Source organism: Pseudoalteromonas phenolica, assembly GCF_044788725.1.
GTDB classification, from domain to species: Bacteria; Pseudomonadota; Gammaproteobacteria; order Enterobacterales; family Alteromonadaceae; genus Pseudoalteromonas; species Pseudoalteromonas phenolica_C.
This window is the reverse complement of record NZ_CP173161.1, coordinates 3,805,601-3,863,271: the sequence shown is the minus strand read 5'-3', so window position 1 is coordinate 3,863,271 and position 57,671 is coordinate 3,805,601. Positions and strand designations below refer to the sequence as shown.

At 41.5% G+C, this 57,671-nt stretch carries 54 protein-coding genes (2 of these 54 running past the window's edge); 28 read left to right on the top strand and 26 right to left on the bottom strand.

Translation table 11 applies throughout. The annotated features are described in order from the left end of the window. Positions 1-45, bottom strand: partial view of a PhoD-like phosphatase N-terminal domain-containing protein gene (locus ACH784_RS17485; RefSeq protein ID WP_404392376.1) — the beginning only. The gene continues 456 nt to the left of window position 1, outside the view; only the first 45 of its 501 coding nucleotides appear in the window; its start codon is at positions 43-45; the stop codon falls past the left edge of the window. Between the two features lie 210 nt (positions 46-255). Here ACH784_RS17485 and ACH784_RS17480 point away from each other — a divergent pair, with 210 nt between their 5' ends. Further along, entirely contained in the window at positions 256-807 is a 552-nt protein-coding gene (locus tag ACH784_RS17480; protein ID WP_404392374.1) for an aspartyl/asparaginyl beta-hydroxylase domain-containing protein, read from the top strand. Between the two features lie 36 nt (positions 808-843). Further along, positions 844-1,131 carry a DUF6916 family protein gene (locus ACH784_RS17475; RefSeq protein WP_404392372.1) on the top strand — a complete coding sequence of 96 codons (288 nt, stop codon included), beginning with the start codon at positions 844-846 and terminating at the stop codon, positions 1,129-1,131. On the opposite strand, the gene ACH784_RS17470 is transcribed toward ACH784_RS17475, so the two are convergent. Next, positions 1,112-1,618 carry a GNAT family N-acetyltransferase gene (locus ACH784_RS17470; protein WP_404392370.1) on the bottom strand — a complete coding sequence of 169 codons (507 nt, stop codon included), beginning with the start codon at positions 1,616-1,618 and terminating at the stop codon, positions 1,112-1,114. The two genes, ACH784_RS17475 and ACH784_RS17470, sit on opposite strands and share 20 nt — an antisense overlap. Positions 1,619-1,823: 205 nt before the next feature. On the opposite strand from ACH784_RS17470, the gene ACH784_RS17465 reads away from it, so the two are divergent. The 4 genes from ACH784_RS17465 to ACH784_RS17450 all read left to right on the top strand — a co-directional run bounded on the left by ACH784_RS17465 (position 1,824) and on the right by ACH784_RS17450 (position 4,746). Next, on the top strand, positions 1,824-2,336 hold the full coding sequence (locus ACH784_RS17465; protein ID WP_404392368.1) for a phage tail protein: 513 nt from the start codon (positions 1,824-1,826) through the stop codon (positions 2,334-2,336). 10 nt (positions 2,337-2,346) lie between these two features. Then, positions 2,347-2,868, top strand: a complete 522-nt coding sequence (locus ACH784_RS17460; RefSeq protein WP_404392366.1) for a phage tail protein — start codon at positions 2,347-2,349, stop codon at positions 2,866-2,868. A 10-nt stretch (positions 2,869-2,878) separates the two neighbouring features. After that, a complete protein-coding gene (locus ACH784_RS17455) occupies positions 2,879-3,418 on the top strand; it encodes a phage tail protein (protein WP_404392364.1) in 540 nt (179 codons plus the stop codon). A gap of 323 nt (positions 3,419-3,741) precedes the next feature. Continuing rightward, on the top strand, positions 3,742-4,746 hold the full coding sequence (locus ACH784_RS17450; RefSeq protein ID WP_404392362.1) for a sugar-transfer associated ATP-grasp domain-containing protein: 1,005 nt from the start codon (positions 3,742-3,744) through the stop codon (positions 4,744-4,746). A 17-nt stretch (positions 4,747-4,763) separates the two neighbouring features. Here ACH784_RS17450 and ACH784_RS17445 read toward each other — a convergent pair whose 3' ends face one another. The 14 genes from ACH784_RS17445 to ACH784_RS17380 form a co-directional block, all read right to left on the bottom strand. Further along, positions 4,764-4,916 carry a hypothetical protein gene (locus tag ACH784_RS17445; protein ID WP_404392360.1) on the bottom strand — a complete coding sequence of 51 codons (153 nt, stop codon included), beginning with the start codon at positions 4,914-4,916 and terminating at the stop codon, positions 4,764-4,766. 65 nt (positions 4,917-4,981) lie between these two features. Next, positions 4,982-6,895, bottom strand: coding sequence for an asparagine synthetase B family protein (locus ACH784_RS17440; protein ID WP_404392358.1), 1,914 nt, complete (start codon positions 6,893-6,895; stop codon positions 4,982-4,984). Between the two features lie 5 nt (positions 6,896-6,900). Continuing rightward, positions 6,901-7,878 carry a hypothetical protein gene (locus ACH784_RS17435; protein ID WP_404392356.1) on the bottom strand — a complete coding sequence of 326 codons (978 nt, stop codon included), beginning with the start codon at positions 7,876-7,878 and terminating at the stop codon, positions 6,901-6,903. Then, a complete protein-coding gene (locus ACH784_RS17430) occupies positions 7,878-8,774 on the bottom strand; it encodes a 2OG-Fe(II) oxygenase (RefSeq protein WP_404392354.1) in 897 nt (298 codons plus the stop codon). The genes ACH784_RS17435 and ACH784_RS17430 overlap by 1 nt, the downstream gene beginning before the upstream one ends. Positions 8,775-8,808: 34 nt before the next feature. Further along, on the bottom strand, positions 8,809-9,099 hold the full coding sequence (locus ACH784_RS17425) for a PqqD family protein (protein WP_404392352.1): 291 nt from the start codon (positions 9,097-9,099) through the stop codon (positions 8,809-8,811). A gap of 6 nt (positions 9,100-9,105) precedes the next feature. Continuing rightward, a complete protein-coding gene (locus ACH784_RS17420) occupies positions 9,106-10,002 on the bottom strand; it encodes a hypothetical protein (RefSeq protein ID WP_404392350.1) in 897 nt (298 codons plus the stop codon). 65 nt (positions 10,003-10,067) lie between these two features. Beyond that, complete coding sequence (locus tag ACH784_RS17415; RefSeq protein WP_404392348.1) at positions 10,068-10,232, bottom strand: hypothetical protein; 165 nt, start codon at positions 10,230-10,232, stop codon at positions 10,068-10,070. A gap of 59 nt (positions 10,233-10,291) precedes the next feature. After that, positions 10,292-10,660 carry an asparagine synthase-related protein gene (locus ACH784_RS17410; protein ID WP_404392346.1) on the bottom strand — a complete coding sequence of 123 codons (369 nt, stop codon included), beginning with the start codon at positions 10,658-10,660 and terminating at the stop codon, positions 10,292-10,294. A 363-nt stretch (positions 10,661-11,023) separates the two neighbouring features. Continuing rightward, positions 11,024-11,428: an asparagine synthase-related protein gene (locus ACH784_RS17405; RefSeq protein WP_404395307.1), complete on the bottom strand. Its 405-nt coding sequence runs from the start codon at positions 11,426-11,428 to the stop codon at positions 11,024-11,026. 8 nt (positions 11,429-11,436) lie between these two features. Further along, positions 11,437-11,811 (bottom strand): hypothetical protein, encoded by a 375-nt coding sequence (locus tag ACH784_RS17400; RefSeq protein ID WP_404395306.1) that lies wholly within the window; start codon positions 11,809-11,811, stop codon positions 11,437-11,439. Between the two features lie 30 nt (positions 11,812-11,841). Further along, on the bottom strand, positions 11,842-12,171 hold the full coding sequence (locus ACH784_RS17395) for a hypothetical protein (RefSeq protein WP_404392344.1): 330 nt from the start codon (positions 12,169-12,171) through the stop codon (positions 11,842-11,844). Next, a complete protein-coding gene (locus ACH784_RS17390) occupies positions 12,171-13,151 on the bottom strand; it encodes a hypothetical protein (protein WP_404392342.1) in 981 nt (326 codons plus the stop codon). The genes ACH784_RS17395 and ACH784_RS17390 overlap by 1 nt, the downstream gene beginning before the upstream one ends. Positions 13,152-13,162: 11 nt before the next feature. After that, a complete protein-coding gene (locus ACH784_RS17385) occupies positions 13,163-13,450 on the bottom strand; it encodes a PqqD family protein (RefSeq protein ID WP_404392340.1) in 288 nt (95 codons plus the stop codon). Positions 13,451-13,456: 6 nt separating this feature from the next. Next, positions 13,457-14,371 (bottom strand): hypothetical protein, encoded by a 915-nt coding sequence (locus ACH784_RS17380; protein WP_404392338.1) that lies wholly within the window; start codon positions 14,369-14,371, stop codon positions 13,457-13,459. Positions 14,372-14,518: 147 nt separating this feature from the next. Here ACH784_RS17380 and ACH784_RS17375 point away from each other — a divergent pair, with 147 nt between their 5' ends. After that, a complete protein-coding gene (locus tag ACH784_RS17375; RefSeq protein WP_404392335.1) occupies positions 14,519-15,019 on the top strand; it encodes a lasso peptide biosynthesis B2 protein in 501 nt (166 codons plus the stop codon). Here ACH784_RS17375 and ACH784_RS17370 read toward each other — a convergent pair. The 4 genes from ACH784_RS17370 to ACH784_RS17355 form a co-directional block, all read right to left on the bottom strand. Beyond that, positions 15,012-16,163, bottom strand: a complete 1,152-nt coding sequence (locus ACH784_RS17370; RefSeq protein WP_404392333.1) for a nucleotidyltransferase family protein — start codon at positions 16,161-16,163, stop codon at positions 15,012-15,014. The genes ACH784_RS17375 and ACH784_RS17370 overlap by 8 nt on opposite strands. A gap of 145 nt (positions 16,164-16,308) precedes the next feature. Beyond that, complete coding sequence (locus tag ACH784_RS17365) at positions 16,309-17,589, bottom strand: LysM peptidoglycan-binding domain-containing protein (protein WP_404392331.1); 1,281 nt, start codon at positions 17,587-17,589, stop codon at positions 16,309-16,311. Positions 17,590-17,735: 146 nt separating this feature from the next. Beyond that, complete coding sequence (gene fghA / locus ACH784_RS17360) at positions 17,736-18,578, bottom strand: S-formylglutathione hydrolase (RefSeq protein ID WP_404392329.1); 843 nt, start codon at positions 18,576-18,578, stop codon at positions 17,736-17,738. A gap of 62 nt (positions 18,579-18,640) precedes the next feature. After that, positions 18,641-19,771: an S-(hydroxymethyl)glutathione dehydrogenase/class III alcohol dehydrogenase gene (locus ACH784_RS17355; protein WP_404392327.1), complete on the bottom strand. Its 1,131-nt coding sequence runs from the start codon at positions 19,769-19,771 to the stop codon at positions 18,641-18,643. A gap of 199 nt (positions 19,772-19,970) precedes the next feature. On the opposite strand from ACH784_RS17355, the gene ACH784_RS17350 reads away from it, so the two are divergent. The 4 genes from ACH784_RS17350 to ACH784_RS17335 all read left to right on the top strand — a co-directional run bounded on the left by ACH784_RS17350 (position 19,971) and on the right by ACH784_RS17335 (position 24,184). Continuing rightward, positions 19,971-20,858 carry a LysR substrate-binding domain-containing protein gene (locus tag ACH784_RS17350; protein WP_404392325.1) on the top strand — a complete coding sequence of 296 codons (888 nt, stop codon included), beginning with the start codon at positions 19,971-19,973 and terminating at the stop codon, positions 20,856-20,858. Positions 20,859-20,961: 103 nt separating this feature from the next. After that, on the top strand, positions 20,962-22,812 hold the full coding sequence (locus ACH784_RS17345; RefSeq protein ID WP_404392323.1) for a choice-of-anchor I family protein: 1,851 nt from the start codon (positions 20,962-20,964) through the stop codon (positions 22,810-22,812). A gap of 448 nt (positions 22,813-23,260) precedes the next feature. After that, a complete protein-coding gene (locus ACH784_RS17340) occupies positions 23,261-23,725 on the top strand; it encodes a hypothetical protein (protein WP_404392321.1) in 465 nt (154 codons plus the stop codon). Between the two features lie 12 nt (positions 23,726-23,737). After that, entirely contained in the window at positions 23,738-24,184 is a 447-nt protein-coding gene (locus ACH784_RS17335; protein ID WP_404392319.1) for an REP-associated tyrosine transposase, read from the top strand. Between the two features lie 94 nt (positions 24,185-24,278). On the opposite strand, the gene ACH784_RS17330 is transcribed toward ACH784_RS17335, so the two are convergent. Continuing rightward, entirely contained in the window at positions 24,279-24,821 is a 543-nt protein-coding gene (locus ACH784_RS17330) for a hypothetical protein (protein WP_404392317.1), read from the bottom strand. 97 nt (positions 24,822-24,918) lie between these two features. Then, on the bottom strand, positions 24,919-25,770 hold the full coding sequence (locus tag ACH784_RS17325) for a LytR/AlgR family response regulator transcription factor (RefSeq protein ID WP_404392315.1): 852 nt from the start codon (positions 25,768-25,770) through the stop codon (positions 24,919-24,921). Between the two features lie 183 nt (positions 25,771-25,953). Here ACH784_RS17325 and ACH784_RS17320 point away from each other — a divergent pair, with 183 nt between their 5' ends. Then, positions 25,954-27,225: an acyltransferase family protein gene (locus ACH784_RS17320; protein WP_404392313.1), complete on the top strand. Its 1,272-nt coding sequence runs from the start codon at positions 25,954-25,956 to the stop codon at positions 27,223-27,225. 5 nt (positions 27,226-27,230) lie between these two features. Here ACH784_RS17320 and ACH784_RS17315 read toward each other — a convergent pair whose 3' ends face one another. Next, positions 27,231-28,358 carry a sensor histidine kinase gene (locus ACH784_RS17315; protein ID WP_404392311.1) on the bottom strand — a complete coding sequence of 376 codons (1,128 nt, stop codon included), beginning with the start codon at positions 28,356-28,358 and terminating at the stop codon, positions 27,231-27,233. A gap of 204 nt (positions 28,359-28,562) precedes the next feature. Beyond that, complete coding sequence (locus ACH784_RS17310; RefSeq protein WP_404392309.1) at positions 28,563-29,993, bottom strand: sigma-54-dependent transcriptional regulator; 1,431 nt, start codon at positions 29,991-29,993, stop codon at positions 28,563-28,565. A gap of 460 nt (positions 29,994-30,453) precedes the next feature. Between ACH784_RS17310 and ACH784_RS17305 the strand changes: the two genes are divergently transcribed. From ACH784_RS17305 to glmS, 8 genes are all read left to right on the top strand, one after another. Next, complete coding sequence (locus tag ACH784_RS17305; protein ID WP_404392307.1) at positions 30,454-31,704, top strand: efflux RND transporter periplasmic adaptor subunit; 1,251 nt, start codon at positions 30,454-30,456, stop codon at positions 31,702-31,704. 11 nt (positions 31,705-31,715) lie between these two features. Further along, the gene (locus tag ACH784_RS17300) at positions 31,716-32,423 is read left to right on the top strand and encodes an ABC transporter ATP-binding protein (protein ID WP_404392305.1); all 708 of its coding nucleotides are present in this window, start codon (positions 31,716-31,718) and stop codon (positions 32,421-32,423) included. Positions 32,424-32,425: 2 nt separating this feature from the next. Further along, the gene (locus ACH784_RS17295) at positions 32,426-34,822 is read left to right on the top strand and encodes an FtsX-like permease family protein (protein WP_404392303.1); all 2,397 of its coding nucleotides are present in this window, start codon (positions 32,426-32,428) and stop codon (positions 34,820-34,822) included. Positions 34,823-34,904: 82 nt separating this feature from the next. Further along, on the top strand, positions 34,905-37,328 hold the full coding sequence (locus ACH784_RS17290; RefSeq protein WP_404392301.1) for an FtsX-like permease family protein: 2,424 nt from the start codon (positions 34,905-34,907) through the stop codon (positions 37,326-37,328). 36 nt (positions 37,329-37,364) lie between these two features. After that, positions 37,365-39,767, top strand: coding sequence for an FtsX-like permease family protein (locus ACH784_RS17285; protein ID WP_404392299.1), 2,403 nt, complete (start codon positions 37,365-37,367; stop codon positions 39,765-39,767). 87 nt (positions 39,768-39,854) lie between these two features. After that, complete coding sequence (locus ACH784_RS17280; protein WP_404392297.1) at positions 39,855-40,151, top strand: DUF6482 family protein; 297 nt, start codon at positions 39,855-39,857, stop codon at positions 40,149-40,151. Positions 40,152-40,413: 262 nt separating this feature from the next. Next, on the top strand, positions 40,414-41,181 hold the full coding sequence (locus ACH784_RS17275) for a DeoR/GlpR family DNA-binding transcription regulator (RefSeq protein WP_404392295.1): 768 nt from the start codon (positions 40,414-40,416) through the stop codon (positions 41,179-41,181). A 185-nt stretch (positions 41,182-41,366) separates the two neighbouring features. Further along, complete coding sequence (gene glmS, locus ACH784_RS17270; RefSeq protein WP_404392293.1) at positions 41,367-43,187, top strand: glutamine--fructose-6-phosphate transaminase (isomerizing); 1,821 nt, start codon at positions 41,367-41,369, stop codon at positions 43,185-43,187. A gap of 136 nt (positions 43,188-43,323) precedes the next feature. On the opposite strand, the gene ACH784_RS17265 is transcribed toward glmS, so the two are convergent. Further along, positions 43,324-44,220, bottom strand: coding sequence for a transcriptional regulator (locus tag ACH784_RS17265; RefSeq protein ID WP_138567652.1), 897 nt, complete (start codon positions 44,218-44,220; stop codon positions 43,324-43,326). 194 nt (positions 44,221-44,414) lie between these two features. Between ACH784_RS17265 and ACH784_RS17260 the strand changes: the two genes are divergently transcribed. The 8 genes from ACH784_RS17260 (at position 44,415) to ACH784_RS17225 (ending at position 55,335) form a co-directional block, all read left to right on the top strand. Continuing rightward, positions 44,415-44,588 carry a hypothetical protein gene (locus ACH784_RS17260; protein ID WP_235368545.1) on the top strand — a complete coding sequence of 58 codons (174 nt, stop codon included), beginning with the start codon at positions 44,415-44,417 and terminating at the stop codon, positions 44,586-44,588. Positions 44,589-44,731: 143 nt separating this feature from the next. Then, the gene (locus ACH784_RS17255; RefSeq protein ID WP_171043973.1) at positions 44,732-44,869 is read left to right on the top strand and encodes a hypothetical protein; all 138 of its coding nucleotides are present in this window, start codon (positions 44,732-44,734) and stop codon (positions 44,867-44,869) included. 78 nt (positions 44,870-44,947) lie between these two features. Continuing rightward, the gene (locus tag ACH784_RS17250; protein ID WP_404392290.1) at positions 44,948-45,775 is read left to right on the top strand and encodes a TnsA endonuclease C-terminal domain-containing protein; all 828 of its coding nucleotides are present in this window, start codon (positions 44,948-44,950) and stop codon (positions 45,773-45,775) included. Beyond that, the gene (locus ACH784_RS17245; protein WP_404392288.1) at positions 45,759-47,846 is read left to right on the top strand and encodes a Mu transposase C-terminal domain-containing protein; all 2,088 of its coding nucleotides are present in this window, start codon (positions 45,759-45,761) and stop codon (positions 47,844-47,846) included. Before ACH784_RS17250 ends, ACH784_RS17245 begins: the two co-directional genes overlap by 17 nt. Continuing rightward, the gene (locus ACH784_RS17240) at positions 47,843-49,513 is read left to right on the top strand and encodes an AAA family ATPase (protein ID WP_404392286.1); all 1,671 of its coding nucleotides are present in this window, start codon (positions 47,843-47,845) and stop codon (positions 49,511-49,513) included. Before ACH784_RS17245 ends, ACH784_RS17240 begins: the two co-directional genes overlap by 4 nt. Before the next feature lies 1 nt (position 49,514). After that, the gene (locus tag ACH784_RS17235; RefSeq protein WP_404392284.1) at positions 49,515-51,032 is read left to right on the top strand and encodes a TnsD family Tn7-like transposition protein; all 1,518 of its coding nucleotides are present in this window, start codon (positions 49,515-49,517) and stop codon (positions 51,030-51,032) included. Beyond that, positions 51,019-52,668: a Tn7-like element transposition protein TnsE gene (locus ACH784_RS17230; protein ID WP_404392282.1), complete on the top strand. Its 1,650-nt coding sequence runs from the start codon at positions 51,019-51,021 to the stop codon at positions 52,666-52,668. Before ACH784_RS17235 ends, ACH784_RS17230 begins: the two co-directional genes overlap by 14 nt. Before the next feature lie 123 nt (positions 52,669-52,791). After that, entirely contained in the window at positions 52,792-55,335 is a 2,544-nt protein-coding gene (locus ACH784_RS17225; protein ID WP_404392280.1) for a DEAD/DEAH box helicase family protein, read from the top strand. 225 nt (positions 55,336-55,560) lie between these two features. On the opposite strand, the gene ACH784_RS17220 is transcribed toward ACH784_RS17225, so the two are convergent. After that, positions 55,561-57,671: the 3' end of a DEAD/DEAH box helicase gene (locus ACH784_RS17220; RefSeq protein WP_404392278.1), read on the bottom strand. The gene runs 2,515 nt beyond the window's last position; the window shows 2,111 of its 4,626 coding nt (coding positions 2,516-4,626); its start codon lies off the right edge, out of view — the gene reads right to left on this strand; the stop codon is at positions 55,561-55,563.

The window sequence follows — 57,671 nt, the reverse complement described above, 5'->3', positions numbered from 1 at the left end:
AGCAGCAGATGCAATTATGAAACTCCTTCTCGAGAGCTTTACCATGTGTTAATCCTCTTAGGTTATGTGTCTTGCTATAAATCTAGCCAGATTAAAATTGCTTCAATTATACGAATTTGTCAAATTAAAATATTAATTTTGAGCAAGTTGTTGACATAAAAATAAAAAATATAAACCATACAGTACCAGATAGTTAATGTGTTAGCGGTTATGTCAAAAACAATTTTATCCGCAAAGCTTCCTACAAGTATTAAGATGGAAACTTTAAGGCTTGAGATCGAAAACTTAGTCGGTGAAGAGTGGGTTGAACATGTCAATAAAAGAGGTTACGAAGGAGGGTGGGAGGTGCTTCCCCTCAGGTGTTTAGCTGAGCATGTTAATAGTCACGTTATTTTACAAGGGTTTTCGCTTGAGGGCGAACAAGCATGGGAAAACTTACCAGTACTCGATAAACTACCTACAATCAAACACTTCCTGGATGGCTTTGGACAGGCCCTAAAGTCAGCAAGGCTGATGAAATTAAAAGCTGGCGCAACTATCCATCCGCACTCAGATGCTTATATAGCGAAAGAAATGGGAGAGATTCGTTTACATCTCGCTATATCCGGTTGCGATGGAGTGCAGTTTCTGGTGGCTGAGAAAGAAGTGCCAATGCGTTCAGGTGAGCTGTGGTATATAAATGCAGACCAAACACATTCGGTTAAAAACACCGGGGAGCAAAGCCGTTTGAACCTAGTAATAGACTGTATTGTTGATGACACAATAGATAAGATGTTTGCACAAGCAACACAGGTATCAAAGGGCTAGAGAGTTGCTATATTATTTAATTAAGGCAGGGTGAATATGGAACAATTTAACGCAAAAGTATTAACAGAATTGTTAGGCCAAACGGTCGATATCACGGATAGTGTCGGATCAGGGGTTACACTTACCGTTTCAGAAGTAGTTGAAAGTTCGATGAATGGCGATGAATGGGAAGCGTTTTCTGTGTACTTAACAGGAGAAGAGTCTTTTCATATATCACAGGGAACTTACAAGGTTGCCCACTCTGCATTCGGAGAGCGGGACTTATTTATTTCACCAAAAAGTCCCGTGGAATATGAAATTATCATTAATCGCAAGCGTGGTTAATTTGTGGCTTGCACTCTAAAAGTATGTACACCTCATTAAATTCAGATTTAAATTTAAAACCTAATTTTTCATAAAGCTTTCTAGCCGGGTTGAACTTTTCTACATGGATTGACACCGGCTTATTGTTTTTGTGCGCCTCAGTAATAACCTTTTTTAATAAAAACCCACCAATTCCATTAGCGCGAAATTCGGGCAGCAATGCGATGTCTACAATGCGCGTTTCTGTGCGCCAATGATCTAAGTATAAGCGACCAATAGGCTGGCCCGCGACTTCAATGATGTTAAAGTCATCGGTGCAATAGTTCTTCATATAATGGCTATGCTGCGCTTCAAATTGTTGCGTAAAAAAGAGCTGCTTTTGTTGTGGCGTGAATTGTGCCTGTGCTACTTCAGGTTCTCTGATGGTAGCGTAAAGATGTTTAAGAAATATTAAATCGCTCTCCTTAAATGGCCTTAGGTTTAGGCTTTTGTCCCATTTTTTGTTCATAATATCCTAATTTATTGGGGGTTATTTATGGTTGATTTTGTTAAATCCATTAACTTTTGTAAAGTGGCTTGCACTAACAAAAAGCTTGGCGTATATTTTTTTCAACAAATAAATTTGTAATTTTACATTTATTTTTAGCCAGTAATAGCCTAGCCACTCATGTGTTAGGTCTTATCCAAAATTGCGACTCGCTAGGGAGAGTACGATGGCAGAACCATATATTGGTGAAATAAAAATGTTTGGCTTTGACTATGCACCAAGAAATTGGGCGCTATGTGATGGGCAAACATTACCTATCAATGAAAACCAAATATTATACGCCTTGTTGGGCACTATTTATGGCGGTGATGGTAGAACAAATTTTGCTTTGCCTGACTTTAGGGGTCGCGTCCCAGTGCATAGAGGATATGTTTATCCTAAACCGGGTATACGTACAGGCGTAGAAAAGGTTGTTATACAGGAAAATGAGCTGCCTGTGCACACACATGGTTTTATTGCCAGTACTGATGCAGCCGATAAAGTGACGGCTGGTAGCAATGAAACTCGCTTACTCGCTAAGAGTGATGCTCTGTTATATACCGCTCCGAATAACTTAGTAGATATGAATTCGGACACAACTACAAAAACAGGCGGCGGGCAAGCGCATGAAAATATGCAACCGAGTTTGGTTATTAGCTTTGCGATCGCGCTGCAAGGCCTTTTTCCATCAAGAAACTAAGGATTAGAACATGGCTGACCCTTTTTTAGGTGAAATTAGAATGTTTGCGGGCAATTTTGCGCCACGACATTGGGCTCTTTGTGATGGTCAATTGTTGCCAGTAATTAATAATGAAGCATTATTTAGTTTATTTGGCACTAGGTATGGTGGTGACGGGCGCACAACGTTTGGTTTGCCCGACTTACGGGGGCGACTGCCAATGCACCAAGGTCAAGGGCCTGGCTTGACATCTCGGCAGATAGGGCAGAGATTTGGAGTAGAAGCAGTTACTTTAAAAGTTGATGAAATTCCGCCCCACAGCCACCCTATGGTTGCGAGTCGCAATAATGCAACATCTAATGATCCCGCAGATAATGTGTTAGCAAACACCGCGGGAGAAAAATTTTATAATACAGATCCATCAAAAATTAGAAAATTACAGTCTGGCGCGGTTGCAAACTCGGGAACTAATGCTTCGCATTACAATTTGATGCCATCACTTTGTCTTAACTTTATCGTTGCTGTATTTGGGACGTATCCACCAAGAAACTAAGGAGTAGAGCATGGCTGAGCCATTTATTGGGGAAGTTAGAATGTTTGCTTTTAATTATGCCCCGCGGGGTTGGGCATTTTGTGATGGGCAGTTGCTCCCCATCGCTGAAAATACCGCGCTGTTTGCTATCATAGGCACAACTTATGGTGGCGATGGGCGCACGACCTTTGCTGTGCCAGATTTAGAAGCGCGGGCACCGATGCAGCCAGGGCATGCACCAGGGTTATCCTATAGGCGTCTCGGTGATATAGAGGGGGTTATTAAAGTTTTCTTAACGGAGGGGCAAATTCCTCCGCACAATCACGACGTACAGGTATCGGGCACGCTAGGCACCGATGAGAACCCAGATGCTCAATATGCGGGCTTTATTGAGGTGCTGCCGGGAGAACAGGGAGTTAAGTCATATAAAGACAGCCCGCTCAATACAGGTCTTATGTCAGTGGATGCTATAGATACCGCGGGTGCAGGTGATGGGCATTATAATGTACAGCCTATGTTAGTTGTAAACTTTTGCATTGCCTTAGATGGTATTTTCCCTCCTAGAAACTAATGTTTTTATATGGGGCTTTTTATTGAACCAAAGAGCCCCATGATTAATATAAAAGTAGCAATTAAAGTGTCGACTCGTTATATTGGTTAGATAGTTTGGTTGTGATAATTATCATGCTGAAAGTTCGCTCAAGAATAAAAAAACTTAAACACAAACTCGCCGTTTACTATAATTATTGCCCAATAAAAATACATAACCATCAAAAAATACCATTTAGCAGTGTGCACCGCTTTTGTAATTGGGGCTATTTTACTAATAAATCTCTCGGCCTTGCTTTTAGTGCCCAGCTGATTTTATTGTTAATTTGGCCGTTGAGAGCGAGTTTGCAAACGCTGAGCGCTTACCGAGCTTTTGCTAAGCAGGTGCTCGAACAAGGAGCGAGCACTAAAAGTAAGCTATTGATAGACGTGTGGTTACTTGCCATATTCAAATCTGTTCCGCCACGTATGTATTTTCGATATCGCTTGTTTGAGCGTCAGGAGTCTGTTGATCACTGGCTGCTCGATCATCAAATCAGCGCGTTATTTCCAAAACTAAATAACTACGCGGTTGATATGCGTATTCGTGATAAACAGTTATTTCGGCAGTTTTGTTTGCAACATGGTTTTGCTCACCCAGCCAACCTAGATATCAACAAAGAGCAGGTGTTACCCGAGCAGTTTATTATTAAACCAAAAAGCGGCAATGGTGGCAGAGGGTTTATGCTGATTAAGCGTCATCGGCTAGGTTGGCAATTGAGTGATGATATTGGGACTGTGATAAACACAGCAGATCTCGCTGAGACAATTAATGTGTTATATGGCGATAACTTTATCATTCAAAAGCAGTTACTCAATCACAGTGCATTTAGTTTTATTGCGTCGAGCAAGTTAGTCACTCTTAGGATATTTACTGGTTGGGTGCTACAAGAGCAAGGCAATCGCTATGAGGTTGAGGCGTTACATGGTGTGTTATTTATTCCAAAACCTGGCCAGCAAACCAGTAATAACGGCTATTTAGTTCAAGTCGATTTATTAACGGGTGAGCTGGGTAATATGCATAGCCGTAAACCTTTGTCTCGTAGCTTGTCACACTATCCTGGGTTAAATAAAAAGGTGGCTGGCACGTGTTTGCCGTATATAGATAACTCGGTGGACTTAGCTATGCGAGCGCATGCACATTTTAACCGTCATGTTTTTTTAGCCTGGGATATCGCGATTACGCAGCAGGGGGCGGTGTTACTCGAAGCCAATGAAAACTTCGATATTGCGGCAATACAAATAACAATGCAGTGCCCGGTAGGCAGCACTGCATTGGGTAAAGCATGTTTACATCACTGTAAGCTCTAAACCTTGATTATTAAGGTTTATGAGCCACCCTTAGAGTCACCACCTTCTACGCTCAAAAAGGTACCACCTAGTGTCATATCGACGTCTAACGTGTTGATCTCTGGGGCTTGCCACTGAGCTTTTACTGTTTGCTGTGGCGCAGTTTCTAAGTGTGCATTGTCTTGCTTCATTATATTCTCCATTAAAAAATAGTTTATTGTGAAACCGTTGTTAATATAACCCTAGTAGAATAGATTTACAGCAATTTGTTGTCATGTTCCTGTTTTTTTTCTAATGATTGCTTCCATATAATTAAAGCCGTTAATTTAATTAAATTTTGGTGGCCAAATTGAGTCTTACTTGAAGGTGTTAAGTTATATATATAGTCATATAGCGTCTCTAAATTTATAAATTCATTAATTGCGCTATTATGCTTAGCTTGCTCTATCAGGGCCAGTATAGCTTGTCTATCTTTAATAACCCTGTTCCTTAGAGTGGGGACTGCGCCGCCTGTTTTAACGTGTCGCTGCCTTATCTCATCGGGGAGAACGCCTTGCATTGCTTGGCGTATCATTCTGCGCTTAACACCGTTCGCAACTTTAAACTGAGTGGGTAGGGCCAGGCAAAATTGTAGTAAGCGAATATCCAACATGGGATATCTATACTCAATACCATAACTGGCCGCGCCGGTAGCACTGTCTTCTAAACGGTAGAGTATATCAGCGGCATTAATAGCCTGATGCTCTCTTTGTTTCACAGACCCTCTTAGCGGCCAAAAGTGATGGTTAATAAATCGCTGAGGGTAGCCATACTGCTCTGCAAAGGAGGCATTGATGCCTGTTCTTTCTATATGCTGATGCCAGTGTTTTAGAGTCTTTTTTTCAGCTGGCTTTTTTTTCTTGAATTTATACATAGCAATAGCAGCTAAAAAAGTTTTCAGTTGCAGTGTTTTATGATCGGTAAATTGCCTCGTTTGGTGCCATAGTTGTTTTAAGTTATTACCTTTAACTAGCTCTTCCTCCCAGCCATGGCCATAACCAGTTACTAATTGGTCACCTCCGAAACCCGATAATAAAGTTCTTCTTTTACTATTATATAAGTTAACAAATATTTGATCGCCAATAGCACTAAAATCTCGCCTTTCTGGACCACTATGAAAAATGTTGGCATGTCGCACTGTATCGATAATGCCTACATCATTACTATGCACCTTATGCAATTGCATATTAGGGTATTGCTCGATGAGTAATTGGCTTAACTCGGATTCATCGCTATATGGATGGGTATTGCCTTTGAGCTCGGGTGACATCATGTGGCTGTATACATGCAATGGTTGACCATTTAACTTAGATACTGCGGTTGCTGCTATAGAAGTTGAATCTAATCCGCCACTGAGTTCACTAGAGATGTCACCATAACACCGAAGACGGTCTTCTACAGCTTGATTAAAAAGTAAGTTAAATTGTGCAATATATTCCTGTTCGCTGCAGTTGGGTAATTGGTGGTTTATATCGAGCTGCCAGTACTTTTCAGTCGTGTCTTGCTCTGGTGATATAAATCGCCAATGTGCAGGGGAAAATGAAGAGATCCCATTATAAGGGGTTGCGTGGTAATTTATTTCTGTAGTGGTTAAGTTATCAGCTATCCACTGCTTGTTTATACTACTATCTACCCAGGGTAGGGCGAGTAAAGCGGCCTTATTGGACGAAAAAGCGAAGAATTGGTCATTTTCAGCAATAAATAATGGTCGAACGCCAAAATGATCTCGAATTAAGTATAGAGCCTGTGACTGCCGATCATAAATAACAATCGTAAAGTCGCCGATAAGATGTAACCCCATTGCATTCTGATATTTTTTATATGCGGCTAATAGCAGGTTTTCATCTGTGGTTTGCTCATTTAAGTTGATTGCCAGCTTACCCGCTAGCTCTGCACGGTTATCTAATCTGCCGTCAAATACTAAATAATAGTGCTCATCAGTATAGGGTTGCTGAGCAAGTGGAGATTGAGGTGTATTAAATTGTTGTAAGCAGGTTATCAAAGCTGAATTTAAATACACACTTCTAGATTCATCTCTTGGCCAAGGTTCACAGGCTTTAATCATGGCAAACTGCCATTGAGATTCGACAGGCTGACTTGTCTTACTTATAACTCCGCAGATAATGCTCATGGTTATTAGCTTTCCTTGTGTTGAATAGGGAGTGTTTTCAATTGTGCATATTTGCTTTGTAGAGCCTTTAGCAGCTCATCATGTTGTTCGGCAAAGCTGTTCAGGGTGCTGTTACAGATAGCTTTGTAGGGTTTGCTCTTCCACACCCCTTCCTTTGATGACCAAGTATTGTTCCATTCTTGATTTGCAGCTGTGATTTGATTTGTCGATAAAAACGAGACTATCTCAGCATAGTTGTTTGATAGTTCGGTATAGTCATATACTTTTGTATTGCTATGACCACTACTGTGTTGTTCCATTTGAGTTAATGTATGAAAGTAGTGCTTTCCTGCGTAATGTGCCATGGCATCAGCAGGCTGGGTATTTAAGTCTGGTAGGGCCGTATTATATAAATCCAGCCAAGCCTGATTTTGTACATAATCAGGAGGAGTGCGTGTCAATGACTCTAACACGGCAAGTGGTTCGCGTATTAGGCATAAGACCGGTGAATCAGGAAAATCTGACCTTATTTGGCTTTGGTGCATAATGCTGACGGAATTAAATTTAATAATCAGCTGTTTGTTGAGTGAGTTCGCCCATAAATTCCAGTCGGCCACGGCTTTCTTGGCTGCCAACGATGCCAGAGTTTGAAAGGGCTCTGGAAACATGTTGCTAGGATTGTAAATTCTACCTAAAAACTCTGGCTCACCCAAGGTTATAAATTTTCCCGTTGCTTTTAAGTTTTGACAGAGGAGCGTGGAGCCACATCGAGCGACGTGAAATATCTTACCTACAGGCGGCAGTTTTCCGACTGAGTAGCTTGGTAATTCAAGCCATTTAGTAAAGGGTAAAACTTTGATTGCTTTTGGATCTTGCAATGCTTTGATTGAGTCTTTTAAAAAGCCAAAGTCTAGGTTTAATTTGCTAGGGTCTACCAAGTGTACAAAGAAGTGCTCTCCGGCTTTGGTAAATTTATAAACAAGCCAATTAGTGTGTTCTGTCATTAAGTTCTCTCTGAAAAGTGAATATGGCCCACAACGGCCATGCGACCATGCATAAATTGTTTGCTAGGTACATTGGTCGGTGCCACACAGTGGTAATAACAGCTTGGGAATGCCACAAAACGATTGTGATTCGGGGTTATTTTTGTAAAGGAATTGGGGTTGTATTCTCGGCTGTCTAAATTAGTATCAAACGCGTATAGCTCACCACCTGAAAACTGCTTAGGTTGTTCGTGGAAGTAATAAATCCAAGAAATAACTCGTGTTGTTTGTTCACCAAAAAGAGCAGAGTTATCGGAATGAACTTGGAAGAAGCCACCATCAATATGATTGGTTAACTTGATCTCTATACTTTCAATAGTAAAGCTAGGTATGTTGAGGGCGTTACGAATTTTGTCAATATTGCTGTTTATAAAATCATTAAACAGGGCTTTAAAGTCGCTATTAATTGCCAGAAAGTGTGTTTTTCTAGCATTTTCATTATGTTCTGTAGAGTTGTAGCCATAGCCCGCTAATTTAAAACTGGTTTGTTTGTCAGCGACATGCTTAAGTAAGGCCGCGGTGTCGGTTGTTGAAAATAAGTTGTCCAATATAAATGCTGGCATTGTATTGTAACCGTCTTTGTCCACTATGCTACCGATGTGCAAAGCTTGCGCATCTTGTTGGGGGTTTTGAGTGCTTTTGTCTAATAGGCTATAGATTGATTTTGCTTTGCCTAACTGACCAGAACGCCTTAGAAAGTCAGCTTTTTTAATTAATATATTGTCTAGATTGTCAACGTTGTTTTTTTGTCTCTCACAAGCGAGTTTCTTATCAAGGGAGTCAATGAAAGCGTTACAAAGTAATGGATTGCTTAACTTGGCTAGTTTTTCAAACTCTTGTTCGCGAATGATTTCCATATTTAATACCAACTGTATGGTTGCAAGATCCAGGTTAGTTTTGGATGGTTACAAGGTTTTCTTTTTGCATATTAGCAATAAAGCTAAGTACATCGCTTTGACATTGCTCAGTATCTACATTAAAACTGAGAGTCAGTGCCTTGACAATATCGGTGATGTTTTTAGGTTGTTCAATTAACTCCCAGATAATAGCGGCTTGTTTATTGGTGCTGATATAGCTGCCAGTGTCCATTGACATTAGAACAGTTTCGTTGTCTACGTTGCAGTCGAGTACGTCGTCTTTACGTGATACGGTGCTATTTAGAGTGATATTATTGTCAGACATGGCGAGTTAGTTCCTGTTTATAAATTTGTTGGTAATAAGGTCCAATACACTTTCTAAAGAGTTGCTTTCCAGAGGTCGATGCAAAGCGGCGATATTAAGTGTTGAGGCCAGTTTTGCACATTGTTGTATGTTTGTTTGTTTTTGCGTATTAGACAGAAGTCTCTTTCGGTAAGTATGCCTTTTCATTAAATCAATTTTACTAACGGTTGGCAGTTTTACGAGTTTAGGTTCGGTAATATCGGCTTTACCTAAGATTAAAACATGGGTGACTTTAGTAGGAGTATTAGAAAAGTGCTGATGAAGGGGATAAGCAAATTTATCTAGATTACTGAGTACACGTTTTAAGCCTTGGGTTTCAATGCTGAGTTTGTCGGTTGCGTCTTGCCATAGCTTACTTTGCGGGTAAGCGGGCATGAGCCAAGGTTGGTCATTTTTAAAGTCGATAACGGCGAGGTCATCGCTGAGCAATTTAAAACCGTTTTTAATCAAAATGTTAGCGGTTGTTGATTTGCCGGCACCGGAGTTACCACATATAAGAATGGTGTCTTTACCATTTGTGAGTGCACTAGCGTGTAATGTGAGTCTGCCTCTTTGGTGTTGAATAATTCCCAGTGCGCTGCCTAATAAGAATAGCCGTATGTCATTATCAGTAACATTTCTTTTGGGAGAAATAGTCACCTTTCGGCCTTGTTCGATTAAGAAAGTTGCAACGTTTTCAATCTCTAACCTTAATTGGTCGGCATTTTGTTGCCATATTTCGTCTGAAGCTATGATATCGGTTAATTGCTTTGGAACCGAGCCTAGTTCGACCTCTACATCTGCTTTTTGGTGATTGCTGGCAATGAGTTCGGGGCAGGCGATAGGTGAAGAAATGGTTAACCCAAATACATGGTAGTAATACATTTTATATTGCTGTTAATTCAAAGGTGAAGATTTGTAGTTAGACTAACGAGTTCACATGCTCAAAGTCAACATAGAGCGTTATTTGAACGAGTGTTCGAATCTTCAGACCCAGCACCTATACCGCCTAGAGTACGATCAATGTCTAACTTTTGTAATGCAGGTACTTGCCACTCTGGTTTGTTTGCACCTTGGTTTGATTGTACTGTTGCGCGATCTTTGTCTTGGTTCATTATGTGCTTCTTAAAGCATATTAATTGTGATTGTTGAAAATAAAAATTAGGTTGAGAAATTAGTCCTGTTCTTCTTGAGTATATTTTCGCCATAAAAAATAACTAATGGCTTTGATAATAAACCTTGGCTGCAGTTGCTGATGGGCCCCTTTTTGTAAGGTGCTTGTTAGTTTCTCTAAATCAAAATAACGAGAGATATCAGGGTGTTTTTCTACTTCTTTTATGAGCGATAGAATTTCATCCCTGCTTTTGCTGATTCGATATGTAACGGTAGGAATTGCAGGGACTGTTTTGTTATCTCTAATACGTATTTCGTAAGGTAGTATGTCTTTCATAGCAAGTCGTATCATTCTACGCCTAACGCCTTTTGATATTTTGAGTGGAGTTGGAAGTGCCAAAAAAAACTGCACCAGACGTGTATCAAGCATAGGGTAGCGATAATCAATGCCAAAATGGGCTGCGCCTTCTGCGGTATCTTGTAAGCGAAATACTACATTGGTCGCAGCTATGGTTTCTTTTGCGCGATGGGCTGTACTTCCTCTAGAGGGGAATAGCTGGTGATTTATAAAGCGTTTGGGGTAACCAAAATTAGCTGCGAAACAGTCTTTTATTGGACTAACTTCTAATAGCCGTTTCCAGCTCTTGAAGTGTGTTTTTCTTGTGGCTTTTTAAAATTAAATTGATAGTAAGCTATTAACTTTAAAAAGCTTCTAACTCTGCCTATTTTACTCTTGGTAAAATAGCAGTATTCTTGCCATAGGGTTACAAATTGGTTGTTATTTACTAGCTCTTCAACCAACCCAAAACCCCGTGACGACTTGCTCTCCACCAAAGCCAGATAACAGGCTTTTTTGATTTTGTTTTTGCATATCTATGAGTATTTGCGAGCCCATAGTCGAAAAGTCTCTGTTATTAGGTCCGCTATGACTTCGAACTGTTTGCTCTAGGGTGTCCAGAAACCCTACGTTCTCGCTGGTTACTTTTTGCAGTTGAATATTAGGGTAATTGTTTGCAAGCAACTGGCTCAAAGCAAACTCGTCTTGCTCACGGGAGGTTGCCTTAGAGGAAGGCTGAGACATGGCGTGGCAGTATGCATGAATATTCGTGTTGTGTAATTCTTGTGCAGCTATGGCACAAATAGAAGTTGAATCTAGTCCACCACTAAGCTCACTTGCTGGCTCGCCATAGCAGCGCAGCCTGTCTTTTACCGCTTGAGAAATAAAGTATTAAACTGGCTGATGTATTCCTCTTCGCTCATTATTGGAAGCGAGTAACTAAGATCAAGCTCCCAGTAGCGATGCATGTTATCTTGACCTGCTGATATTAATCGCCAATGTGCCGCGAGATGGCTTTTTATGTTGAGATAAAAAGTAGCACTACGATCAATAAAAGTTTGGGTCATGTTATCAGCAAGCCACTGCTCATTAATACTTTTCTCTACCCAAGGTAAGGCTAGAAGAGCAGCCTTATTAGATGAAAAAGCTAAAAAGCCTTTATTTTCAGTGACAAACAATGGGTGAACGCCAAAATGGTCTCGTATAAGATAAAGTGCCTTTTGGTGCTCGTCATAAACAGCGATAGCAAAGTCGCCAATCAGGTGCTCTGCTATTTATGTTTGGTAACGTGCAAAAGCGGCTAGTAATAGGGCTTCATCGGTGGTTTGCTCAGTGAGTATCAGGTCTAGTTTATTGGCAAGCTCTTGGTGATTGTCTAATCTGCCGTCAAACACAAGGTGATACTGAGCATTATTACATGGCTGTCGTACTAGTGGGCTTTGTGGCGTATTGTATTGTTTTAAGCACCCAAGTAGAACGTTTTCATACAATGTGGTTTTTTGGTCATCTTTTTGCCATGTCTGGCAGGCTTGTAACATAAGTTGAGACCAATTATCTTCTATATCTTGAGCTCCTTTACTAACTACGCCAAAGATTATACTCATTACCTTACACCCTGCTGGTACTGAAGAATCTTTTTGTTTAGTTGTGCATACTGCTGCTGTAGTGGTGCCAATAAATGGCTGTTTTGCGTTGCAAACTCCGAGACTTTAGCGGCACTTACTTTTTTATACTGTTTACTCGCCCATTCTCCTTTTTTAGATGACCAAGTGCTGTTCCAGTGTTCATTTTGGATTTTGACATTGCCGGATGATAAAAAGGCCGCAAGTGCAGCAAACTGCTTCGCTAAATTTACATAGTCGCAAATAAAAGAGAGAGTAAGTTGGTTTTGTAGTCCTTCACTTATTTCGTGCATTGCCGTGTAATAACACTTTCCTGCATGGTAAGTAATTTCATCAAATGTATGATTGCAATCACTCGGTATATCAAGGAAAGTATCGGGCCATAACTTATTTTCTATATACGTTGGCGGTTTACGCATCAACGATTCTAAAACAGCGCTAGGTTCACGAATTAAAAAGGCAAAAGGAGAATTTGAGAAATCGTGTTGCATTTGAGCTAGGTGCTTTACACATACACTGTTGTGCTTAACAACGAGCTGCTTTTCTTGTAAATGAGCCCATGCATTCCAGTCATTAATCGACTTTTTCGCTGCTTGAGATGCTAACTCTTTATAAGGGAGAGGAAAGATATTATCTGGATGATAAATTTTACCAATAAAGCTTGGTTCTCCAAGCACAATAAAGCGTGCTGATGCCTTTAGGTTTTGAGCTAATAGTGTTGAACCACAGCGAGAGACATGAAAAATATGTCCTACAGGGTTTAGCTTTTCATCCGTTACAGCAGGGGTGTCTAGCCATTTTTTAAAAGGTAGTATTTTAAATGCTTTGGGGTCTTTCTGTGCTTCTATTGTATCTTTTAAAAAACCAAAACTAAGGTTTATCTTACTGGGATCAACAAGGTGTACAAAAAAGTGCTCTCCTGCTTTAAAAAAATTATAAGGTAACCATACCTGCTGTGTCATATTTTTTCGCTCTAAGAAATGGTTACAAGGTTTTCTTTTTGCATATTAGCAATAAAGCTAAGTACATCGCTTTTACATTGCTCAGTATCTACATCAAAACTGAGAGTCAGTGCCTTGACAATATCGGTGATGTTTTTAGGTTGTTCAATTAACTCCCAGATAATAGCGGCTTGTTTATTGGTGCTGATATAGCTGCCAGTGTCCATTGACATTAGAACAGTTTCGTTGTCTACGTTGCAGTCGAGTACGTCGTCTTTACGTGATACGGTGCTATTTAGAGTGATATTATTGTCAGACATGGCGAGTTAGTTCCTGTTTATAAATTTGTTGGTAATAAGGTCCAATACACTTTCTAAAGAGTTGCTTTCCAGAGGTCGATGCAAAGCGGCGATATTAAGTGTTGAGGCCAGTTTTGCACATTGTTGTATGTTTGTTTGTTTTTGCGTATTAGACAGAAGTCTCTTTCGGTAAGTATGCCTTTTCATTAAATCAATTTTACTAACGGTTGGCAGTTTTACGAGTTTAGGTTCGGTAATATCGGCTTTACCTAAGATTAAACCATGGATGACTTTAGTAGGAGTATTAGAAAAGTGCTGATGAAGGGGATAAGCAAATTTATCTAGATTACTGAGTACACGTTTTAAGCCTTGGGTTTCAATGCTGAGTTTGTCGGTTGCGTCTTGCCATAGCTTACTTTGCGGGTAAGCGGGCATGAGCCAAGGTTGGTCATTTTTAAAGTCGATAACGGCGAGGTCATCGCTGAGCAATTTAAAACCGTTTTTAATCAAAATGTTAGCGGTTGTTGATTTGCCGGCACCGGAGTTACCACATATAAGAATGGTGTCTTTACCATTTGTGAGTGCACTAGCGTGTAATGTGAGTCTGCCTCTTTGGTGTTGAATAATTCCCAGTGCACTGCCTAAGAGCACCAGTCGAGTATCGTCATATATACCTAACTCCGACGGCGAAATGGTGATCTTCTGGCCTTTTTCTATCAGATATGAACCTACATTTTCAACTTTTAGCAGCAGTTGCTCTGAATTTAACTGATAGTTTTGGTCCTGTTTACTTATTTTATTGAGTTGCTTTGGTACATTACCAATTTTAATTTCGACATCTGCACATTCAGTATGGCTTGACAGTAATTCAGGGCACTCAATTGAGGTGGAGATTATAAGGCCAAAAACCTGATAAAAGTAATTAGTTTGACTGTTTTCCATAACAAACAAATGATGGTTCTTATTATTTCAAAGACAGCAATTAAACTGTAATTGACTCGTTAGGTCAAACTATTCCGATTAGAGAGACTTATTTATCACTTTATTATATATTTAGTAATCAAAAATAGGTTTGGGTAATCAATTAATATGAGTTTAATTCTTCTAATAAAAAAGCTACCAAAGCTATTTACCCTTCCTGCAAAAGAAATATGTTGGTTCCTTATGCTATTTCCTTTGAGTGGGCTTATTAGGGCTATGTTGCTATTTGTTCCATTTAAATTTTATCGCAGCTTGTTGGGTGCGCATTATGATAAAGTCCAGCTTTCTTCCTTGGTTTTAGACTCTGAAAAACAATTAGCTTGGCGCATAGGTATATTAGTTAAATTGGTGTCCCGTTATACTCCTTGGGAATCTATGTGTTTGGTACAAGCTATTATGGCTAGAGTATTATTTGGCTATTATGGTATTCCTTATGTACTTCATTTAGGAGTAAAACTAACTCAAGATAATAAAGAGCCAATTAAAGCTCATGCTTGGACAATCGTAGGACCGTGGATTATTACTGGTAGAGGGGAACACAAGGGCTTTACCGTTGTGAATACATTTATTGCCCCCTCTATTTGTGAAAAATTTTCTCCAGCTAAATAAAAAATTTTCTCCAAAGTAGTAAAAAAGGGCGGATGATTATATTTGTAAACTTAAGTTTGCCCGGAAGCTTAGGAAGTTTAGATAGATCGTCAACGTTTGGCTGAAGTACTAAACAGTTAAATAGCTTTGCTCTTTGTCGTATTCCTTTAGCTAGAAACATGAACTCTAAAGTATGCATTTTAAAATTAAACTTAGGGTTTGATAGGTCTTCACACTCTTTCATAAATAAAAGGGCATTATTGATGAGTAGATCGCTTTTTATGTTATTGCTTTTTGTTTTAATTGAGTTAGGTAGTGTAGTGTCAAATACGCAATGGCATAGGTGCCAGCTTAAATATACGTAATTTGTTGCGCCTACCTTTTTAGCCTGCAATAACACATTTTCAGCAAACTGCTCAATGTTGTTCTGGTGCTTTTCTATATAGCAAGCAATGTCTAAAAGCCACTTCATTCTAAAGTAAAAGTTTTGAGCTCCATGCCAACACAAATAAATGAACTCAATCTCATTGCTATTGGGTAGATCACCCTTTGTTAGCATTTTTTGTTGATATATCTTGTCTAGCGCCGTTGGGCGTAAAAATAAACGATAATGAAGCTCAACAACTAATCCATTGCTATTTAGGTAGCTAATATCTTTGTGTTTATTTATATAAGTGCACTTTTGTTCTTTGCTAAGAACAGAAAAGTCGTTATTTTTGAAACCAAGAGTGTTTAGTAGGTTGCTTGCTTGTTCTAGATAATCTAGCGGAATATATAGATCTAAGTCGTTAGAGTGTCTTAGGGCAATATCTTGATATATATCTTGTGCTAAAGTATTCCCCTTAAGATCTAAAACGGGTAAGTTTTGTTGCTTAAAAGCATGCTTTATCTTGAATGATGCTTGTAATTGTAAAAGGCTATTTTTCTTATTTGTTAAATACTTTTTTTCAAAATGCAGTTTAAAATCAGTAGCAAATAAATTGGGAAAGTGTTTTTTTATATTTATATGGGTTGTAGGCCACACACGGTGCTTATTAAGGGCCACTTTTAGCTCTGAATGGCAAACCAATTGAGCTAGCTCATTTACTCTATCTATGCATTTAGGGCTTAAATTGGGTTTGCAAAGCAATGCAACGAGACGCGTTATATCATCAATTCTTTTCATTTTTAGGCAGGGAAATTATTTGCTGATTTAGTTTATGACAACATGGCTTTTGTGTATATAAAGAACCTTTTTAAGCTCATAACTTTCTTCTAAGATAAAAACTTACCAATACCCTTTTCCCTATGTGTTATCTTTATTTTTCTATTTATGGCGCGGCTAAGAAAATCGTTAACTTATCGCCAATCCGTAAAACGTCTTTCGATAAGCTATTCCACTGCTTAATTTTACTGACCGTAACATCAAAGTGTCTGGCGATGCGCCATAGGCTGTCACCTGACTTAACTTTATACTCTATTTGCTTATCTGCCAAAATTGGCAGCATTAAGGTGTCGCCTGCGCGAATACGGCTCGATTTTAATTGATTAAAGCTTTTTAATTGCGAAACCGTAATAGAGTGACGCTGGGCGATAACACTTAAACTGTCACCGCGGCGAATGGTGTATTTTTGCCATTGTTCACTTGGCATTTCGGGTAAGTTCGCGACATAATCTTGCCAGTTCTGACTTTCGCCTTTTCTCAAAACTAAGTGTTTAGGGCCGTCTAATAACGCTGGGAAACGAGTATAGCCAGGGTTTAATACTTCAAGCTGCGCCCATTTCTTTTTGTCATCTAAAATTACCCCATGACGCATATCAATCACATCTATGGTTGGCTGGTTGGCGATTTTTGGAAAGGCCATTTGCTCTTCACGAAGCAGTTGTGCGGCAGCTAAAAGCTTAGGTACATAGTGACGGGTTTGCCTAGGCAGCTTTAAATGGAAGAAGTCGGTCGATTTTCCCTGCTTCTTATTATTGCGAATGGCGCGTGCAACACGGCCTTCACCTGTGTTGTAAGCGGCAATAGCATGATACCAGTTGCCATCGAAGCGTTTGTGCAAATAGGTTAAAAAGTCGAGTGCGGCATTAGTGGCATCAATCACGTCTTGGCGACCGTCATACCAAGGGCCAATTTTTACACCATAATGCTTGGCGATAAGCGGCGTCAGTTGCCAAAGGCCAGAAGCATGTTTGTGTGAATAAGCGCTGGTATCAAAGTCGCTCTCAATTAAGGGCATTAAAGCCAATTCAATTGGTAGACCTCTGCGCTCAACCTCATTGACAATGTAGTATAAAAACGGCTCGGCGCGCTTTGTAATAGTTTCCATGTAGTTCGGGTGTTTTAAATACCAATCAACACGGTTTTGCACACGTTCGTGATTAGATGGCGCAAATTGCAATTGAATTCGAATACGATGCCAAACATCTTCAGCTTCACTCGGTAAGATATTTTCAACGAATACCGGTGCCACCGGCTCACTTGGGTCTGCGAGTGCGTTGTCTTCTACTGGAGGCGTATGAACTAGGGGCTCTGTAACTTCAGTGGGTGAGTTGGTAAGGCTGGCACAGCCTGATAACAGTAGAAAAAGTGAGATAAATACAATGCGCATGAAGATTCTTTTTAGTTAGAGTTATTTTTGAATATCGCAACAATTGTATAGAAGTTAGTAACAGGGGTTAAGTGAAAATTTTTACGGGGAAGGGGGCGACATGGTAGGCGCGACTTTACGTCGCGCACTCTGTAAAAGCTGTTTAGTTACTTGGCGTTTAAATGCTGGTGGTGAAAGCGCAGGTGGTCTTCTATGAAACTGGCAATAAAGTAATAGCTGTGGTCGTAGCCAGCGTGCATTCTCAGCTCACACTCTGCATCGACTGACTTAGCCGCGGCAAGTAAGTTTTCAGGCTTTAATTGCTCAGCTAAAAAGCCATCTTCGCTGCCTTGGTCAACCAAGATTGGCAAACTCGGTTTACCTGCTTTTAAAAGCTCAACACTGTCGTATTCAGTCCAAGCTTGTTTGTTGTCGCCTAAGTACGCAGTGAAGGCTTTTTCACCCCACGGGCACTGAGTTGGGTTAGTGATAGGGCTAAACGCTGAAATTGAACTAAAACGAGATTGGTTTTTAAGGCCGATCATCAATGCACCATGCCCACCCATAGAGTGACCACTGATCGCTCGCTGTGAAGTGACCGGAAAGTTTGCTTCAATTAAGTTTGGCAGCTCATCAAGGATATAATCATACATTTGATAATGCGCCGCCCAAGGGGTTTGCGTTGCATTTACATAAAACCCTGCGCCTTGGCCTAAATCATACCCCTCATCGTTTGCCACACCTTCGCCACGCGGGCTGGTATCAGGTGCCACTATCGCTATGCCTAATTCTGCGGCAACACGTTGAGCGCCGGCTTTTTGCATAAAGTTTTCGTCTGTGCAGGTTAGGCCAGAAAGCCAGTAAAGCACAGGCACTTTATGGCCTTCGTTCACCTGTGGCGGTAGAAAAATGGCAAAACGCATGGCGCAGTTAAGCACCTCAGATTGGTGAGTGTATTGCTTATGCCAACCACCAAAGCTTTTGTTATTACTGATATTCTCTAAGTTCATTTTTGATATCCATAAAGAACAAAGAGCTTGTTTATACAAGCTCTTTGGAGGTGTTGAACTGTTTACTTGTTGTAATGGATCACTGAGCGAATGCTCTTACCTTCATGCATCAAATCAAAGGCTTCATTGATGTCTTCAAGGCCCATGGTGTGAGTAATAAAGTCTTGTAAGCCAAACTCACCCGCCATATAACGCTCAACGATTTCAGGTAACTCTGAGCGGCCTTTTACGCCACCAAATGCGCTACCACGCCATACACGGCCAGTAACCAGTTGGAATGGACGCGTTGAGATCTCTTGGCCTGCGCCTGCAACACCGATGATCACTGATTCACCCCAGCCTTTGTGACAACACTCTAGGGCTGAACGCATCACGTCGACATTACCAATACATTCAAATGAGAAGTCGACGCCGCCGTCAGTCATCTCAACGATCACTTCTTGAATTGGCTTATCGAAATGTTTCGGGTTGATACAGTCAGTTGCACCTAGCTTTTTCGCTAAATCGAATTTACTTTCATTGATATCCACACCGATGATGCGACTTGCACCTGCCATGGTTGCACCAATGATCGCTGAAAGGCCAATACCACCTAAACCAAAAATCGCTACCGTGTCGCCTTTTTGTACTTTTGCAGTGTTCAGTACCGCACCCATACCGGTTGTCACGCCACAGCCTAATAAACACACTTCTTCAAGTGGTGCTTCTTTGTTTACTTTGGCTAAAGAAATTTCAGGTAATACTGTGTACTCAGAGAAGGTTGAGCAACCCATGTAGTGATAGATTGGCTGACCGTCTTTGTAAAAGCGCGTTGTGCCATCTGGCATGAGGCCTTTACCTTGCGTTTCACGTACCGCTTGGCACAGGTTGGTTTTACCAGACGTACAGAACTTACACTCACCACATTCTGCGGTGTAAAGTGGAATTACATGGTCGCCTACTTCTAGACCGGTTACACCTTCACCTACTTGCTCAACGATACCACCGCCTTCGTGGCCTAGAATTGACGGGAAGATACCTTCTGGATCATCACCCGATAAAGTAAATGCATCGGTATGACAGACACCCGTTGCAACGATGCGCACTAATACTTCGCCTTTACGCGGCAGCATTACATCGACTTCTTCGATTTTGAGTGGCTCATTTGGGCCCCATGCGACGGCCGCCTTAGATTTAATAAATTTATCTGCCATGTTGTCCTCAGCTTTTAAGTGAATTGTTTTAAGTGTTTTGTGCAAATAAGAGCGTAGGCACTCAAAGCCGTTTTCGCGACGTGCTTTACGCGTATTTGCCATATTATTTTTGACGAGAGAAAGTGTAGTTTGTTTACTCCTGTTCGATAATCCCTTATTTTTGTAAATTACTTTTACTCAATGGTAATAATAGGGCGGTATGAATAGTTGGCAGGGCATTAATGAATTTGTCGCGGTGGCGCAATCGGGTAGTTTTACTCAAGCGGCGAAGCGATTAGGCGTATCGACTGCGCATATCAGCCGCCAAGTCACTGCATTAGAAGAAAAGCACAGTACTAAGCTATTTTATCGTTCAACGCGAAAGGTTGCCCTGACCGAAGAGGGCCAAGTGTTTTTTCATCATTGCCAACACGCGCTAACGGGGCTTGAAGAGGCTGAACGCGCAATCAGTAATTTGCGAGACACGCCGCAGGGGTTAATTAAAATGACTGCCCCAGTTGCCTATGGCGAGCAGTTTATTATGCCGCTAGTACATGACTTTATGCGCCAATACCCGGAAGTCGAAGTGCAAATGTTTTTAAGCAACCAAACCTTTGACTTGGTGGCAGAAGGGTTTGATCTAGCCATTCGTCTTGGTAAGTTGAATGACTCAAGCATGATGGCAAAGCGTTTAACCAGCCGAATTCAATATGTTTGTGCCTCTCCCGATTATTTACGCCAATATGGCGCACCTCATACATTAGACGAGTTGAAACAACACCACTGTTTAACGGGGAACAGCGAGTACTGGCGTTTCCTCGTTGAAGGTAAAGAGCGCACATTAAAAATGAAAAGTCGCCTCAACTGTAATAGTGGCTTTGCACTTAGAGATGCAGCACTTAAAGGTTTGGGGATAATCAAGTTACCCGACTACTACATTGCAGATGACCTAAAGCTAGGCAACTTGGTAGAGGTGTTACCGCAATACTTAGAAGCTGAAGAGGGAATTTGGGCGCTGTATCCGCATAATCGTCATTTATCACCTAAAGTCAGATTGCTGGTGGATTATCTGAATGCGCATTTAGATTCCGACAATAATGCGCAATAAAACTGCAATCAATCCTTAAGATCGCAGAAACTTAAACGTCATAAACCTGCTGTTTAATTGTTCGCTATTAAATATTACACAATAAACAACAATAGGTTTAGTCATGCTTAAACGCTCTCTGATCGCGCTCTCATTATTAACTGCTCTCACAGGTTGTGCCCTTGACGGCGACGATGGTCAACAAGGTCCTCAAGGTGAACAAGGCCCAGCTGGTGTTGCTGGTACCAATGGTTCAAACGGCACAAATGGTAGTGATGGTTCAAATGGCACCGACGGCAGCAATGGGGTTGATGGCAAAGATGCCAACCGTCTGTTAGATATTCAAATGGTTGGTCGTGCAGTGTTAAACGCGCAAAGTCCAGAGGGTGCAGCCGAAATCGTGGCTTACCAAGCATCTAAAAAATGGATCTACGCAATTAACAGCTCAGGTGATAGCGCTGTGGTCAATATCATTGCTGCATACAGCTTTGATGCCGCTGGTTTGGTGAAAAATAACGAAGGTGTGATCACGACGACGAACCTGAGCAGTGCGATCACGTTAACGTTAAATGACAACACCCCAGGCGATGCGAACAGCATAGCAATCGATGAAAACAATCAATTGTTAGCAGTTGCTATGGCAGCAAAAACCACTGGCGAAAATGGTCAAATTGCGTTTTATGATATTTCAGGTGATGCGCCGGTATTTATCAAAAATGTCACAGTGGGTGCATTACCAGACATGGTGACGTTCAGCCCAGACGGCAGCAAAGTCGTTGTGGCTAACGAAGGTGAGCCAGAGGGTGATTACAGTGTTGATCCTGAAGGTAGCATTAGTGTGATTGCGGTAACTAATGGTGCAGTGGCAGATACTGCTACTCAGATTACCTTCACAGATTACAACGGCAAACAGGCTGAATTAGAAGCCATGGGGATGGTGTTCGCAAACCCAACGGGTCGCACAATCAACGGCAAGCTAATTAATACTACGGTTGCGATGGACCTTGAGCCTGAGTATGTCAGTATTTCTAAAGACAACCGTTATGCTTATGTATCTATTCAAGAAAACAATGGCTTAGCGGTGGTTGATTTAAGCGATAACAGCGTTAAGTTGATGGGGTTAGGCTTTAAAGATTGGTCAAATTTAGTCATGGATGCGTCAGACAAAGACGGCAAGATCAACTTTAAGAAATACCCGGGTCTGTACGGTATGTATCAGCCAGATACCATCGCAAGCTTTAGCTGGAAAGGTGCAAACTTTGTCGTTTCTGCCAATGAAGGTGACGGTCGTGAATACTTCTTTGATGCCACAGATGCTGCTGATTGTACCGCAAAAGGCGGTCTAGACTTTGACGATAAAGATGGTTGTTTAGCGTATATCGATGAATCTCGAGTAGAAGACCTAACGCTTGCCAGTAACTTCTCTTACTTAAATAACGATGATGACGATATCGGTCGCCTAAAAGTGACAACAGTGAAAGGTGATACTGATAACGATGGTCAATACGAAGCACTTTACACTTACGGTGCGCGCTCTTTCACGATTTGGGACAGCAATGGTTTAGTTGTCTTTGATTCTGGCGATGAAATTGCCCGAATCACGGCATCTGTTCATGGTGCTGCATTTAACAACGATGAAGATACCAATGAAGGCGATACGCGTTCTGATGCAAAAGGCGCTGAGCCAGAAGCGTTGGCACTGGGTCAAATTGGCGAGCGTATGTTTGCGTTTATCGGCCTAGAGCGCATGGGCGGCATTATGGTGTACGACATCACTAACCCTTATGACGTCAAGTTTGCTGATTACTTCTTTAACCGCGGCGTGGTTGAAGGTGCAGATATTACCGGTGACTTAGCGCCAGAAGGCATGTCATTTGTACCTGCTGAGCAAAGTGCCACAGGCAAGCCTCTGCTGATTATTGGTAATGAAATCTCAGGCTCAATCGCCGTTTGGCAGGTTGCATTAAAAGACTAGGAGCAAAATACACCTGCGGAGCAGGTTACTTTTGCGCAATGTGAAATGAGCAAGTTTAGATGAGCTTAAACTGAGTAGTTTTGCGCAAGGGTGACGAAAAACCGATGCGAAGCATCGCAGTGTGAGGAAGTGGAGGCAAGGATGCCGACAGGCCACCGCTACAAGGAAGTAATACTCCGCAAAATTGTTAATCAGCCAGTTTAGATGGATTTAAAGGGAGGCGTTTACGAAACCATTTTTGTCGCCGTAAACGACGACCTACAAGCTAAGCTTTGCTCCTTGTAAGTCTTGCTGCAGCGCGACAATTTAGAAAAGTTGCACAACTTACCCATACCAAAAAGCGCATTTGTGAGAAGTGCGCTTTTTTATTTCGTGCAAAATACATCTGCATAGCAAATTTTGTCGCCGTAAACGACGACCTACAGGCTAGGTTTTACTCCTGTAGGTCGTGCTTCAGCGCTATAGAGTAATTAAAGATATTTATGGTCGTAAACGACGCCTCACAGGTGAAGGCTTTACTCCTGTAGGTCGTGCTTTAGTGCGGTATAGAGTAATTAAAGATATTTATGGTCGTAAACGACGCCTCACAGGAAAAGGCTTTACTCCTGTAGAGCGTGCTTTAGCGCGGTATAGAATAATTAAAGATATTTATGGTCGTAAACGACGTCTCACAGGTGAAGGTTTTACTCCTGTAGGTCGTGCTTTAGCGCGGTATAGAATAATTAAAGATATTTATGGTCGTAAACGACGTCTCACAGGTGAAGATTTTACTCCTGTAGGTCGTGCTTCAGCGCGGTATAGAGTAATTAAAGATATTTATGGTCGTAAACGACGCCTCACAGGTAAAGGTTTTACTCCTGTAGGTCGTGCTTTAGCGCGACAAAGAGCTAAGCTTAGTAACTTGCTTAACTAAGAGGCGCAATAAATGAGCTGGCAGAAACTGAAAAAAGGACGTTATTCAAAACCATTCGGCGAGTACTTTATTACTTTCACATGTCACAACCGCCATGCCACTTTCATCGAACACCACTTAGCCAAGCGTTTTTGCCAGTCTATTTCATATAACGAGCAGCAACACGATTGTAGTTGGTTGGCTTGGGTACTTATGCCAGATCATTTTCATGGTCTAGTAAGGTTAGGAAATGCCGAATTAGGTAAAGTGGTAAGGCATTTAAAAGGTTATTCATCCCACATGATAAACCAGTGTGTCCAAGGCAATAGCAAAGTTTGGCAGGGTGCCTATTATGATCGTGCTCTTAGAGCCGAAGAACAGCGAATAGCGATTGCTAGATATATTGTTGCTAACCCTTTGCGAGCAGGGTTAGTGACGAATATTGGCTGTTATCCATATTGGAATAGTGTTTATCTTTAAATCGGCTTTTGATGATTTTGTCGCCGTAAACGACGACCTACAGGTATAGGCTTAACTCCTGTAGGTCGTGCTTTAGCGCGACAATATCTAAAAATCAAAAACTAAACGACACCTGCATACCTGTAAAATGTTTGTCTTCAATATTCCAACCATTACCATCAATTTGTCGATAACGGGTGTAGGCTTCGAGTTTAAAGTGATCAATATGAAAACCGACTGCGGCACCGAGATAAGCGTCTATTTCATTATCGGGTGAATTGTAATTGGTGATATGAGAGCGGTTGTTGTAATCAGTATCTCTTTGATCATGAAACATAAGTTCGAATAGGTCGACACCAAATTCAGCATAGGCATAAACATTAGAGAAGTAGCCAAATTTAAAGCCGGTATCGAGCATAATAAAATCTTCTCGATAGCCTCTCTCGGTTGTTACGCTGGCATTGCCCAGTGCGCTACTGACACCGATACCAAAAGGCGTGTGATTAAAATAGCCAATGGCTTCAAAGCCTGCCGAAGTGATTTGATCATCTAAAGCATTGAACTCGGTTTTAGCAAATATCGAAAAATCAAAATCATCTTGCGCAAAACAGGGTTGTGATATTAAACCCAGCAATAAGGTGGTTGCGATGAGGCGCATCAGGTGGAATCCTTACAAATCAATCTTTGTAGGATTCTATGCTTTGACCTTATCCACTACTGTAAAAAAGTGTTGGTAGATTGTAATGAGTATTGAATTAAGTTCCATGCAGCAACCCTTTAAATTGCTCTTTATAGCGTCTAGAAAGGTTGAGCTTTTTGCCACAAATTAGGGTCACTTCGCTGTCACCACTTTGAATAGGGGTGATGGAACTAATGGCATCAAGTCGTACCGCGTGACTACGGTGAATGCGACAAAACCCCTGAGGTTCAAGTTGTTCACTAAGTTTGGTCAAGGTGGCGCGAAGTGGATAAACACGCCCATCAATGTGTAAATTGACATAGTTACCCGCAGATTCTAACCACTCAATATCACTGACTTTGATAATAAATTCTTTGCCGAGTTTTCTAACTAGCAGGCGTTCAAACTGCGGTTGTACAGACTCTTCCGCTTGTTGCAGTAAATGGGCCTCGCCCTTTAATTGACTGATAAGATAGTGATAGCTTTTGATCACCACAATTAAAAACACAAACCCCCATACATCTTTGCGGTATTCATACAAAAACTCATACCAGAGCAAACCAAAATCGTAGTTAGCTGCTTGGCTCCAATAAACGAGTTTGCGCAGTACCACCATAATGGCGACGTGTAACACACTAAACATGACAGACGCGAAAAAATACAAGCCGAGAGAACGAGCTATGGCTTGAAAGCTAAAGGGTTGGTATTTGAGAAGAAAAATTACACCAGGCACTAATATTAGCGTGCTTAAGGCGCTGCTATATTCCCAAACAAATGGCTCCCACAACTGAAAAGGTAAAGAGCCATCTCGCTGTGCTTCCATAATGTCAGAGGTGGCATTAATGGTGTTGTTGATAAAAATATAAGCCATCAAAAACAGCGCACCATATTGATTTGAATAGTGCAGAAAGTGAGGTGAGCGCGCCATATGTGATCCTCTAACTGTGAAACTAAAACCAGCTTAACAACTAACCTTGTCAGTCCCAAGTCGTTTATCCCACAATCCCACCGCTTATCCCTAGTTGCTGTTTTTTAAGCACATATTAATTTTATTTTGATATTTACTCAGAAACTATAAGACAACCAAGTTTGAGAAACTGACGGAAAAGGTATGTTCAAATCTATCGCTAAATGGTGGCAGCCCGCTGTTTTTGTAAGCCACCCGACAGGGCGCTTTGTTGAATTAGACTGGCTAAGAGTACTCGCATTTGGTCTGTTGGTGTTCTACCACACAGGCATGTTGTATACGCAAAACTGGGGCTTTCATTTTAAAAGTGCCTATTTAAGTACAGAAATAGAAAATCTAATGTTGCTTCTCTCACCTTGGCGTATGGGACTGATTTGGTTTATTTCAGGTGCCGCATTGAGTTGCCTATTACAGAAGTTGGAGTTGCCTCCGTTTTTAATGAGTCGTACCGTAAAAATTTTACTGCCCCTGCTGGTGGGCGTGTGGTTTGTCGTACCTATTCAATTGTATGCGCAAATGCAGCAAGAGGTTGGTTTATCGCTTAGCTATGTTGAGTTTTACATCGCATTTTTTGACCTATCTCACCCGTTATTTGCACAGTATCAAGCGGGCATTTGGCCTCATGTCGATGTGAATCACCTTTGGTACTTACGCTCATTATGGCAATTCACTCTATTGCTGGTATTGATGTTACCTGTACTGCAAAGTCGCTGGTTACATAAGGGAGTAGCGCGTTTCTTACAGCGCCCTGTGCTTTGGGTGTATTTAGGTTTACTGGTGCCGCTTTGTGCTTTGAAACTCTCATGGCCGAGTGACACGTTTCGCTACCCTATGGGCTTCATTTTTTTACTCTATGGCTTTTTATTGGTTCATCACAGAGCGTTTTTTGCATCGTTAGCTCAGTGCTGGCGCATTTTACTCGGGTTATTTGTTCTGGGTTATCTAGCTGTAGTTTGGGGGTATCAGCGTATTTGGCTAGACAGTCAAAGCGTGCAATGGCAGATCACCAGTATGGATATGTTGTATACCGCACAAAGATTACTAGGTGTGTTGACCATGCTGGCATTGGCAATGCGCTTTTTAACTCGTTCTCACCCCATTTTAAATAAGCTCAACGGCTGGGTGTTTCCATTTTATATTTTTCATCAAAGTGTGATCATTGGATTCGCTTATTACTTTAGCCCATTAGAGTTAGGCCCATGGTTAGAGCCAACATTCATTATTGTGCTGACATTTGGGTTGTGTGCGCTAGCTTGTTGGGGGTTGAGTTATGTTGCATTACTTAGGCCGCTATTTGGCATGAAAGTAATTGGTAAATACGATAAAGCGTCGCAGTACATAGGCTATGCCTTAACTTTGTTATTGCTTATGCCTTTGTTTTTTAAATTGCTTTTTAGTTGGCGCTATATGCTATGAGTACATCATCCAAATACGCATCTAAAGCAAGCGCCTTGTTCGCGTTGGATGTAAATGAGGTCGCCACCATGGTTCAACATAATCTGCCTTGAAAGGCTTAACCCTATGCCTGAGCCTTTTTGCTTGGTAGTAAAGAATGGCACGAACATCATATCGACCACATGCTCTGCTACGCCCGGGCCGTTATCACTGACTTCAACATAGTGCTGGCCTGCTTCATTACAGCCTGTTTTTAATTGCACGACTGCTGAAGTGTCGCCGCTGTTTTGCTGCACCGCTTCAATGGCGTTTTTGGTTAAGTTAATAAGTACTTGCTCAACCTGTGCGCTATCAAGCATAGTCAGTTGAGAGTGTGACACGTCCAGTTGTAAATCGATATTAGCTGCGATACAAGTTTGTTGATGGAGCTGAAATACGCCTTCAACTAATGGAGCAAGTTGCTCAGGATTAAGCGTGGGCGCAGGTAAATTACTGACTTCTCTAAAGCGGCCAATAAAGTCACCTAAATATTCGGTGCGTTTTGCCAGTGTTTTTAGCGCCATGGCTAAATCGTCTTTATCTTCTTCATCATCAAAGGTGAGTGTCTCGGGTAAAAGGCTTTCACAGCTTTGTGCAATGGAAGCGAGCGGTGTGATGGAGTTGGCAACTTCGTGAGTGAGCACTTTAGTAAGCCGCTTATAGGCTTGTTGCTCTTTGTTTTGTAAGGCATCACGAATTGAGTGCAAGGTAATAATTTTGCGGATCTTACCTTGAATATGAGCAACACTTACTTGTATAGACAAGATGTCTTGTTGTTCACCATATTGCCAATTGGCAATGGTTTTGAGGCTACGATCACAACTTTCGACTAAAGGCGCAATATGCGCCAAATCATCACAGTGGCGAACCGCTTTGCCGAGTAATTTGGCAACAGCAGGGTTTGATTCAATCACGTCGCCCGTGTCATCACACACCACGACGGCCAAATCAATATGCACTAATAAGGCCTGTAAAAAGTGCGCCTGCTGCTCGGCATTAAAGCGCGCGCTTTGAATGTTTTCTTTGATTTCTTCAAGGTGGCTATGCATAGGGTGGTGCTTGCTTAACCCCAAAGAGCTATCACCATTCGCCAACGACTTTAAAACAAAACTCATGTGCTTGTTTTGTTTATTAAATTGCGAAATAAGCGAAAACAAAGTCGCGCACGAAAATAAGCTTAAAAGCAGTAAAGTCGCTGAAAATCCACCTTGTATATACAAGTTTGTGCTGGTGGTAATTAGCACGCAAAGTAACAATATGGTGGCAAAAAATACTGTTGTCGGATGCTTAGTAAAGTGACTCAAAATACTCAGCTCCGGTTATAAATCGTATTTTTCTAGACGGCGATACATGGCACCACGAGTTAATCCCAGCGCTTTAGCTGCCTGTGACACATTACCCTGATAGTGCTTTAATGCCGCGCGCACGGTGCGGTGTTCGAGCTCTTCAAGGTTAAAGGTGTCTACATTAATCAACTGCTCGCTCTCGTTTTGTGTACTTTCAGCTTGGCTTGGTTGCGCGGTAGTCGTTACTTGGCCAACCACAGTGCTGATATCGAGTAGCTCACCCTCACTTAAGATCACAGCACGCTCAATAGCATGGGCTAACTCGCGCACATTACCCGGCCAAGTGTAGGCACTCAAGGTTTGCATATCGGCGTCACTGACACTTAAGGTACGTTTGTATTTTTGGCAGAAGTACTCGAGGTAGTAATTCACTAACAACGGAATATCTTCACTGCGCTCACGCAACGGTGGTAAACGGATTTCAATGGTGTTGATGCGATAAAGTAAATCTTGTCTAAAGCGTCCTTCGTCTACGGCTTGTTGTAAATTGTCGTTGGTGGCGCAAATGAGGCGAATGTTCACATCGATGGCTTTATTACCGCCAACAGGGGTGATTTGACGGTTTTGTAGCGCGGCTAATAAGGTGGTTTGCTGGCTGAGTGGCAAGTTGCCAAGCTCGTCTAAAAATAGGCTCCCTTCGTTGGCAAGTTCGAAACGACCGACTTTGTCTGCCTTGGCATCGGTGAACGCGCCTTTCTTATGACCGAACAGTTCACTTTCAAACAGGTTATCAGCAATTGCACCCATATCTAAGCTTATTAGTGCATTTTCGCGACGTAAACTAGCTTGATGAATGGCGTGTGCAGCGAGTTCTTTACCTGTACCACTCTCGCCGGTGATTAAAATATTGGCATCGGTTAACGCGGCTTTTTCAATGGTGCTAAATACTTGCTGCATGGCTGCACTTTGACCTAGAAAATCGAAGTGTTTACCACCCGCGCCTTGGTTAAGTGCTTGATTTAAGCCTTGTGTTTGGCGAGTTAGTTGACCCACTTTTTGTTTGTCCTGCGCGTGCGCATAGGCGGCGGCGACGGCCCCTAATAGTTGGTCGTTTTGCCAAGGTTTGGCAACAAAATCAGCAGCGCCGGCTTTAATGGCATCAACGGCTAATTGAATATCGCCATATGCAGTCATGAGTAGCACTGCAATGCTGGGGTCTTGCTCAACGACTTTCTTTAACCAGTAAAACCCTTCTTTACCGCTTATAGAGTCTTGGCTGAAGTTCATATCGAGTAAGATCACATCAATTGGCTGCGTTTTAACGATCTCTTCAATATCAAAGGGGTTATCTGTGGTGTGTACTTTTTGATAGTGCTTTTTTAGCAGCAGCTTAGCCGCGATTAAAATATCGGTGTTGTCGTCGACAATTAAAATGTGTCCAGCTTGTTTGGCGGTTTGAGTCATGGTCCTTGCCTGTTGGTTTTTACTGATGCATAAGTCATGAGACCCCGACACAAGTTCGGGATGACACAAACTTTACCCTACCAGAGCTAAACACTGGGTCATTCTGAACTTGTTTCAGAATCTATTGCGTACGCGATGAGATGCCGAATTAATTTGGATGATAGCTGTTTTAACGTTTATCAGGGCTTTGTACATCAGCTTTATTATTATCTCTTTAGCCTACCTCATTTAGCGACAGCGCGTCTATCAATGTGTTCATAAATGGACATATTGCGGTTTTCGATGTGTTCTATTTCCGGACACTCTGATTATTACTAAAAATACCAATGATTATAACCTGTTGATTTTTATGGCTTTAAAAGTTGGCATAGTGTTTGATTTATCTCTGCCATATTCGGACATTTTGTCTTAGTTGTCGAAACGAACATCAATCAAACTCTCAACGATTTAGAGGTGTGCTATGGATAAGAAAATTGAACGCTCAGGGTTACAAAAACATCTTAAGAAAGCCGTTGCTGCAGGTGTGCTACTGAGCATTGCTGCTGCGGCATTTGCATTTACAGACTCGTCATCGGGTCGCAGTCAAAACTTATCACTAAGCAGTGTCACCATTAATGCGGTTGAGCAGGGGGCGTTTGTCGATGCGTTAAGTCTGCGAGGTCAGGTTGTGCCAAAAACTACCATCTACTTAGATACCATTGCGGGCGGACAGGTTGAAGAGCGTTTGGTTGAGCAGGGTACTTACGTAACAAAAGGTCAGCCTTTGGTGCGTTTGAGTAACACTAGCTTACAGTTAGACGTGATGAGCCGCGAAGCGCAGGTGACTGAGCAGCTTAACTTCTTACGCAATACACAAATGAACATGGAAACCAGTCGTTTGAACCTGCGTCGTGATTTATTAGAAATCGACTTACAAATTACCCATTTAGAGCGTCGTTACAAGCAATCTAAGCCATTGGTTGAGCGCGGTGTACTAGCCCAAGACAGACTTTCTGAAATCTCAGAAGATTTAGCTTATTACAAAGCGAGAAAAAAGCTGACTTTAGAGCGTCAAAAGCAAGAAAATTCAATTCGTAAAGTGCAAGTCGAGCAGCTAGAAGATAGCGCCGAAATGCTACAGAAAAACTTACAGTTTGCTCGTGCAAACTTAGATAACTTATTAATAAAAGCGCCTGTATCGGGTTATTTGAGTGAGCTTGATGTAGAAATGGGTGAATCAAAAAGTCGTGGTGCTCGTTTAGGTCAAATCGATATTCCAAATGAATACAAATTAGTTGTGCGCTTAGATGAATTCTACTTAAACCAAGTTCAAAAGGGCATGGACGTCAACGTGCACTTAGATGGCGGTAGCGTGATGGCAACAGTGAGCAAAATTGATAGCCGCGTGACCCAGTCGCAGTTTCAAGTTGAAGTAGCGTTACCAAGTGGCCAACAAGATATTAAACGTGGCCAAAGTATCGATGTTGAATTGATGTTAGGTGGCAACAAAGACAACGCATTATTACTAAAACGTGGCGCATTCTTTACCAGCTCAGGCGGTAACTGGGTGTATGTGTTATCGAATGATGGCAAAACAGCAGAGCGTCGAGAGATACGCTTAGGTAAGAAAAATCAAAATTATTTCGAAGTGTTAGACGGCCTGTCGGCGGGTGAGCAAGTGATCACCTCAGGCTACAGCAACTTCGACAAAGCACAGACATTAAAATTTTAAGGACCAGACCCATGATCAAATTAACTAACTTAAATCGCGTATTTCGTACTCAAGATGTTGAAACAACTGCTTTAAACGACATCAATTTAACCGTAGAACAAGGTGAATTCGTTGCCATCATGGGTCCTTCTGGCTGTGGTAAGTCAACGCTGCTGTCTATTTTAGGCATGTTGGATTCACCAAGTTCAGGTAGCTTTGATTTCGATGGTACCGACATCGCGGGTTACAACGAAAAGCAGCTATCACAATTACGTAAAGCCTCAATTGGCTTTGTATTCCAAAGCTTTAACTTGATTGATGAACTTACGGTATTCGAAAACGTTGAGCTGCCACTGCAATATCAAAACATCTCAAAAAGTGAGCGTAAACAGCGTGTTGAAGCCATCTTAAAGCGTGTTGCTATCGATCACCGTGCCGATCATTTACCACAGCAGCTATCGGGCGGTCAGCAACAGCGTGTGGCTGTTGCCCGTGCTTTAGTGATCAATCCAAAGCTGGTATTAGCCGATGAACCAACCGGTAACCTAGATTCTAAAAACGGCGAAGAAGTGATGGCCATGCTGCGCGAACTAAACCGCGAAGGCACAACCGTGATCATGGTAACCCACTCAGAAAAAGAAGGCGCGTATGCTGACCGTTTAGTACGTCTATTAGACGGCCAAATCATGTTAGACAAAGCCAATAGTGTATCTCAAGGACTTGAAAGCGAGGTTGCATAGTTATGATAGTTAATTACTTAATCACGGCACTGCGTGCCTTTAAGCAACAAAAACAGCACTTTTTATTGAATGTCATTGGTTTAAGTGTGGGTCTTGCAGCGGCGATTCTAGTGGCGTTATTCGCGAAAAATGAATTGTCGTTCGATCAGCACCAGCCCAATGCGGAGCGTGTTTATCGTGTTGGTCAAGATTATTCAAAATTAGGGCTAGGGGTTATTCCTATCTTTAATTATAACCAAGGGGTTCGCGCGACAGAATTCAGCCAGGTTGAAGATGTCTTTGCACTCAAATTGATTGAATTTACCCGTGAGGCCGAAGTCGATGTTAAGCATAATAATCAAGGCTTTAAACTGAATGACTTATATGCTGCAACGGCTAACATCGAAAGCTTTATTGATATCAAAACACTTGATGGTGATTTAAAAGAAGCCATGAGTACGCCAGAAAGCCTAGCGTTAAGCAGCTCTGAAGCACAACGTATTTTTGGTCGCACCAATGTCGTGGGCGAAACGCTAAATCATGCCAAAGGTAAATATACGGTTCGCGCGGTCTTTGCTGATTTACCGGAGAATACCCACTTTGGTTTTAAAAACTTAGCGTATGTAGATAACGATCCTAAAGAAATGATGATTACGGCTCATTATGTTTACCTTAAAGTGACTGCTGGCACAGACATCAAATCGCTAGAACAGCAGCTAACGGAGCAAACTTATACTGGTGAATTTAAAGGGCAGATGTTTATTGAGTTACACCCATTACTCGACTTGCATTTAACCGCTAAATCACCGTTTGAGATGAAAACAGGTGGTACTAAACAAGTGGTCACCATCTGTGTTGGTTTAAGTATTTTACTTGTCTTGATCGCGAGCTTTAACTTTATCAATATGACTGTCGCACAATCGACGAAGCGTGCAAAAGAAGTAGGTGTTCGTAAAGCATTGGGTGCGAGCAAAACTCAACTAGTGAGCCAGTTCTTGTCTGAGTCTGTGTTAGTTGCAGTGCTGTCTATGATGTTGGCTTGTGTGTTAGTTGAGTTGGTTATGCCAAGCTTCAATAACCTAGTCGATCGCGAATTGGTACTTAATTATGCGTCAAGCTTTGGTGCGGGCATTGTGGTTGTAGCCATTGCGGTTGGTGTGTTGGCAGGCCTATACCCCGCGTTCTTTATTTCATCATTCAGCGCTAAGCGTGTATTAAGTGGTGACTTACAACGCGGTAGTACAGCAATCTGGGTTCGTAAAAGCTTACTTACTTTTCAAGCCTCTTTAGCAATAGGTTTAATAGTTGGTTCTGTAACTTTACTGCAGCAGTTATCACACTTACAAAACCTGCCGCTAGGCTATCAAACGAATCAGCGTTTAGTGATTTCAGAAGTACCGGTTGGCGACATTTTTACACAGCAGCCGAGCGCGGTATTTAACAAATTGTCAGCTATCAATGGCGTGCAGCACATTGGCGTTATTGACACGCAATTAACTCGCTCGATTAACAATACCTTAAAACCAACTTGGCCTAATGGTGAAAAGTCGAGTGGTTTAACACCGATTATTGGCAGCAGCTATGAAGTCGTAAAAAGCTTAGGTTTAGAGCTGTTAGCTGGCCGTGATTTCTCTTCGCAATATGCAGGAGATTGGGCAAACCGCGCTAATGGTGTAACGCATGTAGGTGTGATTATTACTGAAACCGTTGCAAAACAAGCAGGCTACAACAATATGGCCGACATCATAGGTAAAACCATTAAAGACTCAGGGCGCAATGTAGAGATGCGTGTTGTGGGTGTGGTTGCAGACGTTAAAGTTGGTAACGCGCATAATTCAAATTCAGACATCATGTTCTTACTGGGCTTTAGTTACTTCAACCCAACCTCAGAAGTGGTGTTAACAGTAAACCCACAAAATGTATTGAGTATCAGACAGCAAGCCGCTGAGATTTTAGCGCAGCACGCTAACGTGTTTGAACCGAAGATCAACTTACTATCTGACAGTTATAAAGCGGTATTGAAAGGCGACGAGCGAGTCTCTCAAGTGGTGCTTATTTTTACTGGCCTTGCGGTTTTCTTAACTTGCTTAGGTACGTTTGGTTTAGCATCATTCGCAGCAGCGCGTCGTCAAAAAGAAGTGGCGGTTCGCAAAGTATTAGGCGCATCTCGTATCAGCATTGTGAACATCTTAGCGAAAGAGTTCTTAGTGTTAGTAGGAGTGAGTATCGCCATTGCCTACCCAGTAACTTACTTATTAGTTGGTGACTGGTTAGCCAACTTTAACGACCGCATCGACCAAGCTGTTTGGGTATATGGTATCGCGGCTGTAGTGGTGGCGGGTATCACTTGGGTTACTGTGGCGAGCTTAGCATTCAAAGCCGCCAGTACGCGCCCTTCGTTAATTCTTCGATATGAATAAATTGAGTTTCTAGCCACAACCATGGTCTATCGGTGTAACTGATAGGCCATTTCTGGGTGAGAGTAAGGTCTATGGGTGAGATATGTTGATATCACATGTAACAACCGCATTTCGAGTATTTAAACAACATAAGTTGTACTCGCTATTGAATGTCTTTGGGTTAAGTATTGGCTTGGCAGCGGCACTTTTGGTGGCATTATTTGCTGAGTATGAATTGTCGTTTGATGAAATGCAGCCCGATCATCAGCAAGTCTATCGTTTGCATGTTGATGTGAATGTACCTGGTCTGGAAGAGATCCCGCTTACAGTGGTGAACATCGCGCAAACTTTAATAACACGAAGTGATGTCGCCGATCTCTTTATTCTTGCTGATGTGGTCGATAGTGGTTTGTTATCTGAGCATATAAAAATTGCTGATCAGGCATTTAAGCTAAAAAATCTGTACGGTACAGCGAAGAATATTCGTGATTTTGTAAATATCTCTGTGATTATAGGCGACCTTGAAGCGGCTCTTTCAGCACCTCAGCAGATTGCTTTGAGTCGCAGTGAAGCAGAACGACTATTTGGCAGTGCAGAAGGTGCACTCGGGCAAACGATATTGATCGAGGCAAAACGTTTTACCGTAAAAGCCATTTTTGAAGACTTACCTGATAATAGTCACTTTTTGTTTCACGCTTTAGTGCCCATTGATTTCACAGAACATAGCGACATTTCTAGCTATATCTACCTCAAAACTCAACAAAATGCTGATTTAAAAGCGATAGAAAAGCAGTTAGCCAATCGACTCATTGAAAAATACCAACTCAAAAACAGTCAGCTTGAATATCGTTTAGTGCCTATGCGAGAGGTGTACTTTAAAGCCCATTCGCCATTTGAGTTGAAAGCCGGTGGTTCAGCCTTTTTAGTCACTTTAAGTGTGGCGCTGAGTGTTTTATTACTCGCCATTGCCGCAGCCAATTACATCAATATAGCGGTGTCGCAATTGTTGTATCGCAGCAAAGAGATCGCCATGCGTAAGACTTTGGGGGCGAGCAAACGTCAGCTCATAGTTCAATTCTTGTTAGAAGCCTTATTGATGGTGATGTGTGCCACTTTACTTGCGGTGTGTTGGGTTGAACTGCTTTTGCCAAGCTTTAGTGACTTTGCAAATCGACCACTAGACTTAGTGTGGGGAGTTTCAGAGTTTGCGGTGATCATGGCTATAACCATTTTATTAGCAACTATTTCAGGTGCTTACCCTGCATATTGTGTCGCACGCGCGCCGTTAAACTCATTGCTTACCGGGCAATTAAAAGCAGGTCAGCTGGTTCGAAAGGGACTATTGGTATTTCAGTCTGCAATGGCAATGGCCTTGATTGTTTGTACTTTAGTGAGTTTGCAGCAGTTGTCGTTCTTACAAAGCTTGTCGGTAGGTTATGACGCGACTGATCGCATCGTGATACACGATTTAAGCAGCAGGCAACTCATGGAAAAAGAGCATGCAATACTCAATGAGATCCGTGCGCTGCCAGGCGTTACTCAAGTTACAACAACCGATACAGACTTAACCGACAGCATTTTAGAAAGCTTTTATTTCCGTTGGCCAAACGGCTATGAAGAAAGCGAATTGCCACCGACTATCGGCACTGGTTTTCATGCCGTCGAAACTCTAGGTCTAACACTACTCGCTGGCCGAGACTTTTTACCAGAGTTTCAGAGTGATTGGCTGCACTACTTAAATAAAGTAAATAAAGCGTCAGGTGATCAGCCAGATGAAGAAGCACCTCAGGCAATGGCTATTTTGGTGACTGAACAAATGGCCAAGCGCGCAGGCTATGACAGTGTGAGTGAAGTGGTGGGGCTGCAAGTTCAGGGGCTTTATCGCAACATCAATGCAACCATTGTCGGTGTAGTAAAAGACATCAAAGTGGGGTCGGCGAAAGATGATTGGCTGCCCGTGTCATTTTCAGCAGGATACAGCTCGCAATCAACGGTTCTATTGGTGATAAGCACCGAGCAAGCAAACTTTCCGCAGTTATTTAGTCAGTTACGCCAACTTTTAAAGCAGTTTAATTTAACCGCCGATCCGCAATTTAGTCTGATGCAGCAAGACTTGGCTAAGGTTTATCGCATCGAGCAAGACCTGTTTGTGCTCATTCGAAACTTCTCAGTGCTGGCCATGCTTTTGAGTTGCCTAGGCTTATTTGGACTCGCAGCATTTGCAGCAAAACGCCAACAAAAGCAATTAGCAATACGAAAGGTACTTGGTGCAACGCGCATCAGCTTAGTGAACTTACTCGCCCGCGAGTTTCTAATCATAGTGCTTGCAGCAGCGGTAATCGCTTTGCCATTTGCTTATTGGCTCATGGATAACTGGCTGCAAGACTTTAACGACCGTATTGAACAAACCATTTGGGCGTATGGCTTAGCTGGCCTCATTGTGGCTGCGTTCACTTGGCTCACTGTTGCAGCGTTGGCATTTAAAGCGGCCAGTGCGCGCCCATCAGAAATTTTACGTTATGAATAACAACACAGATATACAGCAGTCAAAAAGGGACAAAGTATGTTAGCGTCATATGTTACGACCGCTTTAAGAAGCTTTGCACAGCATAAACAGCATGCCTTGTTGAGTCTGGCAGGGTTAAGTTTAGGCATGGCCATGCTAATGTTGATTGGGCTTTTTATTCAGCATGAGCTGTCTTTTGAACAAGGCCAGCCGGATCAGAAAAACCATTATCGGCTGGTGATGCATGCCCAAGAGAATGGCAACGAATATATTCTTACCACCCCAAGGGCACATCAGCAATTGCTCGATATTCCAGGCGTTGAGTCGGTTTTTTATTTATTGAAAACGCAAATGGTCAGCGACGATAAAGTAGCGATTGGCAATAATGCATTTCAGCTCGCTGCAAACTACGCTGCGACCCCAAATCTTGCCAAATTAGTTAATATTGATGTGTTGGCAGGCGATCTCGCAACAACCCTGAATACACCAGAAAAAATAGCGTTATCACGGTCTGAAGCCGCGCGCTTGTTTGGGGCTTTTGCTACGCCAGATAAGGTAATAGGCCGTACCTTAAAACTACAAAGGAACAATCGACTGCTTTCGGTCAGTGCGGTGTTTGCTGATCTTCCTGTGAATAGTCATTTTTATTTTCACTCATTAACCAGCATCGAACCCTATATGGGCATTCGCGGCAATGTAATGCACACCTATGTTGCGTTATTACCTAATACAAATATGGAATTGGTTGCGCAGTCGGCAACAAAAATCTATGCGCAAATTTGGCAGTGGCAAAACATTTATTATTGGCTGCAACCTATCAAAGACATTCATTTAGGGCCTAACTTTGCCCAAGATATGAAGATAGGGGGAGACGCCACATCTGTGATGATCTGTGCAGTTATGGCGTTGGTTTTATTGATCATCTCGTGTGTGAATTATGTCAACTTCAGTGTTGCGCAGTCCTCTAATCGTGCCAAAGAGATTGGTGTACGCAAAGCCATGGGCGCGACGCGCGCTCAACTGATTACCCAGTTTATGAGTGAGTCTATCTTACTGGCATGGTTCGCTATGCTAGTGGCTTGTGTGTTGGTTGAGTTATTTTTACCTAGCTTTATGCAGCTGATTGGCCGTCCATTGCCAGCGCTGGACTGGCCGATGTGGTTGGGGCAGGTATTTGCGCTGGCAACATGTATTGGTGTGTTGTCGGGTTTATACCCAAGTATCTACATGGCAGGATTTAACACCAAAGCCATTCTGAATGGTGAGCTAAAGCAAGGTCGACAAGGTGTGTGGATCAGAAAGGCTTTATTACTGCTGCAAATGGGCCTGTCAGTGGGGTTACTCATAAGCGCTATGATGTTGAGCAAGCAACTGCATTTTTTACACTCTCTACCTGTGAATTATCAAAAGTCGCAGCAACTAGTGATCAATAATATGCCGCAAAAAGCATTATATGGAGAGCAAAGTGCATCACTCTTGGCAAGCATTGAGTCTATTCCTGGTGTGACAGCCAGTGTGGCCATGGACTTCTCAATTACACAGTCTACCAACGCTGGTCTCTTCGTTAAGCTTCCTCAAACACCAGATACACCGCTTTCGCTATCGCTTGCTGGGGTACATGGCAAAGTGGTTGAAACTTTGGGGTTAACCTTGTTGGCTGGTCGCGATTTTTCTGACGAGTTTGCATCAGACAGATTCAATCGAGACACCGAGCAAGGCAGTATTATCGTGCCTGAATCTGTACTCAATACGCTAGGGTTCAGCAGCCCAGAAGATGCAATAGCCAAACCAATCTCATTTTTTGCCGGACCATTCTCGAATGCAACAGGCACCATAGTGGGTGTGGTTAAAGACATAAAAGTTGGGCCGGTCAATCATCAAAGCGCGCCTGTAGTATTTGTAAATGGTTTGGGGGTAGGCGGCACGTATTCGTTACTGGTTAAAGCAGAGAATCCCAATGATGCCCAACTAAAGCTCGATTTACAAAACTTCGTGAAAGCGCGTTTAAACATAGCGCCTGTCGACATCACCTTACTTGAAGATGACTACCAAGCGCTTTATCTCGAGCAACAAAAATTATCTGAGGTGGTGGCTATCGGCGGTGTTATTTCACTAGTTCTTATTTTAATGGGCGTGTTTGGCTTAACAGGGTTTATTGTTAAGCAGCGTCAAAAAGAAGTGGCTGTACGCAAGGTACTAGGGGCTAGCCGTTTGGTGCTCATTAATGGGCTCGCTAAAGAGTTTATGTTGCTTGTGCTGCTAGGGTGTGTGATTGCTTGGCCTATTTGCTTCTTGATATTGAGTGATTGGCTAGCGAGTTTTGAGCAAAGTGTTACACAAAGTATTTGGGTTTATATGGTTGCTTCATTGCTTATCAGTTTAATCACTTGGTTAACCGTGGCGGGCCTTACATTTAAAGCTGCGAGTATTCGACCTGCTCAGATCTTAAGGTATGAATAAGAAGGTCTGGATGAAAAGTGAACAAAAGCTGCATTAGCTTCGTTTAATAACTACACTCAAATAACACTTGTTGGTCAGAGGTGAGTTATGCAAGCAACCGAATTGAAAATGCAGTTTGAAGAGCAAAACCTAGTCGCCGTTATCTTAAGTTATGCCGACTCTAATCATTACCTTGCGGGTGGCGTTGATACGCAAGGTAATTATTACTTATTAGAGAATAACAAAGGCGCTACCGAAACCTTTAATTCAATGCGCGAAGCCGAAGTAACTTTAGCTGAACTAGGCGCTGAAAGTGCGATTTTTGAAATGGAAACCGCCTATGACGAGATGATTGGCAACGCGAAAAGTGAGCGTTGTAAAATGATGGTGCATTTAGTCCATTAACTGGAGCCCATTAATTGGGCTCCGATAACGGAACTTAACAGTAAAATATTTTTGTACCTATTTCCTACTCGATGGCTTACTGATTTTTATGCCCAAGTAAGCCATTTTTCTTTCTCTAATACCTCTATTTCGCCTTCGGAATGAATTTTTTATTACTAGAATAAAAATCGATCAATTAAAACTTGCTCAATTGCAAAGGTTTCGTTTAAACTTTCGCAAAAGTTACGAAACGAAACTTATCAATCTACAAAAATAACGGATTATGACCAAACGCAACACTCAACAACGCCGACATACTATTCTTGCCCGTGTAAATCAGCATGGTGAAGTCAGTGTCGAAGCACTTGCTTTAGAATTTGAAACTTCAGAAGTTACGATCCGAAAGGATTTAACCGCCCTAGAAAAGAGTGGTTTGTTGTTGCGTCGTTACGGTGGTGCGATTGCATTGCCCAAAGAAATCGTGGCAAAAGGCGATGAAAAACGCGATACGCTTCGCAAAATGGCAATCGCCAAAGCTGCTTCAGCTTTGATAAAGGATCACAACCGCATCATTATCGACAGCGGTCGCACGACAGCAGCGATGATCCCTGAGCTGTCTAAAAAGCGCGGTTTAGTGGTCATGACCAATGCGATGAATATAGCTAATCGTTTGTTATCTTTAGAAAATGAGCCAACACTTTTGATGACCGGAGGAACCTGGGATCCTCATTCTGAGTCATTTCAAGGGCAAGTGGCCGAACAAGTTCTACGTTCGTACGACTTTGACCAGTTATTTATCGGTGCCGATGGCATCGATGTTGAAAGAGGTACAACTACTTTCAACGAATTAGTGGGCTTGAGCCAAGTGATGGCCGAATCAGCGCGAGAAGTTATCGTGCTGGTGGAGTCAGATAAAATTGGTCGCAAGATCCCAAATTTAGAACTGCCATGGCAGCAAGTAACCACCTTGATCACCGACAACCTCCTTGCAGATGACACGCGCAAGGCGATCGAGGCAAAAGGCATACAACTGATCTGTGCAGAGGCTTAATAAATTCAGACGACAACACCTGAATTTATAAATCATTATGACAACAGCCTAATTAGTCTGATGACGTGCAAATAATTCAACTGCTTAACGGTGGCCGAATTATGTTCATCAACTAAATTTTACCTAAGTTACTTGGAATTACAGGTAGGGTAAATGGGCAAACAACATGCAAAAATGGAGCATCTATGTGTGGCATTGTTGGGGCGGTAGCAGAACGTCCAGTAAATAAAATCCTAATCGAAGGCTTAAAGCGTCTTGAGTACCGTGGCTACGACTCAGCAGGTGTAGCACTGAGCTTAAACGGCGAATTAAATACAGTTAAGGCAGTAGGTAAAGTTGCCAATTTAGATGCAGCATTAACTGATGCTGATGTGAAAGGCACTACGGGTATTGCGCACACACGCTGGGCAACACATGGTGGCGTAACAGAAGCAAACGCGCACCCGCACATCTCAAATGATGAAATTGCGCTAGTACACAACGGTATCATTGAAAACCATTCACAGCTTCGTGACGCACTTAAAGGTGACGGTTACGAGTTCTTATCTGAAACCGACACAGAAGTCATGGTGCACTTAATTCACCAACTTCGCCAACAGCATTCAACGCTTTTAGAAGCGGTAAAAGCGGCGGTAAAACAGCTTGAAGGTGCTTACGGTACAGTTGTATTCGACAAAGCAAACGACAACGAAATCATTGTTGCGCGTTCTGGTAGCCCACTGGTAATTGGTTTAGGTCTTGGCGAAAACTTCATTGCTTCTGACCAACTAGCACTTCTTCCTGTAACACGTAGCTTTATCTTCTTAGAAGAAGGCGACGTAGCGCGTATCACCCGTGAAACGGTTGAGATCTTTGATAAAGATGGCAACCCAGTTGAGCGTGAAGTAGTTGAATCAAACATCACGCAAGACGCATCAGGTAAAGGTGAATACCGCCACTACATGCTAAAAGAAATTTACGAGCAGCCAATGGCAGTTCGTAATACGCTTGAAGGTCGTTTAGAAAATGACCGAGTTGCAATCGATGCATTCGGCGACAGCGCACAGCAAATCTTCAAAGATGTTAAACATGTTCAGATCATCGCATGTGGTACGTCTTACCACTCAGGTATGGTTGCCCGCTACTGGCTAGAGCAGTTCGCGGGTGTTAGCTGTAACGTTGAGATTGCCTCTGAGTTCCGTTACCGCGAGTCTTTCGTACACGAAAACAGCCTACTTGTGACGATTTCGCAGTCAGGTGAAACGGCAGACACATTAGCTGCACTTCGTCTTGCGAAAGAGCAAGGTTACATGGCTTCAATGACTATTTGTAACGTGCCGGGTTCTTCGCTTGTACGTGAATCAGACTTAGCATTCATGACTAAAGCCGGCGCAGAAATTGGTGTTGCTTCAACTAAAGCTTTCACCACCCAGCTAGTTGGTTTGTTAATGCTTACTGCCTCTATCGCACAAGAGAAAGGCCGTGATCAGAGCGTGATTGTTAACGCGATTAAAACGTTACCAAACAAGCTTGAAGAAGCGCTTAGCATGGCTGAGGGTATCGAAGGCTTAGCGGAAGAATTTGCTGACAAGCATCACTCACTATTCTTAGGTCGTGGCTCACAATACCCGATCGCGATGGAAGGTGCGCTAAAACTAAAAGAAATTTCATACATTCACGCTGAAGCTTACGCTGCAGGTGAACTTAAGCATGGTCCTCTGGCGCTTATCGACGCAGACATGCCAATCATTGTTGTTGCACCAAACAACGAACTACTTGAAAAGCTTAAGTCGAACGTTGAAGAAGTACGCGCACGTGGCGGTATCATCTACGTATTCGCAGATAAAGACACCGCGTTTGAGTCTGACGACACAATGCGTGTAATGAACGTAAACCACGTAGAAGACGTGATTGCACCAGTGGTATATACAATTCCACTACAATTACTTTCTTACTACGTAGCGGTTATCAAGGGTACTGACGTTGACCAACCTCGTAACCTTGCAAAATCGGTAACGGTTGAGTAATTAACATGTTATAGCGGTTTACTTATGTGGCTTAGGAATAAAGATTCATACTAAGTATTAAAGTATCATCCTAAGTAATAAAGTTTCATACTGTAATAAACTAGAAAAGCCGACAAAAGTCGGCTTTTCTAGTTTATTACAGGTAGTCGAGGAGCATTTGTCTGTTCTTGAGTTGAAAATTGTAATACCTGTTTTTATTCTTGCTGGTTTCTTCGTCGCTTTTATCAATGAGCCACTGACTACACAATAACCAGATTAATGCACCTTTCTCGGTTAAAATAATTTCGTTTTGATTATCTGCCATCCCATAGTCACGCCTTACAGAGGCTTTTAGATCATCATTTAAGCTAGGGTGTAGTTCTAACAGTAGTGGCAGCATCGTGTTCCACTTTACATCATGAGCTAATAGCTCATATGGCTGCGCATCTTTTTCAACAACATTAAGGTTAATATTACAGGCTCGAGCGAAGTTGAAATTCTTAAAGCTATAGTCGTTACTAGATCTATCGTAAGCTCTGAAAAGCCAGTTTTTACCGTCTGATATTAGAGTTAAAGGAACTAATTCTCTACAGCTATGGTTGCAACTATTCGCGGAGATATATTCGCAATTAATAGCTTGCATATTAAACATGGCTCTGGTGATTTTTGACACTTGATCAATGTTTAGTTGTTCAGGTACTTTCCCGACTCGAGCATAATTTAATATTGGCTTACCTATTAACCTGTTTTTGTTAAACCCGTGCGAAAGCATTCCTAAAGCAGTTTCAGCATCCATAGCTATCACTGGCTCATAGGAATCTTCACAGATCACATTAACCTTCTTGCTCCTGTCATAGTGCATATTTTTTGGCTTTAGCTTGTGATACAGAGACAAAAGCCTAGAAGATGAAGCTTCTGCTAAGTTGAAAGCTTCGGCCAAGTCTGTCCTTTGGATAGACCCTGTAAATCTAAGCTTAAAGTCTACAAATGCTAGACGCTCTGCATTAGACCCATATTCTTCACTCAATTTAGCGTAGTCATAAGTTGTTGCCATAACACTTTCACTCTTATTTTTTTAATGATATTAGCAGTAGTTTATGAAAATTACACGAATCATTTTGATATGTGATATGTATTTTTTTTAAAAAAAGTGAAGATCATTATTTGATCCATCACCGATTCATGTGTAGTATATATTTTGATCGATGGCGATCGTATTTAAATAGTTAAAATTATTTGGAGGCCAAAATGGCAAAGAATGCACCGTACGGTGATGGCAAGCGAATTGGAGCGGTAAAAGAGCGATCTCAATTTCAAACTCCATCAGGTTTGTGGGCAAAAAGAGACACAAATACAGGGAGAATTATGGATGTAAAAATGGACGGAGAGCCGTTTAAGGGGGTAAGAAGAGAGAAGAAGTGAAAGACCTATCGAAATAGGTCTCCATACAAATTGGCAGTTCAGGGCGGCCACCCTGTTCTAAACTTTATAGATAAACAACCAATGCTATTGACTATAAATCTAAGCTATATGATTCGTCAAGGCAGTGGTTATAGGAAAAAATTATGAAAGATAATGATTCAAAAAAAGAATCACCAGAAGACGTTGAGTATATATACAGACCCTATATTACTGTTAAAGGTAAGAGAATTACTCGAAAAAATGGGGGGATGTTCCGTATCCCAATTAAAAAGGCTGCTTAATGTAGCCTATTCTTCTGACTTAAAAGGAGTATACCGCTATGGCTAGCGAATTAATGAAATCAGTTATAGCGGTATATTATGTCTAGGAAGATTGGCCACACAGAGGCGCAATATCGTAAGTGGATCAAAGCAGGTCGAGGTTCGGGTGAATATCAGGATTATAAGCCTTGGCTAACTGTTTACGATTCACCATCAGATGGTCGTGTACATCGTGTCTTTGGTTATAAGACTAAAAGAACTCATCATTTATTATCTGACCTCGAACTATCAATGTTCTATTTGCTTGAGTGGCGCAAAGAAGTACTACAAATTAAAGAGCAATTTCCATTAGAGAGAGACTTAACAGCTGAATTAGCGAAATCAGCGGGTATAAAACACCCTAGTGTAAGAGGTGTTGACCAATATATGTCGAGCGACTTCCTCGTCGAAACGTCATCAACAGGGCTCCCCTATTATGCATTGCAAGCGAAATACATAAATGCACTTGAAGACCAGCGAAAGATAGAAATTCTTGAGTTGGAGAGGCGTTATTGGTTAGAGAGAAATATACCTTGGCAAATAGTAACTGAAGCAGAAATCCCCAAAGTCGTTAAAGCCAATATTGAGTGGATTTACCCTATGCAGGGCGCTTCTGAAGAAGCCTCTCATTCAGCCGTAGATCAAGCTCTTTTTTATGCAGACTACTTTTCTAAATACCCAACTAAAACACTAATAGCAGCCTGCAAAGAGATAGATACAGCTTATGGACTAGACTTAGGTGAGTCACTGTATGAAATTCGCTGTTTATTGGCTGATCGATATTTCACTTTTGACATTTTCAAGCCAGTTCAAAAGGTGCATGTAGGTGATTTTAAGCTAGGTGACGTAGGTATCATCCAGGAGGCTTTCCGTGTTTCGAATCAATGAGGTATTACAATACGAGCAAACTCTTTATCGCATTCTAATGCTTTTTGAATATTATGTACTCTGGATAAAAGTACATGATGATAAGGCTTTTCCTCAGCTCATTGAAATTGCTGAGTTAGAACAAGGCTTTCAAGATGAAATACTAAAACGTGTGGATGACCCATATAGTGACTTAATCACTGCAACTCCTGAATATGGTTCTACAGCTCAGATAAAGCGCGATGAAAATTATGAAGTAATTAAACCGCTAGTAGATTTTGAAAATAGCTATCAAGCAAAGGCTCGTGGCAAAATCGTCAATCAAATTGTTGCTGAGACAGGAAAAACGAAACAAACAATATATCGTTTTGCTCGAAGGTATTGGCAGCGTGGCCAGATCCCCAATGCACTATTACCAGACTATAAAAATTCAGGCGGTAAAGGCCAAAAGCGAAGAGCAACGACTAAAAAGTTAGGGCGTCCCCGCGTATATATGCCGGGTGTTGGTGCTTTAATCGATGATTTTACTGAAAAGCTCTTCAGAGTCGCTATCGATCGTCATGTAATGACTGATAAAAGCAAGTCCTTTCGTTATGCGCATAATCGGCTTAAAGATATTTATAGCCAGTACTTCCCTGAGCTACCAGAAGAAGAACTGCCTACATATTGGCAAATGGAGCACTTTTATAAGCGCGAATATAGGCAAGTAGAGAAGCTTGAACTACAAGCTGGAAAAATCAGATCTAAGAAAGACATTCGCCCTTTATTTGGTACTGCTACAGCTGATGTTTTAGGCCCTGGTATGCGTTATGAGATTGATGCAACGATTGCTGATATATATCTAGTATCCAGCTCTGAACGAGGCAACATAGTCGGCCGCCCTGTCGTTTATATGGTAGTAGATGTGTTTAGCCGTATGGTAGCTGGATTCTATATTGGTTTTGAAAACCCTTCTTATACTGCTGCTATCCAAGCGTTGTATATGGCTTCTACAGATAAATCAGAATATTGTCGAGAGCAGGGCTTTGAAGTAAAGCCCGAGCAGTGGCCATGTATTGGTTTACCTTCTGCATTGCTAGCTGACAGGGGGGAGTTAATGGGTCATCAAATTGAGTGTTTAGAAAAAGGCTTTGGAGTACGCCTTGAAAATACACCGCCTTTCAGGAGTGAAGCAAAAGGCATTGTTGAAAGGTCTTTCCGCTCCTTTCAGCAAGTATTTAAACCATTTGCACCTGGCGTGGTTACTGGTACCAAAATTAAAAAGCAAGGAGATCGAGACTATCGCTTAGATGCCAAGGTTACGATAGAAGACTTCACTAAGATAATCTTAGCATCTGTGCTTTATCACAATCAGTATCATGTTATCGATCGCTATGATAAAGCCTCTGATATGCCGACGGATTTACCTAATAACCCATTAGCTCTTTGGAACTGGGGGCTTCAACACCGTACAGGTCGATTAAAAAAATCTGAACCTGAGCATTTGCGTGTGGCACTTATGCCTCGTATACGTGGAACTGTGTCTGAATCAGGCGTTTGTATTTTTGGCTTGTACTACACGAGTTCTGAGCTTATGCAGCTCGGTTGGATGCATCGAGGAAAAGAGGTTAAAAGGCCAGAAAAAGTTGATGTTGCTTACGACTTAGCAACGGCTGAGTACATATATGTCTACCCAGAGGCTAATAGTAACAAGTATTTTGTTTGTCAGTTAGCAACACGCTCAAGGCAGTTTACAGGTGCTAGTTTTTGGGATGTTTGGGAGCAGAATGAAGCCTTAAAATATACAGAGGCTCAGGCTAAGTTAGTAGCGAATGAACAAGAGCGAGCGCTCGAAAGAAAGCTAATAGAAACCATAAAACAAGCTGAAAAAGCAGCACCTGTTAATTCAGGGCTTTCCGATGCTGAACGTATTAAGAATATTCGAGAAAATCGAAATGCAGAAAAAACAAAAGAGCGACAAGCGCGAGCATATAGGCCTGTAGAAATCGATACGAGCCAATCAGCTCAAGTACACTACCTTTCTGAGCCAGATGATGAATTAGATTTTCCTGATTTTTCAGATGAATTATTTGGTGAGGATGAACAGTCATGAGTTTACCGCAGAATATACTTCAAGCTGTTTATGTTGAATCAGATATTGCGAGGTATAAAGGAAACCCTTTTATTGAAGCACTGCCTGCAATAAGCACAATTAGAGGCATCAAGAGTAAACTTGAAGGAAAAGTGATATATAACCCGACTGCGAGTTACCTTGATGCAAGGCAAAGAGCGCATGAGTTATGTGGGTTACTAGATGACTTTTTTCAGCCTTTATCCATGCATGTTGCGCTTGAAGAAAAGATATCTCTAATGATGAGAGGGGGTTATGTTGCAAGAAACATAGAAACTGGCCAATTACAGCAGCATTTACAAAATGGCTATGAGCGAATGATGACGGGTGATATTACAAGTTTTCGTTTCGCTGAAGCGCCCTCTACGGCTCGATGCTTGTCACTTATAGGTTGCTCTGGAAGTGGTAAAAGCTCAAGTGTGATGCGCATTTTAGCCACTTACCCTCAGGCTATTTATCATGAGAAATACAATACATATCAACTGTCGTATTTGCGTATAGAGTGCCCTGTAGATGGTTCTTTAAAAAGTTTATGCTTAAACTTTTTCCAAGAGGTAGATAAACATTTACATACAGACCTAACTGAGCGATATGGGCGTAAAAGGCACAGTACAGAAGTGCTTTTATCTTTCATGGCGCAAGTAGCAAACCAATATGCCATTGGCGTACTCGTTATTGATGAAATCCAGCGCTTAAGTCGCAAACAAAAAGCAGGACAAGAGCGAATGCTCGAGTTTTTTGTAGCCTTGGTAAATATTATTGGTGTGCCTGTTATTCTGGTTGGTACCCCTAAAGCAAGACCTATATTTGAACTTGAATTGCAATCGGCAAGAAGAAGTACAGGAATTGGTTCTATGGTTTGGGAACCTCTACCGCAAAATAAAAATAAGATTGATAAGGTGACAGGTAAGCCTAAACCTTCGGAGTGGCGGTTACTGACCGATAAACTTTGGCAGTACCAGTGGCTTATTCATCGTGATGAGCCACTAACCGAAGAGATCCGCAATACTTGGTTTGAGCTATCACAAGGCGTGCTAGATATTGTTGTGAAGTTATTCGTATTAGCACAACTTCGCGCAATAGTTACTGGTGTTGAAAGGTTATCTTCAAAATTACTCATTAAAGTATACGAATCTGAATTACAGCCAATCCACCCTATGATTGAGGCGCTTAAATCAGGTAAAGCAGCCACTATCGCTAAATATTCAGATTTAAAATACAAAGCAATCGATAAACGCTTACTAGAACTTAGTAAGCAAATTTCGGAAATAGAGATATCAAAAACAGAAACGTTACCTTTTGCGAGTAACTCCGAAGGGATGAGGCTTTATAACCTACTGTTAGGCATGGGCTGCGAATCTAGTTTGCTTGTCCCTCTAGTGCAAAGAGCAATAACAGAACACTCAAATTTACAAGTTAGAGCGCTTATTCCACTTGTTCTTGAGTGGTATGAACAAAAACCAAATGAAGCAGAAGAGACAAAGGAGAAGCCAAAGCTGATCAATGCAAAAAGTTGGCATACGTTACCTAGTGAAGACTTACGTTATGGCTACTCTCAACACAAAAAACGCTCTACGGAACTACATCAGTTTTATAAACAACAAGGAAATGTATTTGATATGACATCATGGCTTAAACAAAGCATTTAATATGGCATGTTTACCCATACCTTACCCAGATGAATTGCTTTACAGCGTTATAGGGAGGTATGGGGTTCATACACTAACTACTTCACCAAAGCAGCTATTGGATGATGTGTTTCAAAATAGACAAATTGTTGCTTCAGTAGCCTTTCAAGGGCATTTAGGTAAGATCTCATCACATTATCAAGGTAATCCTAACTTAACCCCGTACAAGCTTTTACAGAAGCATACGCTTTACCCCTTATATGCGCCTTTTGTACATCCAGAGAAGGCTTACCTCTCAAAACAGGCCTTGTTAAAAGATGAGCCTCACTCAGCTGATGTGCAATTAGGTAAAGCTGCGTCATGCGTAAAGAGTCCTGTTTATCTTAGGTATTGCCCTAATTGTGTAAGTGAGCAATTAAATAGATATGGCGAAGCATTCTGGCAACGCGGTTTGCAAATACCCGGTATGTCAGTTTGCCCCAAACATGCTTGTATTTTATTGAATAGTAATGTGCAGATCAGTGGACTACACAAGCATGAATTCATTGCTTTAAACCCAAGCTCATTGCAAAGCGGAGTTATCCAATATGGCAGCAGTAAGCAGCTATCACTTGCTACAAATGCAGTAAGGTTTTTAGAGTTAAAAGCACTAAAGATATACCCAGAGCAATGGACTTTATTCTACAAAAAACTTGCGTCAGAGCATGGTTATAACCATGGCGAGTATATTGATCATGATAGGGTTCTTGAACAGGTAGAAAGCTATTGGCAAAGTAACTTCTTGGAGCAATTAGGTTTAAAAGTGGATGCTCGTAAAGATACTAATTGGCTTAGGTCTATATTCAGAAAGCATAGGAAGTCATTTAGTTACCTTCAACACTTATTAGTTTGGCAAGCTTTCTTTGGTAATGGGTTAAATGTTGAAGTGGTACTAAGAAAAGCCTCTAACCAAAGTTTAGATAATTCGCCTGAAAGTTTTGATTCGGCACAAGAGTTAGTAATAGATAAAAATAAAAGAGCACTTTGGCAGACCTCAGCAACTAAATTAGGTATTAAACAAGCTAGGTTATTAGGGTTTGGCAGCCTTTATGCTTGGCTGTATCGGCATGATAAAGAGTGGCTTTTGAGCACTAACTCCAAACTAAGTAAGCCAATTCAGTGTACTAATAACAGAGTTAATTGGAAGCAAAGAGACTTATGTTATGTAAAGCGGTTTATCAGTCTTCGCAACCAGGCTGAAAAGTATTTAGAGTCGGAGCACTTTTCAAAAAATTGGTACTTTATCAATGCTGATATTTCTTTATCTCAGATCAAACATATTGATAAGTTACCATTATGTAAATTGTTTTTGGCTAAATATTGTGAAACTATAGAAGAGTACCAATGCCGTCGTATCGCTGTGGCATGCATCAAAAGTGAAAGAAATCATCACGACCTAAGGAAATGGCGCATACTGCGATTCGCTCGGCTCAGTAAGGATAGGATCTGCCCCCTAGCGGCAGAATTATTGGGATATGTAGTAGCGTATGACTCAAGCTGATCGCTTTAAAACTCTGCCTGACAACGCCAGAATTCAAGGCATGGGTAATATTTTCAAATACCACGATCGTAAAACGTGGGACATTGGCGTTCGTTTTAAAAATACCACGCGTAAATCACTCAAACTCAGCCAGCTACCATACCTAAGTCGGCAGGTTGTTTTAAATCAAACTGTATCAGCCATTCCCCCTGGTTATCCTATAGAGTTTACTTTGCCTGCACGAGCTTTGTGGCAGACGGCCTTAGTTGGAGAGTCAGAGCTGGTAAAGTACAAACTTGGAGATGAGCAGTCTCAAATATGCTTTAAGTTTAGTTGTGATGATAAGACGATTTTTTTGCCTCAGTTAGAATTAGCCCGAGCCTTGTTTTTCACAAATAACTACTTGGCAAATGCTGCGTTAATAAGTAATGCACTCGATTTTGAGTTTGATGTTGATTATAACCCCGAACAAGACGATGAGGAGTTTCCTCTCGATATAGTTATTAATGCCTTACCGACAACACAATGCCCAAGGGTATTATTTGAGAGTGAGGGCTTCAAGCATCAACTAGCTTGGATATTACTTAATAGGGACATAAAAAATTCATTCAACAGCATCTATCAGTATTTTTCTCAAGAGCTAGTTACGACACCTAAATACAAACATTGGACATTTCGGTTTGAACCGCCTGAATTAGAGGGGGTAAAAGTAGCAGCAAGAGGTTGGAAGTCTTTAGATGCAAGTACTTGGTTTATAAATCGAATCGAGTTATTAAGTGGTTTGTTCTTTCCCGACATCGCAGATATTGGTTTTTCTCATCCCAAAACGATTGGGAGAAAGCCAGGTTCTGAAAGTGGTAAGTGTGGTACTTACCCACAACTGCCGACACAAAGAGAAATAGATGAAGATAGTGATGGGAGTGAAGATAACGAGTCAGCATTGATTTTTTGTGATGCAACGCAGCGCATATATAACAGAGTCCCGCGTACTCGAAAAGTCTATGCAAAAACTAGAAAGGGTTCTGGCAGTAAAGAGGACGAAGATAAGCCCAGTACCTTACCTTCTGCAGTCAGCACTGATGATCCCAATTCACGAGGTGATATACCTCGCGCAGCTGTCTACGGCTTGGATGATCAAACAGATAATGCTCATTTGTACCTCAGTAAGTTTGATAGCTTCTTTAAAATGCTAGAGATATTAGAAAAAGAGCATGGTTTTAAACAAAGTAAACCGATTGTTCGTAAGCTACCAGAAGTAGGTCGCAGCAAAAGTCATATGATGGAAAATGGTTCTGCTCGATGTATGGCGATTATAAGGGTTGAGCATCAAAAAGAAGGCTATTTCTTATTAGAGGTGGACACTTCAGATGGCAGAGCTTCTATTGCTACTAAAGTAATTTCAGCTAGGGCATTAGCATTAAAAGGTAAGCTACGAGATTTTATAGCAGAGATCGAAAGAGGGTTACTTAGTAACCAATTTTGTTGGCCAAAGAAGTACTTTGATGGGCTAGTTGGGAAAGGTAACCACAAAAGTGTTTCGCATCAGAAGTCTAAGAGTGAGGGGCGGCTGAGTGAAGAAGATGTGTATAGATGGGCCGAGCGCGTTTTAGGACAAGTTTTTAGAAGCTATTTTCTTAAAAGAACAAACAATGATTAAATAGATGCACTGTTAATTTTAACAATATATTTAAAGACACTGGCTACCATCTAGTATTGAATATATAGGTTCTTTTGATGGTAAGACTAAATTGAATTAATAATTTTCCTCCAAGGAGAAGGTATGCCAATTAATTTTGAAAAGCGTTCAACTAATAAAGGGGTGGAAAAAAGAATTCACCCATGTGAAATCTACGATACTTTAGATAGACACGCTAACAAAGGACCTCTTAGGGTGCCGGTTCAAAGCACTGTTCTAAGCAATTGGTTTGAGCAATACAGAGACAAGAAAGATGTGATACTGAAATTGCCAACAGGTGAAGGTAAAACCTTAATTGGTCTACTGATTCTACAATCGAAGATAAATCAAGGAAAAGGATCTTGCCTGTATATATGTCCTAACAAGTACTTAGCTGATCAAGTACGAGTACAAGCAGATGAATTTGGCATACATCATTGTGAGATAAGCGAAGTCGGGTTACCTGAAGATTTCATTAATGGTGAAAAGATACTAATCACACATGCTCAAACAGTTTTTAATGGTCGAAGTACAAACTTTGGTATAGGTAAAGAGTCAATTGAGGTTGAAAACATTCTATTGGATGATGCTCACAGTTGTATTGAAACAATAAAATCTGCCAGCACATTCCGTATTCCACGGACATCAGACTGTTACCGTGAATTACTTCAGCTTTTTGGTGATGCATTAAAAAGTCAAGGAGCCGGAACATATGCAGATATCTGCAATGAGTCTAAGAGTGCAATACTTGCCGTTCCTTATTGGGAGTGGGAAAGTAAACAGGATGAGGTTGTTCAAATCCTTTCGAAATATAACAAAAAGATGGACAAGTCAGTATGGTTTGTCTGGGACTTATTAAAGGACAGTTTAAAACATTGCATGGCGGTATTTTCTGGTTCAGGAGTTGAGGTGTCTCCACGATTGCTACCAATGGAAATGTTTGGAACTTTTGCAAAAGCATCTCACCGGGTATTTATGTCTGCTACAATTTCAAATGATTCGTTTTTTATTCGTGATTTGGGTTTAGCAAAGGCAGTAATAGAGAAACCACTAACTTTTGATAAAAAATGGTCAGGGGAAAAAATGCTACTGATCCCCTCCCTTATAGATGGCAGCCTAACTAGGGAAGCTCTGGTAAATTGGATTGGCAAGTGGCGCAATACAAATTTTGGAGTTGTTGCTATTACACCTAGTAACTGGCACAAAAAAATATGGGAAGGTTTAGGAGCGAAAGCTGTAGATACCAAGAACTTATTAGAAGAAGTCGAAAAATTAAAACTAGGTCAATTTCCAACCCCTATTGTAATGGCGGCAAAGTATGATGGCGTTGATCTTCCTGATAATATGTGTCGTATTCTAGTTATCGATTCATTACCAATTACAGAAACCATCACTGAAAAGTACATTGAATTTTGCGTACCAGATAGTACTTTTACTCAAATTAAAACCGCACAAACCATAGAGCAGGGTTTAGGTCGCGCTGTAAGAGGGGAAAAAGACTATTGCGCAGTTCTACTTCTGGGTAACGATCTTGTTAAGCAAATTCGTTATAAAGGGTCACGTCCGTATCTATCATTACAAACTCAAAAGCAGATAGACATAGGCTTAGAGCTAGCAAAGTACGCCAGAGAAGATAAAGATGATTCGCAAAGCTATATTGATATGCTCTCCTCAGTAATAAGCCAAGGGCTAGGAAGAGATGAATCCTGGAAGCGGTTTTACACTGATAGTATGGAGGCTATTGACATTAATGATACTCGATCAACATCTACCAGTGATGAAATGCTCATACAGGAACGTAAGGCAGAATGTTATCATTCAGTCGGAAAACATAGAGATGCTGCCGATGCTATTCAGAGCCTTTTAGACAACCACTCAGAGTGTCTTTCTAGAGAGGAGCGAGGGTGGTACATGCAAGAGATGTCTCGATATATATATGCTCATAACCGTGTTGAAGGCATGGCGATGCAAGTCAATGCACATAACACCAATAAACGTCTTTTCTTACCGCCCGAAGGATATCAGTTCACAAAGATAGCTCTTAAGGCTCACGAGAGAATTATTAATATAAAGCGTGTGATTGGTGAGTATGAAAGTTTTGAAGATCTGTTGGTTTACATGGATGATGTATTTTCGCGATTGGCTTTCGGTGTTAAATCAGAGCGATTTGAGAGTGCAATTGATGATCTTGGTAAACTTTTGGGCTTTAATACCGAACGACCGGACTCTAATTGGAAATCAGGCCCCGACAATCTCTGGGCTATAAAAGATGGCAAATACCTTTTTATAGAGTGTAAGAGCGAGGTATTGCTTACACGTGCAGAGATTTTAAAAGAAGAAACAGGCCAATTTAACAACAATATTGCCTGGTTTAAGCGATTTTACCCTGGGGCTACAGCTGATTTTTCGATTATCATACCTACAAAGAAAGTGAAGCCAAACACGGGCTTCAATGAACCAGTTGTTGCTCTTAGGGAGCGCGGATTAAAGCGGCTTGTATTCAACGCCCGAGCATTCGTTTTGAGCTTTAAAAACTGCGATCTAAGAAGCTTATCCGATGACTTTATTCATCAATCTATACACCAGCACCAATTGGGAGCTGATGAGCTTGTTGAAAACTATTTCGAATCAACTATTCTAGTTAATTAAATTGATAAGAGGGGTGGTGGCATCCCCTCTCTCCCTACATAATCACCTTGCTTACTTTCTGCAAAATAATGCAAGGAAAGTTCAATTTTTGTTGGTAACTTAATAGTAATAATGGCAATACATTTCTACATGAATTGCCATCAATAAGATCAGATAATACGGCGCCTAATTTGCAGCAAACAATGGAGCTCTAAAATTCAATAGGCTGCCGGCGCTGGATTAGCTTTAGTCACGCCAACGATAATTGATGACCCTTTGCTTTCCTTGCCAGTCTAACCTAAGTTGCTTTTCTTTGTTGCAGTAGTGGTCATATCGCTTTAGGGCTTTGGCGTGGTCTGCAATACTTTCATCTGCGGTTAAATGCTGTAACAATTCTTCACTCATGATCAGCACTGCTTGTTGTTTTGCTCTGGAAATTGATACATTTGTTCGGTTTAGGTTCAAAAGAAACTCTTCTTCCTGACGAATGATATCCTCATCACCTACGCCGTAGGAAATAATGATTAAGTTTCTTTCGCCACCTTGGAACCGTTCAACAGTATCAACCGCTTGGTCGATTAAGGTGTGGAGGTTTGTTGGAAATATACGACAGAGCTCTTTAACTATTAATGCTCTTTGCGCTTTATGTGGGGTTACGACACCAACCATTCCCCTCCAAAATGCTTCATCAAAATTTGGTAAGTCTGATGCAGATTGATAATACTTTAGAATCATATTAACAGTGAGCATGGTTTCAAAAGGATTAGCTTGGCCGCTCATTCCATCACGATATCGAATAGAGACGACAGGGTGATCTGGATTAAACAATGAATCAAGTAAATCTGGTTGGAGTTGTTCAAGATATGTATTTGAGATATTTCTCGTTAAGTTACTAACTTCTATGTGTTGCGTCGGGTTTGCAGCATGTAATTCCACAGGATAGCCTAAGCGTTTACCAAAGTTTACTATCACTTCGTTAGAACGGTAATTAGTGAGTAACTTATAAGGCTCAATTTTATGGCGCTCGCGTAAATAGTTTTGAATACTACCGACTAAATGTTTTGCATTCGTTGGAGCTTCAGCCTGTTGGATTGGTGGCATTTGTAGGTGGTCACCGACGAATGTAATACAACCACCATCATCTAGAGAATTCAATATAGGCAGACTATTGGGCACATCGATCTGAGATGACTCGTCAACTAGGATATAGTCAAATAGTTCCCCTCGGCAGGGGTATTCTGCATCTTGCGCTTTGCCTTTTATGGATATTCCTGTTAACAATGGATAAATAGAATGGTGATGAGTGGCAACTACAATCAATGAGTTTGAACCTTTTGCACTTTCGAGTAATTCTCGAATATCTGTAATTTTTTGTAATTGTCCCTCAATATCAGGAGAGCTTATTACTTCCCCTACACCATGACCTACTGCTTTGGTGGTAACCCCTCTCCAAAGCTCGTCACTTAATATAAAGTCATAATCAAAGCTGGATGTTCCGGAGAGGCAAATGAGTTTCAGCCTCTCCTGATTTAGGGCTGTTAATACGGGACGTAAGCGATTCAATATCTCTATAACTGCTCGCTTAGTTGGGCCTGTGATTAAAATGCGTATCCCTTTTTCATTTTCCTGAGAGATTCTTAGTTCTGAGCCTAATATATAAACAGAAGTGTCTGTTTTACCGGTACCGGGTGGCCCCCAAATGACATTCAATGCATTTTTAAGAGAGGCGCTAATAGCTTTATTTTGAGAATCGTTAGGAGGAAATCTGCCTGTTTGATTTTTTACCCAAGATATAGCCTCTGTCAGCTGCGATTCTTTAATTTCATTTACTGATTTGTTCAGGGTTGCTCCCTGCCAAATTACTTTGGCAGCTCTTGTCACGATTTGCTTTTGGCTTGGCTTTTCTGGTTTGCTTTTTAGTAGAGCAGTTTTTGATGCTGGATCCGGAAATGCGATTACTGGGTGTTTGATTTCTTTTAAGCAAGCTAGGGTGACGTGACTACGTGGCAGCGGTGCGGATCTTGCAATTGCGATATTGTTTTTTACATGGAGAAGCCCATCTTTTAGCAGTTCTTTAATAATTGGTTTGCCCAAGTTTATTTTAATTTCAACCCAACCATTCACTCGATCAAAATGCCCAATGCTGATACTTGTGAGCTCACAAAACCGCTGGTAAAGCTGAAACTTTTCGTTTTGAAAATTGTTTTCATAACGCTCAATAATTCCCTCATCTTCTTTGGCTCGGAGTAAATCTATTGGTCTCTGAAAAGGGAACCCAGGCATATCTTGGAGAAGTAGAGTTAAGTAACTATCCTGATCCCTGAGTTTGCTATTTTTGGAGTCTTCAGACACCCAGT

What these genes read in the sequence shown, in the direction of transcription:
- ACH784_RS17480 (WP_404392374.1), top strand. Translation starts at nt 256, where the DNA reads ATGGAAACTTTAAGGCTTGAGATCGAAAACTTAGTCGGTGAAGAGTGG.
- ACH784_RS17475 (WP_404392372.1), top strand. Translation starts at nt 844, where the DNA reads ATGGAACAATTTAACGCAAAAGTATTAACAGAATTGTTAGGCCAAACG.
- ACH784_RS17470 (WP_404392370.1), bottom strand. Translation starts at nt 1,618, where the DNA reads ATGAACAAAAAATGGGACAAAAGCCTAAACCTAAGGCCATTTAAGGAG.
- ACH784_RS17465 (WP_404392368.1), top strand. Translation starts at nt 1,824, where the DNA reads ATGGCAGAACCATATATTGGTGAAATAAAAATGTTTGGCTTTGACTAT.
- ACH784_RS17460 (WP_404392366.1), top strand. Translation starts at nt 2,347, where the DNA reads ATGGCTGACCCTTTTTTAGGTGAAATTAGAATGTTTGCGGGCAATTTT.
- ACH784_RS17455 (WP_404392364.1), top strand. Translation starts at nt 2,879, where the DNA reads ATGGCTGAGCCATTTATTGGGGAAGTTAGAATGTTTGCTTTTAATTAT.
- ACH784_RS17445 (WP_404392360.1), bottom strand. Translation starts at nt 4,916, where the DNA reads ATGAAGCAAGACAATGCACACTTAGAAACTGCGCCACAGCAAACAGTA.
- ACH784_RS17440 (WP_404392358.1), bottom strand. Translation starts at nt 6,895, where the DNA reads ATGAGCATTATCTGCGGAGTTATAAGTAAGACAAGTCAGCCTGTCGAA.
- ACH784_RS17435 (WP_404392356.1), bottom strand. Translation starts at nt 7,878, where the DNA reads ATGACAGAACACACTAATTGGCTTGTTTATAAATTTACCAAAGCCGGA.
- ACH784_RS17430 (WP_404392354.1), bottom strand. Translation starts at nt 8,774, where the DNA reads ATGGAAATCATTCGCGAACAAGAGTTTGAAAAACTAGCCAAGTTAAGC.
- ACH784_RS17425 (WP_404392352.1), bottom strand. Translation starts at nt 9,099, where the DNA reads ATGTCTGACAATAATATCACTCTAAATAGCACCGTATCACGTAAAGAC.
- ACH784_RS17420 (WP_404392350.1), bottom strand. Translation starts at nt 10,002, where the DNA reads ATGTATTACTACCATGTATTTGGGTTAACCATTTCTTCACCTATCGCC.
- ACH784_RS17415 (WP_404392348.1), bottom strand. Translation starts at nt 10,232, where the DNA reads ATGAACCAAGACAAAGATCGCGCAACAGTACAATCAAACCAAGGTGCA.
- ACH784_RS17410 (WP_404392346.1), bottom strand. Translation starts at nt 10,660, where the DNA reads ATGCTTGATACACGTCTGGTGCAGTTTTTTTTGGCACTTCCAACTCCA.
- ACH784_RS17395 (WP_404392344.1), bottom strand. Translation starts at nt 12,171, where the DNA reads ATGAGTATAATCTTTGGCGTAGTTAGTAAAGGAGCTCAAGATATAGAA.
- ACH784_RS17390 (WP_404392342.1), bottom strand. Translation starts at nt 13,151, where the DNA reads ATGACACAGCAGGTATGGTTACCTTATAATTTTTTTAAAGCAGGAGAG.
- ACH784_RS17385 (WP_404392340.1), bottom strand. Translation starts at nt 13,450, where the DNA reads ATGTCTGACAATAATATCACTCTAAATAGCACCGTATCACGTAAAGAC.
- ACH784_RS17380 (WP_404392338.1), bottom strand. Translation starts at nt 14,371, where the DNA reads ATGGAAAACAGTCAAACTAATTACTTTTATCAGGTTTTTGGCCTTATA.
- ACH784_RS17375 (WP_404392335.1), top strand. Translation starts at nt 14,519, where the DNA reads ATGAGTTTAATTCTTCTAATAAAAAAGCTACCAAAGCTATTTACCCTT.
- ACH784_RS17370 (WP_404392333.1), bottom strand. Translation starts at nt 16,163, where the DNA reads ATGAAAAGAATTGATGATATAACGCGTCTCGTTGCATTGCTTTGCAAA.
- ACH784_RS17365 (WP_404392331.1), bottom strand. Translation starts at nt 17,589, where the DNA reads ATGCGCATTGTATTTATCTCACTTTTTCTACTGTTATCAGGCTGTGCC.
- fghA (WP_404392329.1), bottom strand. Translation starts at nt 18,578, where the DNA reads ATGAACTTAGAGAATATCAGTAATAACAAAAGCTTTGGTGGTTGGCAT.
- ACH784_RS17355 (WP_404392327.1), bottom strand. Translation starts at nt 19,771, where the DNA reads ATGGCAGATAAATTTATTAAATCTAAGGCGGCCGTCGCATGGGGCCCA.
- ACH784_RS17350 (WP_404392325.1), top strand. Translation starts at nt 19,971, where the DNA reads ATGAATAGTTGGCAGGGCATTAATGAATTTGTCGCGGTGGCGCAATCG.
- ACH784_RS17345 (WP_404392323.1), top strand. Translation starts at nt 20,962, where the DNA reads ATGCTTAAACGCTCTCTGATCGCGCTCTCATTATTAACTGCTCTCACA.
- ACH784_RS17335 (WP_404392319.1), top strand. Translation starts at nt 23,738, where the DNA reads ATGAGCTGGCAGAAACTGAAAAAAGGACGTTATTCAAAACCATTCGGC.
- ACH784_RS17330 (WP_404392317.1), bottom strand. Translation starts at nt 24,821, where the DNA reads ATGCGCCTCATCGCAACCACCTTATTGCTGGGTTTAATATCACAACCC.
- ACH784_RS17325 (WP_404392315.1), bottom strand. Translation starts at nt 25,770, where the DNA reads ATGGCGCGCTCACCTCACTTTCTGCACTATTCAAATCAATATGGTGCG.
- ACH784_RS17320 (WP_404392313.1), top strand. Translation starts at nt 25,954, where the DNA reads ATGTTCAAATCTATCGCTAAATGGTGGCAGCCCGCTGTTTTTGTAAGC.
- ACH784_RS17315 (WP_404392311.1), bottom strand. Translation starts at nt 28,358, where the DNA reads ATGAGTTTTGTTTTAAAGTCGTTGGCGAATGGTGATAGCTCTTTGGGG.
- ACH784_RS17310 (WP_404392309.1), bottom strand. Translation starts at nt 29,993, where the DNA reads ATGACTCAAACCGCCAAACAAGCTGGACACATTTTAATTGTCGACGAC.
- ACH784_RS17305 (WP_404392307.1), top strand. Translation starts at nt 30,454, where the DNA reads ATGGATAAGAAAATTGAACGCTCAGGGTTACAAAAACATCTTAAGAAA.
- ACH784_RS17300 (WP_404392305.1), top strand. Translation starts at nt 31,716, where the DNA reads ATGATCAAATTAACTAACTTAAATCGCGTATTTCGTACTCAAGATGTT.
- ACH784_RS17295 (WP_404392303.1), top strand. Translation starts at nt 32,426, where the DNA reads ATGATAGTTAATTACTTAATCACGGCACTGCGTGCCTTTAAGCAACAA.
- ACH784_RS17290 (WP_404392301.1), top strand. Translation starts at nt 34,905, where the DNA reads ATGTTGATATCACATGTAACAACCGCATTTCGAGTATTTAAACAACAT.
- ACH784_RS17285 (WP_404392299.1), top strand. Translation starts at nt 37,365, where the DNA reads ATGTTAGCGTCATATGTTACGACCGCTTTAAGAAGCTTTGCACAGCAT.
- ACH784_RS17280 (WP_404392297.1), top strand. Translation starts at nt 39,855, where the DNA reads ATGCAAGCAACCGAATTGAAAATGCAGTTTGAAGAGCAAAACCTAGTC.
- ACH784_RS17275 (WP_404392295.1), top strand. Translation starts at nt 40,414, where the DNA reads ATGACCAAACGCAACACTCAACAACGCCGACATACTATTCTTGCCCGT.
- glmS (WP_404392293.1), top strand. Translation starts at nt 41,367, where the DNA reads ATGTGTGGCATTGTTGGGGCGGTAGCAGAACGTCCAGTAAATAAAATC.
- ACH784_RS17265 (WP_138567652.1), bottom strand. Translation starts at nt 44,220, where the DNA reads ATGGCAACAACTTATGACTACGCTAAATTGAGTGAAGAATATGGGTCT.
- ACH784_RS17260 (WP_235368545.1), top strand. Translation starts at nt 44,415, where the DNA reads ATGGCAAAGAATGCACCGTACGGTGATGGCAAGCGAATTGGAGCGGTA.
- ACH784_RS17255 (WP_171043973.1), top strand. Translation starts at nt 44,732, where the DNA reads ATGAAAGATAATGATTCAAAAAAAGAATCACCAGAAGACGTTGAGTAT.
- ACH784_RS17250 (WP_404392290.1), top strand. Translation starts at nt 44,948, where the DNA reads ATGTCTAGGAAGATTGGCCACACAGAGGCGCAATATCGTAAGTGGATC.
- ACH784_RS17240 (WP_404392286.1), top strand. Translation starts at nt 47,843, where the DNA reads ATGAGTTTACCGCAGAATATACTTCAAGCTGTTTATGTTGAATCAGAT.
- ACH784_RS17235 (WP_404392284.1), top strand. Translation starts at nt 49,515, where the DNA reads ATGGCATGTTTACCCATACCTTACCCAGATGAATTGCTTTACAGCGTT.
- ACH784_RS17230 (WP_404392282.1), top strand. Translation starts at nt 51,019, where the DNA reads ATGACTCAAGCTGATCGCTTTAAAACTCTGCCTGACAACGCCAGAATT.
- ACH784_RS17225 (WP_404392280.1), top strand. Translation starts at nt 52,792, where the DNA reads ATGCCAATTAATTTTGAAAAGCGTTCAACTAATAAAGGGGTGGAAAAA.